Annotated in this window: 48 protein-coding genes and 2 pseudogenes (1 of these 50 only partly in view); 32 read left to right on the forward strand and 18 right to left on the reverse strand. The window is 34.7% G+C overall.

All coding sequences use genetic code 11. The features are described from left to right. Together CLU83_RS10395 and CLU83_RS10400 are read left to right on the forward strand one after the other, a co-directional pair. Positions 1 to 341: the 3' portion of an alpha/beta hydrolase gene (locus tag CLU83_RS10395; protein ID WP_100431549.1), read on the forward strand. 208 nt of this gene lie to the left of the window's left edge; only the last 341 of its 549 coding nucleotides appear in the window; its start codon lies off the left edge, out of view; it ends in the stop codon at positions 339 to 341. Between the two features lie 2 nt (positions 342 to 343). Then, the gene (locus CLU83_RS10400) at positions 344 to 1,162 is read left to right on the forward strand and encodes a sulfurtransferase (RefSeq protein WP_100431550.1); all 819 of its coding nucleotides are present in this window, start codon (positions 344 to 346) and stop codon (positions 1,160 to 1,162) included. Positions 1,163 to 1,213: 51 nt separating this feature from the next. Here CLU83_RS10400 and CLU83_RS10405 read toward each other — a convergent pair whose 3' ends face one another. The 7 genes from CLU83_RS10405 to CLU83_RS10435 all read right to left on the reverse strand — a co-directional run bounded on the left by CLU83_RS10405 (position 1,214) and on the right by CLU83_RS10435 (position 9,017). Then, positions 1,214 to 1,549: a tRNA-binding protein gene (locus tag CLU83_RS10405; protein WP_100431551.1), complete on the reverse strand. Its 336-nt coding sequence runs from the start codon at positions 1,547 to 1,549 to the stop codon at positions 1,214 to 1,216. Positions 1,550 to 1,673: 124 nt separating this feature from the next. After that, positions 1,674 to 2,606 (reverse strand): peptidylprolyl isomerase, encoded by a 933-nt coding sequence (locus CLU83_RS10410; protein ID WP_100431552.1) that lies wholly within the window; start codon positions 2,604 to 2,606, stop codon positions 1,674 to 1,676. Positions 2,607 to 2,691: 85 nt separating this feature from the next. Beyond that, positions 2,692 to 3,051: a cupin domain-containing protein gene (locus CLU83_RS10415; protein ID WP_100433696.1), complete on the reverse strand. Its 360-nt coding sequence runs from the start codon at positions 3,049 to 3,051 to the stop codon at positions 2,692 to 2,694. A gap of 177 nt (positions 3,052 to 3,228) precedes the next feature. After that, the gene (locus tag CLU83_RS10420) at positions 3,229 to 5,094 is read right to left on the reverse strand and encodes a TlpA disulfide reductase family protein (RefSeq protein ID WP_100431553.1); all 1,866 of its coding nucleotides are present in this window, start codon (positions 5,092 to 5,094) and stop codon (positions 3,229 to 3,231) included. Between the two features lie 221 nt (positions 5,095 to 5,315). Further along, positions 5,316 to 5,759, reverse strand: a complete 444-nt coding sequence (locus CLU83_RS10425; protein WP_157802067.1) for a hypothetical protein — start codon at positions 5,757 to 5,759, stop codon at positions 5,316 to 5,318. A 176-nt stretch (positions 5,760 to 5,935) separates the two neighbouring features. Further along, positions 5,936 to 6,703: a hypothetical protein gene (locus CLU83_RS10430; protein WP_100431555.1), complete on the reverse strand. Its 768-nt coding sequence runs from the start codon at positions 6,701 to 6,703 to the stop codon at positions 5,936 to 5,938. A gap of 283 nt (positions 6,704 to 6,986) precedes the next feature. Continuing rightward, the gene (locus CLU83_RS10435) at positions 6,987 to 9,017 is read right to left on the reverse strand and encodes a M3 family metallopeptidase (protein WP_369828804.1); all 2,031 of its coding nucleotides are present in this window, start codon (positions 9,015 to 9,017) and stop codon (positions 6,987 to 6,989) included. Positions 9,018 to 9,247: 230 nt separating this feature from the next. Here CLU83_RS10435 and CLU83_RS10440 point away from each other — a divergent pair, with 230 nt between their 5' ends. The 7 genes and pseudogenes from CLU83_RS10440 to CLU83_RS10465 all read left to right on the forward strand — a co-directional run bounded on the left by CLU83_RS10440 (position 9,248) and on the right by CLU83_RS10465 (position 14,674). Then, positions 9,248 to 9,691 (forward strand): DUF1569 domain-containing protein, encoded by a 444-nt coding sequence (locus CLU83_RS10440; protein ID WP_100431556.1) that lies wholly within the window; start codon positions 9,248 to 9,250, stop codon positions 9,689 to 9,691. A gap of 29 nt (positions 9,692 to 9,720) precedes the next feature. Further along, entirely contained in the window at positions 9,721 to 9,933 is a 213-nt protein-coding gene (locus CLU83_RS22465) for a hypothetical protein (protein WP_232727052.1), read from the forward strand. A gap of 5 nt (positions 9,934 to 9,938) precedes the next feature. Next, positions 9,939 to 10,367: pseudogene (locus tag CLU83_RS10445) on the forward strand (DNA/RNA non-specific endonuclease). 120 nt (positions 10,368 to 10,487) lie between these two features. After that, positions 10,488 to 11,165 carry a tRNA (guanosine(37)-N1)-methyltransferase TrmD gene (gene trmD / locus CLU83_RS10450; protein ID WP_100431558.1) on the forward strand — a complete coding sequence of 226 codons (678 nt, stop codon included), beginning with the start codon at positions 10,488 to 10,490 and terminating at the stop codon, positions 11,163 to 11,165. 69 nt (positions 11,166 to 11,234) lie between these two features. Further along, a complete protein-coding gene (locus tag CLU83_RS10455; RefSeq protein ID WP_100431559.1) occupies positions 11,235 to 11,606 on the forward strand; it encodes a hypothetical protein in 372 nt (123 codons plus the stop codon). Between the two features lie 191 nt (positions 11,607 to 11,797). After that, the gene (gene rplS, locus CLU83_RS10460; RefSeq protein ID WP_100431560.1) at positions 11,798 to 12,148 is read left to right on the forward strand and encodes a 50S ribosomal protein L19; all 351 of its coding nucleotides are present in this window, start codon (positions 11,798 to 11,800) and stop codon (positions 12,146 to 12,148) included. A 288-nt stretch (positions 12,149 to 12,436) separates the two neighbouring features. Then, positions 12,437 to 14,674: an NADP-dependent isocitrate dehydrogenase gene (locus tag CLU83_RS10465; protein ID WP_100433698.1), complete on the forward strand. Its 2,238-nt coding sequence runs from the start codon at positions 12,437 to 12,439 to the stop codon at positions 14,672 to 14,674. Between the two features lie 248 nt (positions 14,675 to 14,922). Here CLU83_RS10465 and CLU83_RS10470 read toward each other — a convergent pair whose 3' ends face one another. Further along, the gene (locus CLU83_RS10470) at positions 14,923 to 15,936 is read right to left on the reverse strand and encodes an alpha/beta hydrolase (protein WP_232727054.1); all 1,014 of its coding nucleotides are present in this window, start codon (positions 15,934 to 15,936) and stop codon (positions 14,923 to 14,925) included. A 159-nt stretch (positions 15,937 to 16,095) separates the two neighbouring features. Here CLU83_RS10470 and CLU83_RS10475 point away from each other — a divergent pair, with 159 nt between their 5' ends. The 9 genes and pseudogenes from CLU83_RS10475 (at position 16,096) to CLU83_RS10515 (ending at position 25,101) form a co-directional block, all read left to right on the forward strand. After that, positions 16,096 to 16,686: a TetR/AcrR family transcriptional regulator gene (locus CLU83_RS10475; protein WP_100431561.1), complete on the forward strand. Its 591-nt coding sequence runs from the start codon at positions 16,096 to 16,098 to the stop codon at positions 16,684 to 16,686. Positions 16,687 to 16,697: 11 nt separating this feature from the next. After that, the gene (locus CLU83_RS10480) at positions 16,698 to 16,925 is read left to right on the forward strand and encodes a hypothetical protein (protein WP_100431562.1); all 228 of its coding nucleotides are present in this window, start codon (positions 16,698 to 16,700) and stop codon (positions 16,923 to 16,925) included. 9 nt (positions 16,926 to 16,934) lie between these two features. Next, a complete protein-coding gene (locus tag CLU83_RS10485; RefSeq protein WP_100431563.1) occupies positions 16,935 to 18,209 on the forward strand; it encodes an MFS transporter in 1,275 nt (424 codons plus the stop codon). Positions 18,210 to 18,298: 89 nt separating this feature from the next. Next, on the forward strand, positions 18,299 to 19,342 hold the full coding sequence (locus CLU83_RS10490; protein WP_198512280.1) for an alpha/beta hydrolase: 1,044 nt from the start codon (positions 18,299 to 18,301) through the stop codon (positions 19,340 to 19,342). Between the two features lie 185 nt (positions 19,343 to 19,527). Continuing rightward, positions 19,528 to 21,929: pseudogene (locus tag CLU83_RS10495) on the forward strand (TonB-dependent receptor domain-containing protein). A 13-nt stretch (positions 21,930 to 21,942) separates the two neighbouring features. Beyond that, the gene (locus tag CLU83_RS10500) at positions 21,943 to 22,770 is read left to right on the forward strand and encodes a DUF4249 family protein (RefSeq protein WP_232727056.1); all 828 of its coding nucleotides are present in this window, start codon (positions 21,943 to 21,945) and stop codon (positions 22,768 to 22,770) included. Between the two features lie 225 nt (positions 22,771 to 22,995). Continuing rightward, positions 22,996 to 23,658, forward strand: coding sequence for a thiamine diphosphokinase (locus tag CLU83_RS10505; RefSeq protein ID WP_100431565.1), 663 nt, complete (start codon positions 22,996 to 22,998; stop codon positions 23,656 to 23,658). Between the two features lie 158 nt (positions 23,659 to 23,816). After that, a complete protein-coding gene (locus CLU83_RS10510) occupies positions 23,817 to 24,452 on the forward strand; it encodes a hypothetical protein (protein ID WP_100431566.1) in 636 nt (211 codons plus the stop codon). 25 nt (positions 24,453 to 24,477) lie between these two features. Continuing rightward, positions 24,478 to 25,101, forward strand: coding sequence for an SMI1/KNR4 family protein (locus tag CLU83_RS10515; RefSeq protein WP_100431567.1), 624 nt, complete (start codon positions 24,478 to 24,480; stop codon positions 25,099 to 25,101). A 278-nt stretch (positions 25,102 to 25,379) separates the two neighbouring features. Here the strand turns inward: CLU83_RS10515 and CLU83_RS10520 are convergent, their stop codons facing one another. Both CLU83_RS10520 and CLU83_RS10530 read right to left on the reverse strand, forming a co-directional pair. After that, positions 25,380 to 26,381: an IS110 family transposase gene (locus tag CLU83_RS10520; protein WP_100430195.1), complete on the reverse strand. Its 1,002-nt coding sequence runs from the start codon at positions 26,379 to 26,381 to the stop codon at positions 25,380 to 25,382. A 323-nt stretch (positions 26,382 to 26,704) separates the two neighbouring features. Continuing rightward, positions 26,705 to 28,243: an IS1182 family transposase gene (locus tag CLU83_RS10530; protein ID WP_232726934.1), complete on the reverse strand. Its 1,539-nt coding sequence runs from the start codon at positions 28,241 to 28,243 to the stop codon at positions 26,705 to 26,707. Positions 28,244 to 28,495: 252 nt separating this feature from the next. On the opposite strand from CLU83_RS10530, the gene CLU83_RS10535 reads away from it, so the two are divergent. The 8 genes from CLU83_RS10535 to uvrB all read left to right on the forward strand — a co-directional run bounded on the left by CLU83_RS10535 (position 28,496) and on the right by uvrB (position 35,518). After that, positions 28,496 to 29,104, forward strand: coding sequence for a Crp/Fnr family transcriptional regulator (locus tag CLU83_RS10535; RefSeq protein ID WP_198512281.1), 609 nt, complete (start codon positions 28,496 to 28,498; stop codon positions 29,102 to 29,104). Positions 29,105 to 29,205: 101 nt separating this feature from the next. After that, the gene (locus tag CLU83_RS10540) at positions 29,206 to 29,865 is read left to right on the forward strand and encodes an NADPH-dependent F420 reductase (protein WP_100431569.1); all 660 of its coding nucleotides are present in this window, start codon (positions 29,206 to 29,208) and stop codon (positions 29,863 to 29,865) included. A gap of 11 nt (positions 29,866 to 29,876) precedes the next feature. Next, on the forward strand, positions 29,877 to 30,353 hold the full coding sequence (locus CLU83_RS10545) for an SgcJ/EcaC family oxidoreductase (RefSeq protein WP_100431570.1): 477 nt from the start codon (positions 29,877 to 29,879) through the stop codon (positions 30,351 to 30,353). A gap of 842 nt (positions 30,354 to 31,195) precedes the next feature. Next, on the forward strand, positions 31,196 to 31,582 hold the full coding sequence (locus CLU83_RS10550; protein WP_100431571.1) for a hypothetical protein: 387 nt from the start codon (positions 31,196 to 31,198) through the stop codon (positions 31,580 to 31,582). Positions 31,583 to 31,706: 124 nt separating this feature from the next. Beyond that, positions 31,707 to 32,072, forward strand: coding sequence for a DUF2200 domain-containing protein (locus tag CLU83_RS10555; protein ID WP_100431572.1), 366 nt, complete (start codon positions 31,707 to 31,709; stop codon positions 32,070 to 32,072). Between the two features lie 158 nt (positions 32,073 to 32,230). Then, positions 32,231 to 33,181, forward strand: coding sequence for a 23S rRNA (adenine(1618)-N(6))-methyltransferase RlmF (gene rlmF, locus CLU83_RS10560; protein ID WP_100431573.1), 951 nt, complete (start codon positions 32,231 to 32,233; stop codon positions 33,179 to 33,181). A gap of 45 nt (positions 33,182 to 33,226) precedes the next feature. Further along, positions 33,227 to 33,448, forward strand: coding sequence for a hypothetical protein (locus CLU83_RS10565; protein WP_100431574.1), 222 nt, complete (start codon positions 33,227 to 33,229; stop codon positions 33,446 to 33,448). A gap of 81 nt (positions 33,449 to 33,529) precedes the next feature. After that, complete coding sequence (gene uvrB, locus CLU83_RS10570) at positions 33,530 to 35,518, forward strand: excinuclease ABC subunit UvrB (RefSeq protein WP_100431575.1); 1,989 nt, start codon at positions 33,530 to 33,532, stop codon at positions 35,516 to 35,518. Between the two features lie 348 nt (positions 35,519 to 35,866). Here uvrB and CLU83_RS10575 read toward each other — a convergent pair whose 3' ends face one another. Together CLU83_RS10575 and CLU83_RS10585 are read right to left on the reverse strand one after the other, a co-directional pair. Then, complete coding sequence (locus CLU83_RS10575) at positions 35,867 to 36,928, reverse strand: cellulase family glycosylhydrolase (protein WP_198512282.1); 1,062 nt, start codon at positions 36,926 to 36,928, stop codon at positions 35,867 to 35,869. A 1,534-nt stretch (positions 36,929 to 38,462) separates the two neighbouring features. Next, positions 38,463 to 38,864, reverse strand: coding sequence for a TerB family tellurite resistance protein (locus tag CLU83_RS10585; RefSeq protein ID WP_100431577.1), 402 nt, complete (start codon positions 38,862 to 38,864; stop codon positions 38,463 to 38,465). 58 nt (positions 38,865 to 38,922) lie between these two features. Here CLU83_RS10585 and CLU83_RS10590 point away from each other — a divergent pair, with 58 nt between their 5' ends. Further along, entirely contained in the window at positions 38,923 to 39,729 is an 807-nt protein-coding gene (locus CLU83_RS10590; RefSeq protein WP_232727058.1) for an alpha/beta hydrolase, read from the forward strand. A 70-nt stretch (positions 39,730 to 39,799) separates the two neighbouring features. On the opposite strand, the gene CLU83_RS10595 is transcribed toward CLU83_RS10590, so the two are convergent. Then, a complete protein-coding gene (locus CLU83_RS10595) occupies positions 39,800 to 41,311 on the reverse strand; it encodes a thioredoxin-like domain-containing protein (RefSeq protein WP_100431579.1) in 1,512 nt (503 codons plus the stop codon). Between the two features lie 192 nt (positions 41,312 to 41,503). On the opposite strand from CLU83_RS10595, the gene CLU83_RS10600 reads away from it, so the two are divergent. Then, the gene (locus CLU83_RS10600) at positions 41,504 to 41,971 is read left to right on the forward strand and encodes a DUF1456 family protein (protein WP_100431580.1); all 468 of its coding nucleotides are present in this window, start codon (positions 41,504 to 41,506) and stop codon (positions 41,969 to 41,971) included. A gap of 40 nt (positions 41,972 to 42,011) precedes the next feature. Here the strand turns inward: CLU83_RS10600 and CLU83_RS10605 are convergent, their stop codons facing one another. Next, positions 42,012 to 43,577 carry a YdiU family protein gene (locus tag CLU83_RS10605; RefSeq protein WP_100431581.1) on the reverse strand — a complete coding sequence of 522 codons (1,566 nt, stop codon included), beginning with the start codon at positions 43,575 to 43,577 and terminating at the stop codon, positions 42,012 to 42,014. A 209-nt stretch (positions 43,578 to 43,786) separates the two neighbouring features. Between CLU83_RS10605 and CLU83_RS10610 the strand changes: the two genes are divergently transcribed. Next, a complete protein-coding gene (locus CLU83_RS10610) occupies positions 43,787 to 44,935 on the forward strand; it encodes a geranylgeranyl reductase family protein (RefSeq protein WP_100431582.1) in 1,149 nt (382 codons plus the stop codon). A 113-nt stretch (positions 44,936 to 45,048) separates the two neighbouring features. Here CLU83_RS10610 and sucC read toward each other — a convergent pair whose 3' ends face one another. Further along, positions 45,049 to 46,242: an ADP-forming succinate--CoA ligase subunit beta gene (gene sucC / locus CLU83_RS10615; RefSeq protein ID WP_100431583.1), complete on the reverse strand. Its 1,194-nt coding sequence runs from the start codon at positions 46,240 to 46,242 to the stop codon at positions 45,049 to 45,051. A 408-nt stretch (positions 46,243 to 46,650) separates the two neighbouring features. Here sucC and gltB point away from each other — a divergent pair, with 408 nt between their 5' ends. The 3 genes from gltB (at position 46,651) to lysA (ending at position 54,174) form a co-directional block, all read left to right on the forward strand. After that, positions 46,651 to 51,168, forward strand: a complete 4,518-nt coding sequence (gene gltB / locus CLU83_RS10620; RefSeq protein WP_100431584.1) for a glutamate synthase large subunit — start codon at positions 46,651 to 46,653, stop codon at positions 51,166 to 51,168. A gap of 2 nt (positions 51,169 to 51,170) precedes the next feature. Continuing rightward, entirely contained in the window at positions 51,171 to 52,625 is a 1,455-nt protein-coding gene (locus CLU83_RS10625; RefSeq protein WP_100433703.1) for a glutamate synthase subunit beta, read from the forward strand. A gap of 325 nt (positions 52,626 to 52,950) precedes the next feature. Then, positions 52,951 to 54,174 (forward strand): diaminopimelate decarboxylase, encoded by a 1,224-nt coding sequence (gene lysA / locus CLU83_RS10630; protein ID WP_100431585.1) that lies wholly within the window; start codon positions 52,951 to 52,953, stop codon positions 54,172 to 54,174. An 86-nt stretch (positions 54,175 to 54,260) separates the two neighbouring features. On the opposite strand, the gene pafA is transcribed toward lysA, so the two are convergent. From pafA to CLU83_RS10645, 3 genes are all read right to left on the reverse strand, one after another. Next, on the reverse strand, positions 54,261 to 55,877 hold the full coding sequence (pafA, locus tag CLU83_RS10635; RefSeq protein ID WP_100431586.1) for an alkaline phosphatase PafA: 1,617 nt from the start codon (positions 55,875 to 55,877) through the stop codon (positions 54,261 to 54,263). A 386-nt stretch (positions 55,878 to 56,263) separates the two neighbouring features. Next, positions 56,264 to 56,677 (reverse strand): hypothetical protein, encoded by a 414-nt coding sequence (locus tag CLU83_RS10640; protein ID WP_100431587.1) that lies wholly within the window; start codon positions 56,675 to 56,677, stop codon positions 56,264 to 56,266. 37 nt (positions 56,678 to 56,714) lie between these two features. After that, positions 56,715 to 57,659 carry a nitronate monooxygenase family protein gene (locus CLU83_RS10645; protein ID WP_100431588.1) on the reverse strand — a complete coding sequence of 315 codons (945 nt, stop codon included), beginning with the start codon at positions 57,657 to 57,659 and terminating at the stop codon, positions 56,715 to 56,717. Positions 57,660 to 57,671 lie beyond the last annotated feature (12 nt).

Genomic DNA, 57,671 nt, shown 5'->3' on the forward strand with positions numbered 1-57,671 from the left:
TTTCGCTGGTCATGCATTGGGTTTCCAAAAATAATAATCCAAATATCATCGGTGCCTTGCTGGTTGCCCCTGCTGATGTAAATTCGCCAGAACACACTCCTGATTTTTTAAGACATTTTTCACCAATTCCAACACAGCCTGTCCCGTTTCCAACAATTGTAGTAGGAACAGAAAACGACACTTACATTTCGCTGGAAAGAGCCAAAGAATTGGCCAACTCTTGGGGAAGTGATTTTGTAAATATTGGTCAACAAGGACACATCAACTCCGATTCAAATTTGGGGTATTGGGAAGAAGGGCAGACATTTTTACAACAATTAATTACAAAAATAAACCGCTAAAAATGGCAAATCCTATAGTTTCCGCAGCTTGGTTACAAGAACATTTAAATGATTCAAATCTAATTATCCTCGAAGCGCGATTAGAACAAAATCAATCTAATTTAGAAAATCAAAATCCCAATTTGCAAATAAAAGGCGCTCGTATATTTGACATCAAAAATAATTTTAGCGACACCAGCAATCCATTGCCAAACACTTTTCCTTCTGCAGCACAATTTACTGCCGAAAGCCAAAAATTAGGAATCAGTAAAAACAGTACAATTGTAGTTTATGATACTTTGGGAATCTATTCCAGTCCGAGAGCTTGGTGGATGTTCAAAGCGATGGGACATTCTAATGTTTTCGTGTTGGATGGTGGACTTCCGGAATGGATTAAAGAAGGATTTTCAACGGAAAAACAGCAACCTGCAACTTTTCTAAAAGGAGATTTTGAGGCCAAATATCAGCCCGAATTAATAAAAAACAAAGAACAGATTTTAGAAAACATTTCAACCAAAGAAGCAGTTCTTATGGATGCCAGATCCGCTGACCGATTTTACGCAGCTAACGAAGAACCTAGAGCAGGATTGAGAAGCGGACATATTCCCGGTTCTATTAATGTTCCTTACACCGAACTGCAGCAAGACGGCAAATTCAAACCGGCAGAAGAATTAAAAGAAATCCTTAAACTGAACGACCAGCCTTTATTGTTTACCTGCGGCTCCGGAATTACCGCCTGCATTGTTTTATTGGCCAGTGAATTAATTTCGGACAATCCAAAAGCCGTTTATGACGGTTCTTGGACAGAATGGGGTTCGAGTGATTTACCGATTGAGAAGTAAAATAACTAAACTATGTTGCGCGATAAAAGGGTAGTCCTATTTTATATACAGCTACCCAATCCGTAGCCCATTTACAATTTTGAAATCGGGAGCTAATAGAATCACATCACCTTCATCCCCTACTGCTCCAAGCACTAAGCATTCACTCATGAACTTTCCAATTTGCTTTTTTGGAAAATTAACAACAGCGACGATTTGTCTTCCTGTCAAAACCTCTTTGGTATATCTTTTAGTGATTTGTGCCGATGTTTTTCGGATTCCGATAGCAGTTCCAAAATCAATTGTGAGCTGAAAAGCAGGTTTTCTAGCTTCGGGAAAATCATTGACTTCGAGTATTGTTCCTACCCGCATTTCTACCCTTTCAAATTCTGACCAAGTTAAATCCATTTATTTTTTAAGTTACTAAGGTTCTAAATGTCTAAGATACTAAGTTAAAAACAAAAAAAATCCCAAAACGTTTTACCGTTTTGGGATTTCCTAATTTATTTCAATAATCACTGATCACTGTTTACTATTTAACGTCCATCAATTCAACGTCGAAAATCAAGATAGCATTTGGAGGAATAACTCCGCCTGCGCCTGCTGGTCCGTATCCTAAATCAGATGGGATTACAAAACGAGCTTTATCTCCAACTTGAAGTAAAGCAATACCTTCGTCCCAGCCTTCAATTACCTGACCTTGACCTAATCTAAATTCAATTGGTTTTTTTCTTGGGTAAGAAGAATCAAAAACTTTACCGCTCTCTAATGAACCTTCATAATGAACAGCAACAGTTTTTCCGCTTTCCGCTTTTTTACCAGAACCTCTTTGGATGAATTGGTAACGCAAACCGCTTTCTGTTTTTTCAAAACCAGCAGCTAATGTTTCCATTTTTGCTTCAGATTCTGCTTTCAAAGCTGCTTCTTTTTTCAAACGAGCTCCTTTTAAACCAATGAAAGCTTCAATAGCATTCCATTTTTGAGCTTCTTCTCCTACTCTGATAATTTCTAATGTATCTAATGAATCCCCTTGAGCAACAGCATCAACCACATCTTGCCCTTCGATTACGTGACCAAAAACAGTGTGTTTGTTATCCAGCCAGCTTGTTGGAACGTGTGTAATGTAAAATTGAGAACCATTAGAACCTGGTCCTGAATTAGCCATAGCCAAAACTCCCGGTTTGTCGTGTTTCAAAGATGGATGAAACTCATCATCAAATTTATAACCTGGATCTCCTGTACCAGTTCCTTTTGGACAGCCTCCTTGAATCATAAAATCAGGAATTACTCTGTGAAAATTCAAACCATCATAGAATTTTTGTCCTTGAGGTTTTATTTTGTTTTCCATATTTCCTTCTGCAAGGGCTACAAAGTTACCTACAGTTCCTGGAGTTAAATCGTGTGTTAATTTTACTAAAATCGATCCTTTTGCGGTATTGAATTTAGCGTATATTCCGTTTTCCATGTTGTTTATTTTTTATTGAGGTGCAAATTTACAAAAATAATTAGAGCTGACGATTTGCAGCTGCTGCCATTTTCAGAATTCTCTGTTAATATGCCTTTTTCTGCATAAAATCTTCCCGGATAGGGCTAAAAACATCAACCAGCAAACCATCTTCGAGACAAAGCACGCCGTGAATCACATGAGGTGGAATGTAAAAACAATCACCTGCTGCCATCACTTTTGTTACATTATTGATTGTAACTTCAAATACACCTTTGGCAACATTAGTAACCTGCGAATGGTAATGTTCATGCAATGTTCCAACAGCTCCTTTTTCAAAAAGAACATTCACCATCATAATGGTATCATCATACCCCATTATTTTGCGTTTTATGCCTTCGCCAACCACTTCCCACTCGAATTCATCGTCTTTTATAAATTCTTTGCTTGCTCCAAAACTCTGCATCGTATTTTTATTTTTTCGTTTAAAATATATTTTAATAACCCTGCCTGTTACTATGCTTTCTATGCAAAAATAACTCATAGGCTGCAATTAAATGATTTTAATATTGTTTAGAATTGCAGTCTATGAGTTATTCTGTAAAAATTAAAACTGTTAAGCCAAAACCGTAATCCTTTAAAACTACAGACTTAACTGCTCATCAATCAGATGCATTAAATCTTGCTCTGAAGACCCAAATGCGATTACACTACCCTTTTTGTCAATTACAATTTTAGTTGGAATTCCCTCAATTTTATATTTTGAAGTAATTGCATCATCATAATCAAAAACCACATTAAAACTGTATTTCTTATCAGTGATAAACTTGGAAACTTTTTCTGTAGTCTCATTTTCTTTGCCTCTTTCCCACGTGTTAACAAATAGAAATTCTACATTCTTATCTTTGTATTTAGTCACTAATTCCTGCATGGCCGGAAATGAGGCTTTACAAGGACCACACCAAGTAGCCCAAAAATCAAGAACCACTACTTTACCTTTTAAGTCTGATAGATTAACTACCTTTCCTTCTAAGTTTTTTAAACTAAAATTAATAGCATCAGTGCTTCCGTATTTCTTCACTATATCAGCTTTTGCGTTTGCATTAGCCGCTTCAATAGATTTTGCTTTAATAGCTTTAAAGGAATCCAAAGGCAAATTCAGTTTTCCATAGATTGCCTCTAATTGAGTAAGCAATACTCTGGAATCTGTTCCTTTTGAGAGCTCTTCTTCAATAAACTTTTTGGCAGGTTCTAACCCTTTTACTTTTTCTGTGTAAGCAGCATAACGCTCTTTTCCACCGGTATCTAAACCTCCCTGCTGATAAACCCTGTACTGATATTTAAAAGCCTCTTCAAATCGATTCAGCTTGTAAAGTATCAACGCATAAGTATCTCCATACATGTTGTAATATCCATTAAAATCATCTGGAAAAGCAGCTTGTTTTTGCAAATCAGCTAATATATCCAATGACCTTTTTGAAATTTTTTCGATAAAATCAATATCCTTTGCAGGCGTAACTAAGTCTTGCCCAGATAAATTCCAAGCATAATCATTATAAAAAGAAGCTGCATTGTTTCTGTTGGATAATAATTTTTCATATTTATCCAATTTTTGAAAATCTTTATTATCTGCATATATTTTCAATAAACTAGTATAGAAATAATCTTTAAACGATACAGGGATATTACTGAATGTAGCTGTATAAAGATTTAAGCGTTCCAAAATATAGGCTTCTGTTTTATCGGGGTGGTTTGCAAAATCAAAAAAGAAATTACTTGATTCAAAATTTCCTGTTGGATATTTTACTTTTATTTGGTCTTCCAGCTGCTTCTTTTCATCAGTCATTTTAAGACGACCGTAAAGTCTAGCTGCAATTATCTGGTAGTCTTCTGAATTCTTTTTTTCGCATTTTTTGGCAAAAGCCAGCATTTCTGTTTTCGCTAATTCTTTATTAGAAGATTCCTTTAAATATAAATAATTTTCATAGCTTTTATCCTCTTTCATTTTGGGATATTTTGTGAACATTTTATTGTACTCTGATAATATGCCAGCTGGACTGGAATCTAGTTTTAAATTCAGTTTTGAAGACAACGAATTGTTTGCATAGTTTAAAAGTTCAATTCTCCCTGCCAAGCATTTCCCCATATCGGCTGGTTTTGAATTGTTTAAAAATACATCATATCCTGTATTCTTATTGTTATCAATTACTTTATTTCCATCTACGATAGCTGCAATAAAATATTTAATCGAATCAGGAACTTGAAGAGCAAACTCATAACTATTTGTTTTTTTTATCAATAAAGCACCACCGCCGCTAAAATCAAAATTATTATTATACACAACTCTAACTTTGGCATCTTTTGGAATTTCAACACCTTTTGGCGGTTCATAAACATAAGTATTTTCTTTTCCGATTATAATTTTTGAACCTTTCAAATACAGTTTCCCGATTTGCGAAAAAGCGACATTACAACATACCAAAAAAAGCAACATTACTGATTTTTTCATCTTATAAATTTTTAATATTATTGTCAATCGACCGAAATTGCTAACTGACTGATTACTTTAAAACTCGAAAGTAAATATAACTGATTTTTACTACAGGAAAAACGTGTGTTGTAAAAATAACTTTAATTTATGATTTTAAAAAACAGCCTCGTTCAAATGGGATAATTGTAAACTTCAGAGGGATTTTTCAAGACTTCGTACTAATCCCACAATGATTGGATTTATTCAAAAAGAGACTTGACTTTTGGAGATTCTTCTCCTTTTTCTGTTAAATATAAAGCAGCACCGTCAGCGTTTAAAAAGTTTAAAATTACTGTCAAAACTGTTCCGTCTTTTTTATCATACATAATTGTAAAAAGACCCATCTCTGATTTGTCAACTGAATTCTGAGCATTCTTTTTAAAATCAGTTTTATATTCTACAAAATAAAAATTGTTGTTTTCATCATAGAATTCTTTTTTAAACTCTATGTAATATTTGTTTTCTACATTATCCTCATTGTTTTTTTTATTCAGAGTACCTTTTTCTAAATCAAAAACAAAGTCATTTTTTTCTAATGAAAACTCTTGGGGCGGAATACTTTTATACAATGTCTGTACAGAAATTTTCTGTGAATACAATTGATTAAAAAGCAGTAATGTAAGTATGTAGAATAGGTGTTTCATGGTTTTTTATTGGAATTTAGCAATGTATTTAGGGATTTAAAAGCCTTACAACTTGGCTATATGCAGATTAAGGAAGCTTAATTTTTCGACAAATTACTACTATTTCAAATACAAAACCAACTTTCCATTAAGCCAATTGTCCAAATCCGTTGCAGTACCTGTTAGCTGAAGTGCATTTATAGATTGTACGCAAATTTAATTATCTTCATAGCTTCTCTTTTTGTGGCGCTATCATTTTTAAATTCTCTTTCGTAAAAATAAAAGAAACCTTTATTATAAGTTGGAACTTCTAAATAAATAAATTCACCGGAAGTGTGAAAATAGTGAAACGTTTTAATTTTTGTTTTACCAACGATTAAACATTTATGTTTTTGACTTTTATCCTTTACAGATATTCTCTTTAATGAAGATCTGGCTTTTGAAGTTACCTTTCTTATTGAAGCGTTGCGCATAAAGGCTATCGATATATCTGCCAAAGCAGCTAAATACCCAGCTTTTTTGTGTGCTTTAAATTTTGTAGAAATATCCCAAACTTGAAATTTAAAATCTATTATTTCAAGCCAGCGTATTATGAGTTCCCATTCTTCTGGACTATAGTAGCGTCTCTTTAAATCGACTTCTCTTAGTATTTTTTGGACTTCTCTTTCTACGGAATTAAATAAATCCGAATTGCATTTTCCGCATAAAGGAATTGTAGCTTTAATATATGGTTGATCAAGTTCATTGACATCTGATTTAAACGAATGTTTTGAATTACTTTCGAATACCCATTTTGGTAAAATATGCTCTTTTGTAATATTAGATTCTGCTCCGCAAAATGTACAGGATAGAATAACTTTTTTTGAGATTGGTCCAGCCAGATAATCATCAAAAAGTTTATTCATAACATATTTACCGTGTTTTCGGGAAATGCGTCGCAATTCTAAAAGTTTTTTATCAATCATGATTTTTGACGATATTTTGCCTGCATTTCAGCTAACTAATCGCTTTGCGCTATTATTCCAAAATTCCTAGTTTGTAAATATATTAAAATTCACCTTACAGCTCTTTTAAAAACTAAAATCGTATTTAGAATCCATAATTCCACTAATGCCTAGCCCTGATAGTAGTGTAAATCCTTTTTTGAGGCTTTTTTTGCCGAAAAAAAGATTGCAACGGATAGCAGGAAACAGCTCCAAAAAAAATGACATCCTTTCGAATGCCATTTTATATGTTTAATTTTATTAATTACTCTGCTGATAGTCCCGCATTTTTTAAATATGGTTCGGTTTTCATATCATGACCGATAAAATCTTTGAACGCCTTATTTAAATCCACACTGTTACCGACAGATAAAATGTATTTTTTGAAACGCTCACAGTTGGCTCTTGTCATACCGCCATTGGCCTGCATCCAGTCAAATGCATTATAGTCTAAAGTTTTAGACCAAGTGTACGCATAATAACCCGCAGAATAACCGCCTCCCCAAATGTGCGCAAAATAAGGGCTATGATAGCGTGTAGGCACTTCGTTTACCAATAAACCATATTTCTCTAAAGCTTCTTTCTCGAAAACCAACGTTGGTTTAAAATCAGATTCTTTTTCGACGCTGTGCCAAGCCATGTCAAGGGTTGATGCTGCCAAAATTTCGGTCACATCATAGCCTTTATTGAAGGTTTCAGCTTTCTTAATTTTATCGATTAACTCTTGTGGAATAGGCTGTTTGGTTTGGTAATGAATAGCATAGTTTTTTAGAACTGCTGGATCTAACGCTGCATGCTCATTAATTTGAGATGGAAACTCTACATAATCTCTCGGCACCGAAGTTCCGGACAACGATACATATTCTTGGTCAGCAAACAATCCGTGCAATGTATGCCCAAATTCATGGAACATAGTAGTTACATCATCAAAACTAATTAAAGAGGGGTTACCGCCAACTGGTTTTGAAAAATTGTAAACGTTTACAATTACAGGTTTTTGCTTTAAATAATGTGACTGGCTCACTAAATTACTCATCCAGGCCCCTCCATTTTTATTGTCACGGGTATAAAAATCTAAATAATAAATAGCGATTGATGTTCCTTTATCATCAAAAACTTCATACACTTTTACATCAGTATTGTACACAGGCAAATCTTTTCGTTCCTTGAAACTGATGCCATACATTTGTTTTGCGGCATAAAACACTCCATTTTCCAGTACACTGGTCAATTCAAAATAAGGTTTAATCTGACTTTCATCCAAATCATATTTAGCTTTACGAACTTGCTCTGCATAGAAGTTCCAGTCCCAAGCTTCCAATTTGAAACCGCCATTTTGAGCATCTATTAAATCCTGTATTTCTTTAGCTTCCACTTTGGCTTTGGCAACTGCTGGAGCTGCAATTTTAGCTAACAATTCCATCGCTGGTGCCGGTGTTTGTGCCATTTGATCTTGTAGTTTCCATTCTGCAAAACTTTTCTTGCCCATCAAATTGGCTTTTTGCAAACGCAGTCTAGCGGTTTTCTCCAGTACCTCACGCGTATCGCCTTCATCATTTTTTTCAGCACGATACCAAGATGCTTTGTATATTTTTTCTCTTGCAGCCCGGTTTTTTAAACTAACCAGCAAAGGCTGTTGGGTAGTATTCAATAATCCGATCAAATATTTATCATCATGTCCTGCTTCTTTAGCTTTTTGCTTGGCTGCTTCAATTTCGGCCACACTCAATCCGTCTAAATCGGTAACATTGTCAAATAAAACGGCTCCATTTTTTCGAGCCAGCAATAATTTATTTCCATAAAGAGTACTCAAACTCGCTAACTCTTCATTGATTTTTTTCAATTTTTCTTTATTTACGTCAGATAAATTAGCTCCATTCAATTCAAATTGCTGCAAATAGTATTGTGTCAATTTTTTGTCCTCCCCTTTCAATTTATTCAAATCGATTGCTTTGAAACGATTGTACAATTTACTGTTCAAATAAATTTTGTCTGTGTGACCTGAAAAAACTGGAGCATATTCTGCCTCAATAGCTTGTAATGTTGGATTAGTATTAGAACCTGTCAGATTATAAAAAATACCAATTGCTCTGTTCAAAACTTCTCCACTTATTTCTAATGCCAAAACGGTATTTTGAAAAGTTGGTTTTGCAGGATTGTTGGCAATAGCTTCAATCTCTTGGACATTAATTTTCAAACCGTAATCAAAAGCAGGTTTAAAATCTTCGTCTTTAATAGCACTAAAATCAGGTGCTTGATACTGTAAAACACTTTTTTGCAATAGTGGGTTTTTCATTTTTATATCATTATTTTGAGCCTGCAGTGAAAAAACAAAACACAACGAACTGATAAAGAGTAATCTAGCTGAAATCTGCATAGTTAATATTTTTTTAACATTAAATTGTAAATATAACAAAAAAACTGTTCTCTGTTTTATTATCACAAATAGTACTAAAAATTTTAAATATTTAATACTATTCATACAAAAAAAATATATATTTGTCCTAATTAGTTTAAACTTAAAACATGAGTTCTATATTCGACAAAATTGACAATCAATCTATTATAGATAGAATCAGTATTCTTGAACCAGATAGTAAGCCATTGTGGGGAAAGATGTCAGTGGATCAAATGCTTAAACACGCCAATGAAACTATTATTGTTGCATTTGGCGAAAAGGATATAAAAGTAAATTTTATTTCTAGACTTTTGGGCAAAATGTCAAAAAAGAATATCTTTAATTTTGGATTTAAAAAAAACAGTCCAACTGCCAAAGAGTTTATTTTTACAGCAAAGTATGATTTTGATCAAGTAAAAACCGAATTGATAAAAAACTTTGGTCGTTTTACTGAAAAACCTGTACCCATTACAGTAATGGATCATCCTTTTTGGGGAAGAATGACCTATAAAGATTGGAACAAATTGATGTGGAAACACATTGATCATCACTTGAAACAATTTGGCGTTTAATCCCCAACCCCATAAAAGAACACTCATTTATGAGTATCATCAGGCATAAGCATTTCTTTCTATCCTATTCTGAAGAACACGAACAAGCTGAATGGACGGCTTATTATTTAACAGCGCAATCCCGGTATCAGCATCATTACGAGCACCCTTATTTTAAACAAGACCCACTTGTAGATACCGAATTGGCTCATTGGAAAACTACAAAGACACAGGGTACGACAAAGGACACCTCTTTCCAGTAGCAGATATGAAATTTTCGGAAGAAGCTTATTCAGAAACCTTTTATACTTAGAATGTTGCACCTCAAAACAGAGCTTTTAATGCTGGAATATGGAATCGGCTGGAACAAAAAGTCAGATATTGGACCGATAAATACACGGCTCTCTTTATAGTGACCGGAAGTATTTTGCATGACAAATTATTGAAGATTGGCGATGAGGAAGTTTCGGTACCTCATTATTTTTTCAAAATCGTGGTTCGGGTTGAAAATGACGGTTTGAATATGATTTCGTTTTTGGTTCCTAATGAAAAATCAGATTTGCCGCTCTATACATTTGCCACGACTATTGATGAGATTGAACAAATTACAGGAATTGATTTCAACCAGAAATTATCTGAAAAAATAGAAGAAAAAATAGAAAAAGAGTTAAGCTATAAGGAATGGAGTTTTAGTTGAAAAAAACGCAAAGTCCGCAAAGAATTACGCAAAGTCCGCTAAGCTTTGCGTCCATAGCGTAATTCTTTGCGGACTTTGCGGTTAAAAAATTTGTACCTTTGCCGTTCTTAAAAAAGCAACATGAGAATCGACATCATAACCGTATTACCTGAATTATTGAGAAGTCCATTTGAAGCTTCAATTATGAAACGCGCCATAGACAAAGGAATCGTAGAAGTTCATTTTCATAATTTAAGAGATTATACGACCAACAAGCAAAAAAGCGTTGACGATTATCCTTTTGGCGGCGGTGCCGGAATGGTTATGACTGTTCAGCCAATAGATGCCTGCATTACTCATTTGAAAAGCGAAAGATCATACGACGAAATTATTTATATGTCTCCTGATGGTGAAACACTAAACCAAAAAATGGCAAACACCATGTCAATGTACAAGAATATTATTATTTTGTGCGGCCATTATAAAGGAGTTGACCAGCGTGTTCGCGACCATTTTATAACCAAAGAAATCTCAATAGGTGATTACGTTTTATCAGGAGGCGAATTGGGTGCCCTTGTATTATCTGATGCTTTAATCCGACTAATTCCTGGAGTATTAAGTGATGAAACCTCGGCCTTGACTGACAGTTTTCAAGACGGCTTGCTTTCAGGTCCTATCTACACCCGACCAGCCGATTATAAAGGCTGGAAAGTTCCCGATGTGCTCTTGAGCGGTCATTTTGCCAAAATTGACAAATGGAGAGAAGACACCGCCTATGAACACACAAAGAACAGAAGACCTGACTTGTTAAACGATTAATTTTCATATATTTATACTTTCAAATAAGAATTAGTTCACTTCTTATATAACTTTTAAAAGTATAAAATCATGAAAGAATTAATCTTCAAAGTAACTTTAACAGCTGCTTTTTTCATTTCAGCCATTTCTTTTGCTCAAGGAATAAATAAAAAATCCTTATTGAATGAACTCAACAAAACTTACGGTATTGCACTAAGTGCAGATGAAAAAACCTCCTTCGAAAATGCCAACAGTGCATTAGTATTAGAATTGTTTGGTTTGGACGAAAAAAATTTATCAAAAGAAAATCGCGATAAAGAAATTAACAAACTATTTGATAAAAGAGACAAAACACTGACTTCGTCATTAGGCATAAACAAATACAGTGATATTAAATCAAAAACAGACGAAAAAATCGCAGAAACCATGCAAAAGGTAAAACAAGCAAAAATGATTCCTTAATTATTATAGCATTACAAATCAAAAAAATAGCCCTTAATAATAACGGCTTTTTTCAAATAAACCAGCAATTAAATAATTTAAAATTTATAATTCACAATTCATAATTATTTTTTACATTTGCACCCTCATTAGACCAACCTCTGGCGAAAACCGTGAATGTTGCTCTTTTAAAACCATAAAATAAAAATAAAATGGCAGATTTATTGAAATTCGTTCAAGACGAATTCGTAACAAGAAAAGATTTCCCTGTATTTGGAGCTGGAGACACAATCACAGTTTACTACGAAATTAAAGAGGGTGAAAAAACAAGAACACAGTTTTTTAAAGGTGTTGTTATTCAAAGAAGAGGATCTGGAAACACTGAAACTTTTACAATCCGTAAAATGTCAGGAGCAATTGGAGTTGAGCGTATCTTCCCAGTTAACTTGCCAGCTTTGCAAAAAATTGAAATCAACAAGAAAGGTGCTGTACGTAGAGCTAGAATTTTCTACTTCAGAGAACTTACTGGTAAAAAAGCTAAAATTAGAGATAAAAGAAGATAGTTTACTCTATTTCTTTAATGATAAAAAAGTCCCAACCGATGAAAATCGAGATTGGGACTTTTTTTTGATAATTTTTAAGGGTTAAAAATCACAATTCAGAAATCAAAAGGTACTAAAAATAGCAAATTAGGAATATCACAGAATACCCTTTTAATATTATTTTTTTATATTAAATTTAAAACACTATTACAACTTCATTTCATATCTTTGCCCGCCTTATCTCAATCGTTATAATTGTCCATAAGGTCTGTTTATAAACTTTATGATTTAGATCAAAAAAATAAAAAAATGACATCAAAAGCTAAGATTTTTTACACACTGACAGATGAGGCTCCTTTATTGGCAACCTACTCTTTTTTACCAATCGTTCAAGCATTTACTGCTACTTCTGATATTGAAATAGAAACAAGAGACATTTCTCTTGCAGGAAGAATTTTATCAAACTTTCCTGAATTTTTAAAAGAAGATCAAAAAACAATTGATGCATTATCTGAACTTGGAAAATTAGCAACTGCACCTGAAGCCAACATTATAAAATTACCAAATGTTTCTGCATCGGTACCACAATTAAAAACGGCTATTGCTGAATTGCAGTCTCACGGTTATGCAGTGCCGAATTTCCCTGAAGATCCTCAAAACGATGCTGAAAAAGAAATTAAAGCAAAATATTCTAAAATTTTAGGATCAGCTGTAAATCCAGTTTTACGTGAAGGAAATTCTGACCGTAGAGCGCCAAGAGCTGTCAAGAATTTTGCAAAAGCCAATCCTCACTCTATGGGAGCTTGGTCATCTGATTCAAAAACCAAAGTAGCTTCGATGGAAAGCGGTGATTTTTACGGAAGTGAAAAATCAGTTACTGTTGCTGAGGCAAATGATGTAAAAATAGAATTTGTTGCTAAAGACGGTTCAACTACTGTTTTAAAAGCAAGCACTCCGTTAAAAGCTGGTGAAATCATTGACAGTTCAGTATTGAACGTGAATGCTTTGAAAAGTTTTGTTTCTAAAACAATCAAAGAAGCGAAAGAACAAAACATATTGCTTTCAGTTCACTTGAAAGCTACGATGATGAAAGTTTCAGATCCAATTATTTTTGGCGCAATTGTAGAAGTTTATTTCGCTGCAGTTTTTGAAAAATATGCTGCTTTATTTGCTGAAATTGGTGTCGACACCAGAAATGGTTTAGGTGATGTATATGCAAAAATTGCAGGAAGACCAGAACAAGCTGAAGTAGAAGCAGCAATCAGCCAAGCTATAGAAAATGGACCAGCATTGGCAATGGTAAATTCTGAAAAAGGAATTACTAACCTGCACGTGCCATCAGATGTAATTGTAGATGCTTCTATGCCGGCTATGATTCGTACCTCTGGACAAATGTGGAATAAAGAAGGAAAAGCACAAGATACTTTAGCAGTTATCCCAGACCGTTGTTATGCTGGAATTTATACTGCTACTATCGATTTTTGTAAAAAACACGGAGCTTTTGATCCAACTACAATGGGAAGCGTGCCAAACGTAGGTTTGATGGCTCAAAAAGCAGAAGAATACGGATCTCATGACAAAACTTTCCAAATAAAAGCTGACGGAGCTGTTCGTGTAGTTGACCAAAACGGAAACATTTTAATGGAACAAACTGCTGAAGCTAATGACATTTTCAGAATGTGTCAGGCCAAAGATGCTCCAATTCAGGACTGGGTTAAACTGGCAGTAAACAGAGCCCGCTTATCTAACACTCCAGCTGTATTTTGGTTAGACGAAAACAGAGCTCACGACAGAGAATTAATCGTTAAGGTTCAAAAATATTTAAAAGATTACGATACATCAGCTTTAGACATTCGTATTCTTAATCCAATTGCTGCGACTGAATTTACTTTAGAAAGAATCATCAAAGGTTTAGATACTATTTCTGTAACAGGAAACGTACTGCGTGATTATTTAACTGACTTGTTTCCGATTCTTGAAGTTGGAACATCAGCAAAAATGCTTTCTATCGTTCCGTTAATGAATGGTGGCGGTTTATTCGAAACAGGTGCAGGAGGATCTGCTCCAAAACACGTTGAACAATTTATTGAAGAAGGATACTTACGTTGGGATTCACTTGGTGAGTTTTTAGCTTTAGGAGCTTCTTTAGAGCATTTAGGACAAACATTAAACAATTCAAAAGCAATTGTTTTATCTGAGACACTAGACGAAGCTAATGATAAATTCTTGGCTACTGACAAATCTCCAGCTCGTAAAGTTGGACAAATTGACAATAGAGGTTCTCACTTTTATTTAGCTTTTTATTGGGCTCAGGCTTTGGCTGCTCAAACAAAAGATGCTGAATTGAAAGCAATCTTCACTCCTATTGCAGCTGAATTTGAAGCTAATGAAGCAAAAATCAACAGTGAATTAATTGGAGCGCAGGGAAAAGCGCAAAACATTGGCGGTTATTATCAGCCAAATCCAGAATTAGTGAGCAGTGCCATGCGTCCAAGTGAAACATTCAACACCATTTTAAATAAAATTACAGCATTAAGAACTGCTTAATTTATTTTATTAGTTTATATATATTTCAAAGACAGCTTGAAAGGGCTGTCTTTTTTTATACACTTATTTTATCATCTCGTAATCTGAACTCGATCATTAATTTTGGAGCAGAAAGATTTGCTTCGCCTGTTCAATCGCTCGGGTGGCATTTTCAGTAAATATCGTCCCGCTTTTCGCTTCTTACGAGCGATAGCGAACTGACAAAGAATCTTATATCCCTCTCATCATGAACCCTTAAGTTGCATTATTTAAAACTTGGTAAAGACTTTAGTCAAAAAACTGTCTATATATTGAATTGTTGGATCAAACCAAGGATTAAAAAGACAAAAAGAATGTGGCGAATTCTCAAATTCATGAACTTCTGAATAAATACCATTTTCATTCAAAACCTTTCTGTAATCATCACGCCCAGCATGCATTCTAGCAACCGAACTGTTAATAAACAATGTTGGCGGTGTAGCAGCACTTACATAACTCAACGGAGAAGCCGTTTCCCAAAGTTTAGGATTTTCTTTTTTCGAATATCCAAACCAATAGGTACCAGCCGATATTTTCTTGCTGTCATCACCTTCACTTGATTCTGAATGAACAAAAGACAAAGTTCCGTCGATATCGACAACAGCATTTACTTGTGATAACGAATCAGAATTGGTTACAGCACCTTCAAAAAGAGGCATATTTCCGGTTGTAGCCATAAAAGCAGCCAATTCGCCTCCTGCCGAAAATCCAAGAGCAACTATTTTGTTTGGATCAATATTGTACTGATTGGCATTTTCCCGAACCCAGCGAATAGCTGCTTTTAAATCATAAATGGCTGCTGGAAAAAGTGCTTCAGTCGAAAGACGGTATTCGGGAGTAAAACACACATAGCCTAAACTTGCAAGCTTTTGAGCCATCGGATGGTGCTGCTGTCTGTTTCCGGAACGCCAGCCTCCACCGTGGATAATAATAACTGCAGTTTGTTTTTTCTTTGCATTCACATCAAAAAAAACATCCAATTTCATTTTTCGCTTTCCATAACTGCAATAAACAACATCATTTTTTTGTTTTACAAAATCAAAATGCATTTTTGAAACTATCGTAGTATTGGGAAAATCTTTCACTGTTTTTTTGAAAGCACTAACTGTGGCATAGGAAGTATCTCTTACATTAGTTATTCCTTTTAAATTTTGAGCATTTAAACTTTGAAAAGAAACTGCAAAAAACAAAGACAGCATTATCTTCAGAGTGATATTTTTATAAAAACTTTGTACTAATCCCATTTATCTTTTTTTTAATTTATTTACAATTCTAAAGATTAAATTTAAGAAAACCATCCTTTCAGAATCAATCAAACTCAAATTTAAGGCAAAAAAAATTATTCATAAATAAGCGAACATTCATTTATATTTAATATTTTTGTTTCGTAAAAAACAAAACCTATGCGAACAAGAGATACAAACAAAGAAGAAATAGTCAAACAGAAAGCCATAGAAATGCTGGTAAAACTAGGTATTGAAGGCTTTGGAATGAATCGGTTGGCAAAAGAAAGCGGTGTTTCGGTAGCGACTCTTTACATCTATTATACCGATAAAGACGACTTGATAAAAAAAATCGGTATTGATATTGGCCAAAGTTTTTTTAACGAAATGGTTAAAGACTTTTCGTCAACTATGCCTTTTAAAGAAGGTTTACGCAAGCAATGGGAAAACAGAGGACGATTTGCATTAAAACATCCTTTGAATGTTGCCTGTTGGGAACTCTTGAGCCATTCCAGTTATAGAGACTATATTATGGAAGAAAGCTTATCTGATTTCAAAATCATAATGGGTGACTTTTTTAAAAATGCTATTGCCAAAAAAGAATTACTTCCCATATCGGTAGAAGTATTTTGGAGCGTTGCCTACGGACCTCTCTACTCTTTATTACGTTTTGAAAACGAAGGCAAAAATTTTGGAGGAGGTCCTTTTAAACTCACTGAAAAAATAGCAGACGAAGCATTCGAATTGGTCATAAAAGCATTGACACCTTAAAATAATGAACTATGGAAAACCATTTAGAAAACGTATTGGTTTTTGCAACCAATATAAAAACCGAAAACGATAAACAAAAAATAATCAGCACATTAAACGAACATTCCGAAATACATGAATGGAATGTAGATCAAGAAGATATTGATTGTGTCTTACGGATTGTAACGAACACTTTGTCCGAAGAACATATAATTCATCTTATTAATCAGTATGATTTTGAATGTGCTCCATTAGAATAAACAAAAAAAATGAAAGATAAAAACACTCAGGCTATACCGTTTACATCCTATCAAAAATTAGCCGTTTTTTTACTGGCTATTACTCAATTTACCGTCATTCTCGATTTTATGGTAATGTCTCCAATGGGTGATATATTGATGAAATCCCTTGATCTAAAACCAGCAAGTTTTGGTTTAGTCGTTTCTGCTTATGCATTTAGTGCAGGAATTTCAGGACTGCTTACAGCTGGATTTGCTGATAAATTTGACCGAAAAAAATTATTGCTATTCTTTTACATTGGTTTTATTGCAGGAACTATTTTATGCGGAATAGTTACTTCATACTATTGGCTGGTAGCAGCTAGAATCATAACTGGTTTGTTTGGAGGTGTTATTGGTTCGATTTCTATGGCTATTATTGCCGATTTGTTTACACTTCAACAACGTGGACGAGTAATGGGATTTGTCCAAATGGGATTTGGGGCTAGTCAAATTCTAGGCATTCCTATCGGATTATACCTTGCCAATGCATGGGGCTGGCATGCTCCTTTTTTATGGGTTGCAGGGATGGCGGGAATTATTGCTCTGATTATAGCAACAAAACTAAAACCAATTACAAAACATTTAGAAATACAATCAGATAAATCAGCTTTCAGACACTTAATGCATACTATTGCCAAAAAAGATTACCGAGTTGGATTTACAGCCACAGCATTACTTTCCATCGGAGGTTTTATGATGATGCCATTTGGCAGTGCTTTTGCCATAAACAATTTGCACATCACCGAAAATCAATTGCCTATGGTATTCATGATTGCAGGCATAGCGACATTGGTCGTAATGCCGTTAATCGGAAAACTAAGCGACCGCATAGACAAATACAAAATATTCGTATTTGGCTCATTATGGACCATTGTAATGATAACAATTTACACCAATCTTGGGGTTACTCCTTTTGCATTAGTTGCTTTTTTAAATGTTTTAATGATGATGGGAATTATGGGACGCATGGTACCATCCACTGCTCTAGTAACAGCAATTCCAGATATGCAGGACAGAGGAGCTTTTATGAGTATTAATTCATCCTTACAGCAAATAGCTGGCGGTATTGCGGCCGCTTTTGCAGGAACTATTGTTGTACAAAAAGATAAGTTGAGTCCATTGGAACATTATAACACCTTAGGAATTATAATTGTCTGTATTTCGATTATATCCATAATACTAATGTACAGAGTGGATAAACTTGGAAAAAAAAGAGCAAAAGAAAAGACAGAGGATCTTCCTTTTGCAATTCAGGAGATATAAAACACAAACTTTAACTTTTTTTTACACATATTAAACCTTTCATTAATAAGATTATCCAATGAGCATCTAACCCCAAAAAAGCACATCTTATGAAAGTTATTTTACAACTTCTTTTAACAGCACTTTTTATAACTTCTTGTTCCAAAAATGATCCCGACCCTACAACTACTTATGTGGATGATGATTTAGCAGGTCCAATTTCACGTCCAAAAAGTGGATATGGTGCAGATGGAGAATATACAGTTGCCAAAGTATCGTTTCCCAGTCCCTTGTATAGCGGCAAAAATGTAACGATATTTTATCCAAAAGAGATCAGTACTGCAAGACCAACCATCTTTTATTCACATCCTTATGGCGGAGAAGAAAGCAGTTACAATATTGGCTTATATGAGTTTATAGCCAAAAAAGGATATGTGGTTGTTTTTGCTCCTTATCCAACAACGGGAGTCACAGTAGATGAAAGATACAGCACCTTATGGGAAAGTTTCAAGAAAGCTGTGACCGATTATCCAAATATCATTGACACATCAAAAGTGGGTTTTATGGGGCATTCGTTTGGAGGCGGTGCATCGTTTGCATTGGCTCACAGAGGTTTTATAGATGAAGGCTGGGGTAAAAACGGCCGTTTTATTTTTGCAATGGCACAATGGTATGCACACCAGATCACAGCCGAGGATTTACAAAGTTTTCCGTCAAACACAAAATTAATTACCCAAGTTTATGATGATGATGTAACCAATGACCATCGGTTAGCAATTGATATTTTCAACAATATCAATATTCCAAATTCGGAAAAAGATTTTATTTTAATCAAAAAAAGCGTTCTTCCAACCTATACTTATACCGCCGAACATACATTACCAAATACCCAAACATCTTATGATGCCTACGATTATTATGGAATCTACCGTCTTTTGGATGCGCTGATAGATTATAGTTTTAATGGTAATGCCACAGGGAAAAATGTTGCCCTAGGAAATGGTTCGGCCGCACAGACTAGTATGCCCAGTTATAACGGACAAGCATTAGCTCCGCTGGAAGTTACGGACAATCCTACTCCTGCTTACGCTCAAAGCAAATACCAATTTCAATGCAGTTCTATCAACAATCCCCGTCTGGGAAATTGCAAATAGCAACAGAATGATTTACAAAAAAAAGTACTCTGTTTATAATCCATTCTGTCAAAAAAACATTTGGCAGAATGGATTTTTAATTACTCAAAGTAAATTTTCACTACTCTATATTAACGATAGATTAACACATATAAAGTACGAATTAAACTGCAATATATTGATATTTGCAATTCAAAAACAAAAAAATGATTTTAAAGAAAATTACTTACATTTCCTTACTTCTGTTCATTTCTTTTACTGTTTTTTCGCAAGAGAAGAACAATGCCGATGCTGACAAACAAAAGTTCACAATTAGCGGAACCATTTCGGATGCTAACAGCAATGAAACCCTGATTGGTGTCAACGTAGCAATCCCTGAATTAAAAATAGGAACTACGACCAATGAATACGGATTTTATTCAATCACCTTACCCAAAGGCGATTATGAAATCAGCATTAGCTATGTTGGTTTTGAAAGTTTATCAGAAAAAATTTCATTAGCCAAAAACACTAAAAAAATTATTCACTCGGTGAATCAGGACAACAGCTAGAAGAAGTAGTAATTACCTCCGAAAAAAATACTGCCAACATTAGAAAACCCGAAATGAGTGTTAACAAACTATCCATTTCGGCAATCAAAAAAATGCCGGTTGTAATGGGCGAAGTAGATGTTATCAAGTCTATTTTATTTCTGCCCGGCGTTACCAATGCTGGCGAAGGACAATCTGGATTTAATGTCCGTGGCGGCGGTGCCGACCAAAATTTAATTCTTTTAGACGAAGCAACCATTTTTAATTCCTCGCACGTTTTTGGGTTTTTCTCCGTTTTTAACCCGGATGCCATCAAAGATTTAAAATTATACAAAGGCGGAATTCCTTCCAAATTTGGAGGAAGAGCATCATCTGTTTTAGACATTTATCAAAAAGACGGAAACAGCAATGATTTTCACATGAATGGAGGAATTGGATTAATTACCAGCCGAATTCTTGCTGAAGGTCCTATTGTAAAAGACAAAGGTTCTTTCTTAGTGGGCGGCCGTGCTTCTTATGCGCATCTTTTTCTAAAATTAGCCAACAATGACAACTCTGCCTATTTTTATGATTTAAATACAAAGCTTAACTACAAATTTAATCCCAATAACAGCTTGTACCTTTCGGGATATTTTGGCCGTGATGTATTTTCTCTAAACGAAACTTTTGCCAATACGTATGGTAATGCAACATTAAATCTGAGATGGAATCATCTTTTTAACGACAAATTATTCTCTAATCTGTCTTTCATTTACAGTGATTACTATTACGGATTAACACTTGATTTCCTTGGATTCGACTGGAATTCGGGCATTAGAAATTACAATTTAAAATACGATTTCAAGCATTATTTATCCAACAATATAAAACTGAACTACGGTTTCAACTCTACGTATTACGATTTCAACCCTGGTACAATTGACCCAAGCGGAAATAATTCCAGCGTTAATTTTAAACAATTAGAAAAAAAATATGCTTTAGAAAATGGAATCTATCTGGAAGCAGAACAAGTTCTAACCAATAAATTGGCTGTTAACTATGGTTTTCGCTATAGTATTTTTAACCGATTGGGAAGCTCAACTATTAATCAATATGAAAACGGCCAGCCTGTAGCTTACGATTCTGATCTAAAAATTTACGAAAAGGCAAAACCGATAGGAACGGTCTTTTACAAAAAAAACAAAACCATTGCCAACTATGACAATTTTGAGCCTCGTGTATCTGTAGCTTACGAGTTAAACAATAATCAATCTGTCAAAGCCAGTTATAACCGCATGGTACAATACCTGCAGTTGGTTTCCAATACCGCCTCTCCTACTCCGCTGGATGTTTGGACGCCAAGCGACGAGTATATTAAGCCTCAAATTGCCGATCAGGTTGCTTTCGGATATTTTAATAACTTTAAACAAAACGAATATACCTTAGAACTGGAAACTTTTTATAAAAAAATAAAAAACCGAATGGATTACATTGATGGTGCTGATTTAGTTGCCAATGAAGCAATCGAGCAGGTAATACTTAACGGCGAAATGCGTTCGTATGGTTTAGAAATATTACTGCGCAAAAACACAGGGAAATTTAACGGCTGGATTGCTTATACCTTATCAAAATCACAGCAGAGAACTCCTGGCAGAACTCCTGATGAAATAGGAATTAACAACGGAGAATGGTACCGCTCTCCTTACGATAAATTACATAACTTGGCTTTTACAGGAAATTATACCTTAAGCGAAAAATGGAATTTCGGAGCAAATTTCACCTTCCAATCTGGACAGCCCGTGACATACCCGAATGGGCAATATGTTTATCAAGGCATTACCGTACCAAGTTATGGAGAACGAAATGGAAGCAGTCTTCCCTTTTACCATCATTTAGATGTGTCGGCCACATATATTCCAAAACCTTTCAAAAAGAAAGGATGGCAAAGTGAATGGGTTTTTAGTATTTATAATCTATACAACCGCCGAAACGCTGCCTCAATGAGTTTTAGAGAAAACGCAGATACGGGTGCAAACGAAGCCGTAAAACTTTCTATTTTTGGAGCAATTCCATCCGTCTCTTATAATTTTAAATTTTAATAAAATGAAAAACATGAAACAATATATAGTATTACTAATTGCCTCGCTCTCTCTTGTAAGCTGCGAAGATGTAGTCAATGTTGATTTAGACACCGCACCTCCAAAATTAGTAATAGACGCATCTATTAAATGGGAAAAAGGAACTACTGGAGCGGTTCAAAAAATTAATTTGACCACCACAACCGATTTTTATTCCAATACCATTCCTGTGGCAACAGGAGCCACTGTTGTTGTTACCAACACAACACCTAATACTCCTGTCGCTTATCAATTTATTGAAAACGGACAAACAGGAGAATATGTCTGCAATAATTTCAGCCCAGTCATCAATAACGAATATGCGCTTGCCATAACCTACAAAGGTCAGACTTATACTTCCAAATCTAAATTTATGCCCACTCCAATAATAGCGTCGACGGAGCAAAGCACAAAACCTGGTATCGATGGTAAAGATTCTTATGAAATTAAATTCTATTGGCAGGACAATGAAGCCCAAGATAACTTTTATCTGGTAGGTGCTAAAAACGCTAATATTGCTTATCCTGAATATGGTGTTCTTTCCGACGAATTTTTTCAAGGTAATTCAATGTTTGCTCTGTATCGAGACGATAAACTCAAAAAAGGAGATGTAATACAATACAGCTTACAGGGAATCACAGAACAATACAGTAATTATATGAACAAATTACTTAACATTGCCGGAAGCGATGGAGGAAACCCTTTTGCAACACCTCCAGCAACCTTAAGAGGAAACATTTTCAATCAAACCAATCCCAATGATTATCCATTAGGCTTTTTCCATCTTGCCGAAATAGATTCAGACAGTTATACTATTCAGTAGCTAATCCAGCTATCCATTACAGGTCCTCGTTCAAAAAACTATTTTTCTAAGCCCTAAAAGGAGCTTCCGCTGGTCGCTCTTTTAGGACAAGAAAAATTAATTTTTTGCACTCCGGGCTTTCCATTGCTATCTGGGCTAAAAAATACGAATTACCGATTATGAATTACGAATCAAGAAATACTATCTTTGGAGAACATTTCATAATTCACAACTCATAATTAATTTATGTCTTCACACCACATCGTTCGCGACGACCAAGAACCAGCTTTAATCATTGCAAACGGTGCTTCCTGCAATCCCGAATTACTGGGACAACTACTCGAATGGTCACCGCTGGTAATTGTACTTGATTCGGCTATCGAAAGGGTGTTGGAATTAGGCATTAAAGTCGATGTGCTGTTAGGCGATTTCGACCGCGGATTTAACCCCGAAGTGTACAAAACAAAGCAGTATCCAATAGAAATTGTACACACGCCCGACCAAGACAAAACTGATTTAGAAAAAGCATTCGATTACCTCATCCAAAGACAGATTCCTGCCGTAAATGTAGTGTGGGCAACCGGAAAACGTGCCGATCATACCATTACGAATCTCACGAATATTGTCCGCTACCGAAATTCAATCAAGATCGTTATCCTCGACGACCATTCCAAAATATTTTTATTGCCCAATAAATTTGAAAAATGGTACACTGCAGGAACTCCAATTTCACTAATCCCCATTGGAATTGTAAACGGAATCCATTCTAAAAATTTAGTATATCCGTTAGAAAACGACACACTCACTATAGGATACCGAACAGGAAGCAGTAATGCCGTTGCCCAAGACGGACTCGTTACTTTGACCCATACAGACGGCGATTTATTACTTATGGAATGTATGGATTAAATTCTCATTTACACAAAAAGTGTATCACTCCAAATTAAAATCCTTTTTACGATTTATCAAGAATTGTATATATCTTAGCACAAGATAAAGTCTGGCATTTATCAGGCCTATATACTAGTTGTGTGTCATTTTGACTAAACGAAACGAAAATATAAAAAATGAAATTAAGATATTTAGCTTTGATCTTTATAAATGCATTGATATTGTTGGTATTTCTTAATATTTCAGTGGACAAACTTGAAACTGTTCTTGATGGTTCTATTATTGAAATAGAAATATTTAAAATTATCGGTTTTACTATTTTATCTTTAATAGGAATAAGAATTCTTATCTCATATTTTAGGTGGAAAAAAATAAATTCTAAATCTACAAAACAAAAAATATCTGCTTTATTAATATTTACAATCTGCTTTATTTTATATTTTAACTATTCTCAAAAATTTATTGAAAACAGAATTGTAAATATAACTTTAAGGAGACAACTATCACAAAAGATAAAATTTATAAATGGCAGTGAAAGTGAAACCAAAGCAGAAAATTTAACATTTGAAGAATATCAATTAATTATTAAAACAAAATGGTTTCCAAAAATATCAAAAGAAGCAAAAAACATATCTTATTACTATTGGTATGATGGTTTTCTACCTGATCATAGTTTTACGTTAAAGTATAATGTTCCAAAAAACATAAAAATAAAACCTTTTGACATTACTGATGGCGATTTTACTCAAAGCCAAAAAGTAGAAATGTTAAAGACTTCAAAGAACGTTGAATATTCAGAAAATGAACAATAATTAAAAGAGAAAAACGAAAACTTAAATGGTAATCGAAAAAGAACTAATTACTAAGCTTAAAAAAATTGATGGAAATGGATTTTTTAAGAAAAACCCATTTCAATTATTTGGTTCCAAAGAACATAAATATGAACTAAATAATTGTTTAAAAGAAGAAGAAATTCTAGACTTTGAAAAAACGAATCAAATTGAACTGCCCTCGGAATATAGAAATTTCATAAAAAATATCGGAAATGGAGGAGTTGGTCCAGCGTACGGAGTTTTCAAGTTGGAAGATTGGAATATTGAACTTGACATTGAGAACAGTAATTTTTTAAATAAAAATTTTCCATATATAGAAAAATGGAATTTAGCATATTCAGAAAACAAAAATGATGAAGATTTTACAGAAAGTGACGAATTTAAAAATTGGGAATTAGAGTGTTTTAGTGAAACACATATTTATGGAAGTATTAGAATTTGTCATTATGGATGTGCAATTTATTATTTTTTGGTAGTTTCGGGAATAGAAAAAGGAAATATATGGATTGATGCAAGAGCAAATGATGAAGGAATATATCCATTGAAAACTGAAACTAAATCGAGATATAATTTTGCAGAATGGTATAATGAATGGATAAATGAAAGCTTGAAAAAACTGAATAAATAAAAAAACGACGCACAACAGCTACAACAATGGATTTAGGCAATACGCTTAATGGAAAGTTGGTTTTGTATTTGGATGATTTGGCAAATCCGAAAATAGGTCTTAATTCAGTCTCAAACCCGCTGATTACTATGGTATTACCAAATAAAAATTCGTAAAAAAGCCATCTATTTTTTGCGAATAATTAATAACTTTGATTTAGGAAAAACAAAAAAGTCTTGCGAAGGGGAAGAGCATTTTTTTCTCTTTCCTTTCAAAAGAAATTTTATTTAATGTTTTTTTTACGCTACTTGTCTTTTTTCAAACATTTTGTTTTCTCTTATGCATGCACATACTCTATGTACAAGTTTGTTCCTAACATTGTTTATGATAAGCATCTTGTTTTTACCTTCTTCCACCTTTCGATTAAAATAATTTTTTAATTCAGGATCACTGGTAATTGCTGACAAGGCACACATATGAAGCTGTTTTTTTAATTTTTTGTTAGCCACATAATGGACTTTTGGTTTTGAGCGAATACTTTTCCCCGAGGTATGTTCAAAAGGTACAACACCTGCATAACAAGCCAGTTGGCGAGGAGTTGTATACATTGTAAATTCGTTTGTAAAACAAATCAAAAACAAAGCCGTTACTTTTCCGATGCCAATAACAGATGTGACAAGAGTGAAAATTCTAGAAATATTTTCATCGTCATTTATTGTTTTGTCCAATTGTTTTTCAATGTTTTTTAGATCCAAATCAATTCCCTTGATGGTGCTTTTCTGTAGTTTTTCAGAAAGTCTGGCTACTTCCAAATCAAAGGCTTTGAGTTCTTTTACATTTCGCAACAAAGAAGCTTTTGTTGCAACTAATTTTTCCCGCAGGGACAAAAGATTTCTCATTTTGTTGATTTCCATTCTGGGAGCATTAAAAATAACTGCTTCCTCCACATTTTTCATGGCATAAAAAGCAATTCTTTGGGCATCAACTTTGTCGTTTTTGCCTCTTTGAACCCCAATGCTGCGAATAATTTTCAGTGACATTTCGACCCAAAGTGAGAACTTTTCAATCATTAGACATTTGATTATTAACTTGCCGTACATTCCTGTGTGTTCTAAACAAACAAGCGTGTTTTCAAACGTGGAACCTTGTTCCTTGAGCCATTTGCAAAGGGACTTGATTCCTTTGTAATCATTTACAAACTGGCTGTGAATTGATTTTTCTTTATTTCTATCCAAAATTACTACGGCATCAAAATATTCTTTTGACACATCGATACCTAAAAAATGTTTAAATTTACTCATAAGAAAAGATTTTAAGCATTAGCAACCAAATTATTGAACACACTCGTAACCTTGATAATAGGCCTTAAAACCTGAATTACTATTTGATGCTTGTTCAATATAAACTGACAAAGTCCTAATCAGCGGATAAGTCTAAAAACTTTGTAGTACCAATGGTGTACTTTGTCAGTTTGGTTGTTAATTTAAATTTACGAATAATTTATTATGCAAATCTAAAGGTAGTACCAGAACGTCAGGCTGTGAAAAAACCTCTTTTTTTCATTCCAACCTCTTTATTTTGCCCTCACAAAATTCAAATAAGGGCTTTTAACGAAGCCTCTTTTTTAGGAGGCTAATTTAGTTTCAAAGAAAAAGAAGTCTAATTTCGGTTTTAAATAACTCATTTTTAACAAAAACAAGACTTTTGCCTTGTAGGGTGAGTTCCATTTCTTGAGTTTGGCAATGAGCTCGGGAACTCCGAGTATATTGATGCTGCGTTTGATGTTATAGACCAGCATAATCAGGCTGTGTTCTCCATTTACTTTTTCCAATCCTGTTAAATTGGTGTGATTGTAGCCCCATTGCCGTTTGATAGTGCCAAAAATGTGTTCGTTGATTTCCTGCCGCTTGCGGTAGAGCTGTGCATTTGCGTGGTAGCGTTTGTTGTTTTCTTCTACGGCATCGGCATATTGGCTGCGGTCTATATCTCGACCGGCCATCCTACTGGTGCATAAATGTTTTACAGGACATTCTCTGCATTTGGGTGTTCGGTATCTCTTGAACTCATAACTGTCTCTGTCCGTGGTTTTCTTGTGCCAGTGGCCTGTAGTTTTAAGCGTTTCGCCCTGTGGGCAAGTGTAGGTGTCGGTGGTTTTATTGTATTGGAACTTAGAAACAAAATAATCCTTGGTTGTTCCGTTTTCCTTATTTTTTCCTTGTTCGGGTTGCGCTACAATTGTAGTGATATTGGCTTGCCTACAGGCTTCTATTTCTCGCCCGTTATGATAGCCTTTGTCCACCAAAGCCGTGTAGGTTTCTATTTCTAAATTCTCTTTGGCTTCTATGGCAATAGCCGATAAGGCGTTGCGGTCATTACGATTGATGGTGTGCGTGGCTACTACAAGATTGTGTTTGGCATCGACGGCTGCCTGCATATTAAATGAGATTTCAACCACCTGTCCCTGAACCAATAATGCTCTGGCATCGCTGTCGGTGGTGCTTATTTGGGGTTCTCCGCTTGCTTTTAGTTTTTCTTCCAGCAATTCGTAGCGGATTTTGTTTTGTTTGAGACACTCTATTTTTTGTTGGACATTTTTGATTTTTGGAGAGTTTTCTTTTGCATCATTTGCTTCCAGAGCATCAAGATATTCTTGGGTTTTGGTCTCAATGTATTCCAGGTGCTTGTCAATTTTCTTTTGGTTAAAATTGGCTTTTTTGCTGTTGTGAGCCCGGCTTTTGGTGCCGTCAATGGCAATGGTTTCACCGCCTATCAAGTCCGCATCTTTCAAGAATGAGACAAAAAGCTTGAAGAGTTTCTTCAAGGCAGCGGGATTGTTTTTTCTGAAATCTGAGATGCTGTGGTAATTGGGACGAATATCTTCCAATAGCCATTGCATTTCAATGTTTCTAAAACATTCCTTCTCTAATTTTCGCGAGCTTCTTATTCCGCCCAGATAACCGTATAAATAGATTTTAAGAAACACTTTGGTATCGTAGCTCGGGCGGCCTTCGGTTTTGATGGTTTGCACTGCAAAACCCAGCTTAGCAAGGTCTGTAAACGTCACAAATGCATCTATAAATCGCACTTGATTATCGGGAGCTATGGCGTCTTCTAAACTGGAAATACGCATCTGGTGGCGGGAAATTCCTATGATATGCTGCATCCCTAAAAATACGAAAATTCCTGTTTTAACACAAGTTTTTTGTTATATTTGTTCCTAAGCAAACGGAAGTTTTTTCACAGACTGACGTCAGGCTGTAAAAAAACCTCCTAAAATTCAGAAAGTATTCGGAGGGCTACCAAAGAAAAAACTCAAATATGAGATTCTCAAGAGGCTGATTTTAGTTTTTTCACAGACTGACGTTATGGGCAATGCAGCGACCACCTGACCAATATTCGATAGACAGACAAGAAAATGAATAAAGACGACATCATAAATTCTCAAATTGAACCGCTGCTGGACTACTTTCAAAAAGTAATTCGGTTAAACAATGACGAAAAACAACTGGTAACAGAATTATTCAAACCAAGACTTTACCGCAAAAGACAATATGTTTTGCAGGAAGGCGACATTTGCAATCAATTCAACTTTATTGTTCGTGGTTGTTTGCGTATGTACAAAGTGGACGACAAGGGCAACACACATATATTACAATTCGCTGCTGAAAATTGGTGGTTGGGCAATATTGGAAGTTTTCATGAACGAAAGCCTTCAGAATTGAATATTGACGCTATAGAAGATACAATGGTATTACAAATTAGTCACGATAATTTAACATTGCTTTACACAAATGCCCCCAAGTTCGACCGCATTTTTAGGGTGTTAATTGAAAATAGTTTTGTATCCCTACAAAAACGATTATTACAAAATATCAGTTCTACTGCCGAAGAAAGATACCATTCGTTTTTGGATAGCTATTCGCACCTCTCAAACCGACTTCCACAAACCCAAATAGCTTCATTTTTGGGAATTACACCAGAATTTTTAAGCCGTTTAAGAAACAGGCAATCTAAAAAATCTTAATCTACATCAATACTATTTCTTGATGCAGTTCATTGGACAGAGCCTTCTTTCCGATGCATCTTTGCATTATCAAAATCATTAAAAATTTTAAAAGAAATAGTATGATAACAACATCAAAAGTAGCCGTAATTGGCTTAGGAAGCATTGGTAAAATAGTTGCCCAAAATTTTGTAAAAGGCAATCGTCCTGTAATAATTGCAAGCCGTAAACTGGAAGATGCAACAGCATTGGCACAAGAATTAGGAAGTCTTGCAACAGCATCAGAAACTGGCGAAGCCATTAAGAATGCAGACATCATTGTGCTTTCTGTTTGGTTCAACACCATTCAAGAATTGTTTGAACAATATGGTGCAGAACTGAATGGCAAAATCATCATTGACCCATCTAACCCAATTGCACCAGACGAAAATGGCGGCTTCAAAAAAATTATTGGCGAAAAAGAATCAGCAGGACAATTGAACGCAACTATTTTACCTCTAGGTGCAACTTTGGTAAAAGCTTTTGGAACATTAGGAGCATCATCATTAGCCAACGTAGATTTTCAAACACCTGAAAAATCAGTTTTATTTTATGCTAGTGACAACACAACTGTTGATGCAGAAGTGGAGCAATTAATTCAGGACAATGGTTTTGATGCCATAAAAGTGGGCTGTTTAGACCAATCAATCCGTATTGAAGTATTTGGCGACTTACACGAATTTGGCAAGTTAGGCAAAACCGTAACGCTTGAAGAAGTCAAAAACTTAATAACTAACATCTAATTAAAACCGAAATGAAAAATTTATTCATCTATGCAACTTTGGTTTTAGCTTTAGCGGCTTGCCAAAACGAAACAAAAAATTCAAAACAAAACGATATGGAACAGACAACAGAAAAATCAGCAATTGAAAAGTTACTTTTCTCTTACCGTGACGCCTTAAACACATCAGACGTAAATAAAGTGATGCCCCTTTATACAAACGATGGAGTATTTATGCCTTCCAATGCACCTTCTGCAATCGGACAAGAACAAATAAAAGATTCTTATGAGTTTGTGTTTAAAACCATTCAATTAAGCAACATAGAATTTTTTATAGACGAAATTGTGGTAAATGGCGACTATGCTTTTCTAAGAACAACTTCTAAATTCACTACTTTAATTCACGCCAACGGACAAACCGTGGCAGAAGAAGGCAGAGAACTTTTTGTTCTTCAAAAAACAAGTGGACAATGGAAAATAAGCCGCTATATGTTTAACAAAATGAAATAAACAGGAAAGCACTGCCCATAACAGCGGCTACACGCAATTGCTGGTTTTTAGTAAATTGAACGTCTTATTTTCATAACTTCGTTCACGGTAGCGGAAAATTCTCTGCTCCAATCGTCGCAACTGACGTATAGCCGCGACACGTTATGGGTTATTAAACCAAAAACATCAACAAAGAATATGCACAGATTTGAAGACTATCGAAGCGCTTCAAACAAGTGGATCAACAATTCTTGTGAAAAATCTGCAAATGATTCAACTCCGCTACGCAAAGTCTCCAGACTTTGTGCGTTTCTTTAAAAGTTCTTGAAAACGCGAAGTTTAATAAAAGTCTCCCGACTTTTTTACGTAAATATTTTAGAAAATAAGTACGTTTGCATATAAATCGAAGTACACTCATTTTAAATAGAAATAAAAAACTACAAAATAACAACTGTGTTACTTTGTAGTTTTTATAACTCTTGAAACGCATACAGTCCCAAAAACATTCACGGAGAAAGTCGGGAAACTTTTTACATGTTTAAAGATTTCAAGAACTTTTAAAGAAACGCACAAAGTCATGAGGCTTTTGCGTACGTAGCGTCCTCACTTTTTTAAGAACTCTTCGCAGAATTATTCATTATATTGATTTTAACACACATTAAAAAAACATAAAACATCTTAATTTTTATTTTTAAACATGAAAAAACTGTTGCTGTTATTAATGATTTTATGTTTTTGCACCAATTGCAAAAATGAGCATATTGACAAAAAAATAAAAATCATTACAAAGCCATCCTTAGAAAGCCATCCTTAGAAAGCCATCCTTAGAAAGCCTTCAAAAAGATAAAAATTCTAAAGATAAAATGTTGGACTATTTAATCCAAAAATATTCTGCTGTGTATCAATTTAAAGAGTTTGAAGGTGATGATATGGAGGAATCAACTCAACTTTTGGGAATTACATATTTAGAAAATAATTGTATTGATTTTTATCTTTACACTGAAACATCGCCATGTGATACAGAATATTTGGGCAAAGCATTCCAAAGTAAAAATGATACCATAAACTCAGAAGAAAAAAATGATCTGAACAAAAAATCAATCACATTTATCAAAGAAGAAAAAGAATATAAGCTGTCAATAATTTTAAATAAAGAAAAAAATCAGGCAACAATAAATTACATTCAAAAAGATTCGCTCGGTACAGATTGTCTTCCGATACCCCAAGTTATCATGAACTTAGTAAAATAGCAAGTATAAAACTATGGCTAAAATAAACTCTGTTCTTATTTTCGCAAAACCAGAAATTTATATAGAACTTTTTAATCCCAGCGTTTATAAAAACAGCGAACAAGAATAACATTAAAAAGAAAGCATGAACAATTCCGACACCCACAATCAGCGTATCGCAAAAATGACTTTTTCCTCCGTCTATCCTTTATATCTGGCAAAAATAGAAAAGAAAGGCAGATCAAAAGAAGAATTGCATCAAGTTATAGGGTGGCTAACAGGCTTTGACGACAAGAAACTGCAAGAACTAATAGCCGAAAAAGCAACTTTTGAAACATTCTTCGAACAGGCTTCTTTAAATCCAAATGTACACCTCATCACAGGAGTAATATGCGGCTATCGCATTGAGGAAATCGAAAATGCTTTGACAAAGCAAGTTCGGTATTTGGATAAATTGGTCGATGAGTTAGCAAAAGGCAGGACGATGGAGAAAATTTTGCGTGACTCGTAGATTGTTAGGAAAATTAATACTACTTAGACGTTCCTTCAATGTCAAAAAAACCTAAACAGCACCATTCTTTTACGTGATTTACATTACAAAACAACTGTAAACGACTGTTATACCGATAACAAAAATGGTTTGACTATCTTTGCAGCGAAATTTAGGAAATGAAATCAATAAAAAATACCGAAAAGACAACTTTACATCCAAGAAATCTTCATCGATTTGGATATAACTTTGAACTATTAACACAAAACAATCCCGAATTAGGAAAATTTGTTTTTGTTAATAAACATGACATTGAAACAATCGATTTTAGTGATCCCCAAGCTGTAAAAACACTCAACCAAACCTTATTGCAAACGGATTACGGTATTCAAAATTGGGATATCCCAAAAGATTATCTTTGCCCGCCAATTCCCGGACGTGCTGATTATATTCATTATATCGCAGATTTGCTGGCTTTATCCAATAAAGGAAAAATTCCGGAAGGAGAAAATGTATTAGGACTTGACATTGGCGTAGGTTCAAATTGTATTTATCCTATTATTGGCAATGCAGTTTACGGCTGGAATTTTGTAGGCACCGATATTGACACAAAAGCTATCGAAAACTGCAGTAAAATTATTGAGACCAATCCAAAACTAATAGACGCTATCAGCTTACAGCAGCAAACGGAATCCCGTTTTATTTTTAAAAACATTATCACGTCCGAAGATCGGTTTACTTTTATAATCTGCAATCCCCCTTTTCATAATTCAGCCGAAGAAGCTCAAAAAAGCGCCACTCGAAAAGTAAATAACTTAAATCCTAAGGCACAAAAAACAGACAAACCTGTTTTAAACTTCGGTGGTCAAAATGCCGAATTATGGTGCGATGGTGGTGAACTAGGATTTATCAAACAAATGATTTATGAAAGTGCCAAATATCCTATGCAATGTTTATGGTTTACCACTTTAGTTTCTAAAAGCGATAATCTAAAAAGCATTTATAAAACATTAGCCAAAGTTCACCCCGCAGCTATAAAAACGATTGACATGGCTCAAGGCCAAAAAACAAGCCGTTTTGTTGCTTGGTCTTTTTTAAGCGAAGAACAACAAGAAAACTGGAAGTTTTAATATTTACAATGCTCTTTTGATTAAATTTGTATAAATTCTTTTATTATGAGCACTATTGAAAGTTACAATCTAGATTTACAAAAATCTGAAAATAACATTACTAATGGAAATGTGTTAGCTCATAATCAGGTTTTAGAAAACATAATAATTCTTTCTGAACAATGTAAAAAAGAAATCCTAAATTCTAAAAAGCAATATTTGCAGGGAAATTATTTTGATAATGATTCCGTAAATGAAGAAATGGAAAAATGGCTAAGAGAGGAATAATTTGACTTATAAACTTTTAAAATTTCAAAAACTCATTTTTCTTAAATTCCTTTGTAACTTTGCTATTCTGAACAATAGCAAATGAATTTCCAAGTTATATCCGAATACAAGCCAAAAGGAGATCAACCGCAAGCCATTGAAAAATTAACTCAAGGTGTGCTGGATGGCGAACAATTCCAAACGCTGCTTGGAGTTACTGGCTCCGGAAAAACTTTTACAGTGGCCAATGTCATTCAAGAGATACAGCGTCCTACTTTAATTTTGGCTCACAACAAAACTTTGGCTGCGCAATTGTACTCAGAGTTTAAGCAGTTTTTTCCCAATAATGCCGTAGAGTATTTCGTATCCTATTACGATTATTACCAGCCCGAAGCTTTTATGCCGGTCACAGGCGTTTTCATTGAGAAGGATTTATCCATCAATGAAGAGTTGGAAAAAATGCGTTTAAGCACTACCTCTTCCCTGCTTTCTGGCCGGAGAGACATAATAGTTGTGGCTTCTGTTTCCTGCATTTATGGTATTGGTAATCCCGTAGAATTTCAAAAGAACGTAATTGCCGTAGAGAGAAACCAAATGATTTCCCGAACCAAATTATTAAAAAGTTTGGTTCAAAGTTTATATTCCAGAACCGAAGCCGATTTTACTCCTGGAAATTTTCGCATAAAAGGAGATACTGTTGAAGTATATCCAAGTTATGCTGATGACGGCTTCCGAATTCACTTTTTTGGAGATGAAATCGAAGAAATAGAAAGTTTTGATGTAAAAACGTCCAAAGTTATTGAGAGATATGAAAAGCTGACAATTTACCCAGCCAATATGTTTGTAACTTCTCCAGATGTATTGCAAAGTGCCATTTGGGAAATTCAGCAGGATTTGGTTAAGCAAGTTGATTATTTTAAAGAAATTGGCAAACATCTTGAGGCCAAACGCTTGGAAGAACGAACAAATTTCGACTTAGAAATGATTCGGGAATTAGGTTATTGCTCCGGAATTGAGAATTACTCCCGCTACCTCGATGGTAGAGAAGCTGGAACCCGCCCCTTTTGTTTATTGGATTATTTCCCAAAAGATTATTTAATGGTTGTTGACGAAAGCCACGTAACGGTTTCGCAGGTGCACGCCATGTATGGAGGTGACCGCAGCCGTAAGGAAAACTTGGTGGAATACGGTTTTCGCTTACCGGCCGCTATGGACAATCGCCCTTTGAAATTTGAAGAGTTCGAAGCCATGCAAAACCAAGTTATTTATGTTTCGGCAACTCCTGCTGATTATGAATTACAAAAATGTGATGGCGTATATGTAGAACAAGTAATACGCCCAACGGGTTTATTGGATCCAATTATAGAAATCCGTCCGAGCCTGAATCAAATTGATGATTTGATTGAGGAAATTCAGCAGCGATGTGAACTAGACGAACGGGTTTTGGTGACAACTTTGACCAAAAGAATGGCTGAAGAGCTAGCCAAATATTTAACTAAAGTAAGCATTCGCTGCCGTTACATCCACTCCGATGTTGATACTTTAGAGCGAATAGAAATCATGCAGGATTTACGAAAAGGAATATTTGATGTGCTGATTGGGGTGAACTTATTGCGTGAAGGATTGGATTTACCAGAAGTTTCATTGGTTGCCATACTTGATGCAGATAAAGAAGGATTCTTGAGAAGCCACCGTTCATTGACTCAAACCATTGGACGTGCAGCGAGAAACCTGAATGGGAAAGCAATTATGTATGCAGACAAAATTACTGCCAGCATGCAAAAAACAATTGACGAAACCAATTACAGAAGAACAAAGCAAATCAATTTCAATACAGAAAATAATATAGTTCCTCAAGCTTTAAACAAAAAGATTGAGAGTGCCTTTACCAATAACAAATTGGTAGAATACGAATTGGGACACATTATGAATGCTGCAGCCGAGCCTGAAACTTCCTATATGTCAAAACCTGATTTGGAAAAACTCATTCGCGAAAAACGAAAATCCATGGAAAAAGAGGCAAAAGATCTGGACTTCATGCAAGCTGCAAAACTAAGGGATGAGATTAAAGCTTTGCAAGGAAAACTTTAAAGACAAAAAGCCACTTCGTTATATCAAGTCTTCGTTAGAACATTCTCAATCATTAGGCTCATCATCATGAGGTTTTAAGATACTATTCTATTCCTTATGTAATTAATCGGATATTTAGCGAAGTAGCTAAGAAGTATATCACTCATTAATAAATAACTTTGTCTAATAAGTCCTTTTGTAAAATGTGAGCTGATGTGATTTATCCAACGTCAGTTCTCTTCTTGAAACATTTGTAACATATTGAACATTAGAACCACTAGCTAGTGATAGCTTCCCGCTTGTGACGCGATCGGATATAAAAAAAGAAGGCCATCACTGACCTTCTTTTCTTCTATCATAACTTTTTAATTAATTCTCACCCCAACCGTATCTTACGCGGAATATACCGGAACTATTAACTGTGTTAATGGAAATGTTAGTCCCGCTGCCACCTCTGTTAAATAAACTATAGGAATCACCATCTCTTAAACCTGGCCAATAGACACTGGCAATATTATCTGTTCTGCATACATCGCTGGTTGCAACTATATAGGCAATTTCATTATCAGACTGATTTCCATTTTGATAATCTTTACCTGAGTTCATCGTGGCACCAAATTCAGTAATCACAGTGCGGCTGCCATAACTCCCTATCCTGCTGCGCCAATCCGCTCTCCATTGAGTAACAGATCTGGTGGCCCAAAAAGCATAATTATGCAATCCAAGTAAACAGCTATTAAAACGGCTATCGGCTCCGACTCCTGTAACATTATCAGAATATCCTGTTCCATCCAAGATTATTCTTCCTCTTGGAACATTTGGATAATTAGAAAGAAATTGAGCATAAATACCTGTTAGTTGGGATAAAGTGTATCCATGGGGCTCGTTGAATGGTTCAAAATATACATTCCCATTACTTTGATATTTAGTTACTACTGTATTCCACATACTCCAAAAAGCTGTTGTGTTATCAATGATACCATCCTTTGAGGATGAAGACTCCCAACAGGCAATAATTACTTTCCAGCCTTTACTGGTCGCTTTATCAATTACCCCTTGATAACTAGCCCACCAGCTATCTGCTACTGAAGGTGGATTAATTGGAATGCGTATCGTATTGACCCCGCTTATTTTACTTGTAAAACCATTTAAAACGGCATCTGTTTTCGCTGCAACTGTAGCATAAGAGTCTCCTGAGGCCAATCCTGAGATAATAACCCAGCCATCTACAAAATTATCCCGTCCATCTGCCCAATTTACCCCTGCAATCGATGCCGCTCCAACCTTGGCAGTTAAAGAATGACTGCTTACCGCCGTATTTTCAATCTCAAGGGTATTCTCTGCTGCATTAGTCTGATTAACTTCCGCAACTTCATCTTTTGAGCAAGCACATAAAATGATGCCTAACATAAGTACATACTTTTTTTTCATTAACATAAAATAGTTTAAATTGTTAAATTAATATTCCGCAACCTGTTCTAACTCTTATACTAATACCGTAAAAATCAATTTTTAATGGTATTTGCATTTGAGCTTAAATAATGCATTAAAACATCCAGACTCTTTTTTTTGAAATTTCTTTTTCAAAAAGTAACTAAAAGACTCCACTATAGTACAATGCATTTCTACAATTAATCATAAGGTCTATTCATAGGCTTTGCTTGTTTAATTAAAAATTATCGATAGGATTATGATCATAACCAAATACTAAAAATCTGTTGGCACTCCAGCATCAGTGAAAAAACACTTGCTAATATGGCTTTAACCTATAGAGAGTTACAGATATACAGTTCCCAATTTTCGGTAAAAAAGCAATTTAGCCTACCCTATAATAGCAATACTGCATTCGTTCTAATTACTAATACAAAGTAATGTTTAACTGACATGATTCAGGAGGGGTAAATTGGAAAAAAAAGAAGGTCATATTAGAAATTTTACATTTTTTTATTAATAAAAAACACACTAAATAAAAAATAATGCTTTTTAATAATAAATACATAATATTTATATTAATTTACAATACACCATATATCTCTAAAGCATCACAAAAGAAGATGTACTCGTTCGAAATTTGGGATCAACACCAGATGGCGCATTTCATGACTACTACTATTTATTTTAAACTACTTAAATAGTTTTCAGGCAGTATAAAAGATAAATAACTATCACTATTACACTGTATATAACAATCCATTTCTGACGCTCTCTCCTTTGGAGGGATTGGTATGAAATTAGAGGATTAGTTAAGGTATGATTTTTAGGTTTATACCTTAAAAGCAAAAAGAGCAATTTAAAGGCAGTGGAGTTAGTAGATTATTTTCCAAAAGAACGATTGGAGCTTAATGACAAAACAATTGATGCCATTTTATCTGACATGAATAAGAATCTGTCTAAATGGACTGAACTTATGGAAATCTCTTTTTTATCAGATACTATGAAAGAAAAGTATCTGAAGTTGATGAATAATAGGATTAAAAGGTTTTAGTTTGTTTACCTCATAGTAATTTAGCACAATCCAACCTCTTGCGTACTGCCATAATACGACCATACCAGTCCAAAAAGCAGACTGAATAATAGTATTACTATTACAGAATCAATTATTTAAAAAAAACTATATCTACCTCATTAAATTTAAAATGTTAGTAGCTGTTTGGAGGATGAAAATTTGGTTGTTTTCTTAATTTAGCCACTCCAAAACCATAAAATAAAGGAATTTTATGGTTTGATTAGATTCCAGAGGTAATGAGTTATTACTAAAAAGTTTCTCCGAAAATTATATTTTAATCATTTCTGACAAAGAATCTTGGCGAAATGATTTTTAAAAGCCAAAAAAGCACAAAGGCATTATCTTAATGAGATGTCAGCCACGTAATTTCAAACAAAAAATAGTTGTTCTAACAAATAAAAGCGTTAGGATTATTAATATTTGAAGTTTTAGTTGACAAAAATCACAATCAAAAATCAGTTAATTATGCTGTTCCTGAAAATGTCCCAATAAAACTTGCGGCGGAATCATGGCATTGGGAGATTCTTTCATCAGCCTTAATATACGATTCGTAGCACTTGGATTCAATCCCATGTTAATAGCAATTTGGCGAATAGCTTCTTCCTCTTTTGGATGTAAAATACCATCAACATGCATCAATAATGCCAAACGGTAAAATTGCTGAACTCTCTCAAATTCAGACTTAATAATTCCTGTTGGCAATTCTTGATGAAATAAATCGTTAAACTCGTTTTTACTGATGCCTAATTCTTGGGCAACAATCCAAACAAATTGATATTCACGTTCATGCAGTCTTCCGTCAACAACTGAAAATGCAATCATTTCAGATAACAAATTGATTTTATCTTCGTGTTTTCCCATGATATTTGTATTTTTAGCTAAAATATTCTTTTTTTATAAATCAAAAAAATTAATCCCTTTGAAATTATTTTTTCTTATCCCATTATTTTTATTTCTTAGTAAAACAAATGCTCAAGAAAGGACTGCTTCCAAACAGGTTTCCGCTTTTACCATCGAAGCGCCACAATTGAAAACAAGCCGAAAAATTTGGCTGTACTTGCCCAAAAATTATGAAACTTCAACCAAAAAATACCCTGTCATTTACATGCATGATGCTCAAAATTTATTTGATGCTAAGACTTCTTTTGCGGGAGAATGGAATGTCGATGAAAAACTCGACAGCTTGAACGCTCAAGTAATAGTGGTGGGTATTGAAAATGGCGGAGAAAAGCGCATAGACGAATTAACTCCCTATAAAAATGCAAAATATGGCGGTGGAGAAACTGATAAATATCTTGAATTTATTATAAACACTTTAAAACCAGAAATCGATAAAAAATACAGAACAAAGCCTAATGCCAAAAATACCACTATTATGGGAAGTTCTTTGGGTGGTTTGACTTCATTTTATGCTGTTATAAAATATCCTGAAGTTTTTGGAAAAGCGGGCGTTTTTTCTCCTGCTTTCTGGATTAATCGAAAAGAAATAAATGATCTAACCTCGAATAGCAAAAAACTAAAAGCTAAAATTTATTTTCTCTGCGGAGATTCAGAAGGAGATGACGACAGTATGGTTAAAGACCTTAACAACATCGAACTTTTACTAAATACCAACCGCTGTTATTGTTTGCACCTCAACAAAAAAGTAATCGTAAAAGGAGGGCATCACAACGAAAAACTATGGAGGGACGGTTTTACAAATGCTGTTCTTTGGTTGGGTTATTGAGATTTTTGATTAACGATTTTTGATTTTATTACATCAAAAATCGTTAATCTAAAATCATGATTCTTAATCTTTAATTTTTAGAATATTCTTTTCCCATTTGGGTAATAATGCTTTTTATCGTTTCAGAACCAATTCCTTTGGCTTTGATGGCTTTATTTTTGTCGAGTATATAAATCACAGGCGTTGTCACAACATCGTATTTATCCTTGAGATTATTGATATGGACGCCGTCATAAACATTAATCCAATCCAGTTTATTATCAATGATGTATTTTTTATATTTATCGAAATCATTTTGGGTGTAAACTCCGAAAACTTTTACATCTTTCTTTTCTTTCAACATATCATGGTACAGTTCCAAGATTTTTGGCACTTCTTTTTGGCAGTGCCCGCAGTCCACATCCCAAAAAAGCAGTATTAAATAATCGGCTTTGATACTTGATAAAGTCACATAAGATTTTTCGATTTCCAGCTGATAGGCATAATAGATTTTGGTGATTTCTTCGCTTGTTTTTGCGGTATCAAAACCCATTTTTGCAATTTTATCATGTCCAGCAATATCAATCATATAAAGTTCGGGAGCCGTTTTTCCAAGCTGCAGAGGCGTCAAAACGTTCCCCCTGTTTATGATTAGTTTGATTACACTGTCATCATATACACCTTTGGCTTTTCCTGTTTTGAAATAATTATCGACCATATAGACAAACACTTTGTCCATGCCCATAATTTTTGGTATTTCGTATGTCGAAGTAAAATAGGCCAATAAAAGCATATTCATTTTAGTGTCTTGCTTTGTTTTTAACATCATCCTATCAATCTCCACACAAATTGAATCAGGATGCTGAGCAACAACTGTATTGAAATATTGTTTTATTTTATTGGCAAAAAAGGGATTATATAACATGGCATCGTCCTCAAAATTGACTCCATCCCAAAAATGTTTTTTATAGTACTTATAAGAATAAATACTGTCGGGTCTGCCGTTTGAAGCTTTCGGAATATCCTTAGCAACTTTCTCCATCTTCAAATTGAGCATTTCAGAAAGATACGTTCCTTTATTTTGAGCAATATAATTCAAATCATTTTGCTGAATAACCTCATTCAAGAGTTTGAATTCCTTGGTCAAAAGCGCTGTCGAATCTGATTTTTTTTGTTCTTTTATTGATTTTTTAAAACTGTCAAATTCTTTATTTTTGGCAGAAACCAAACGAATATAGTTAAAGAAATTTTCGTTTTGCTTAGAATTAACAGCCTTCAAATTCTCGACTAAATTGGATTTATCCGAATTGATTTGTTGCTTTTGAGATTTCTCATCTATTATGAAATCAAAATAATTGCCCTTTTCCTGGCTGAGCAAAAAATAAACCCCTTTTTCCAAATTCTTCTTTCCTTTGAAAACAATATTTCCGTTGACCACTTTTTTGCAGGTATCAGCAACATACAGTTTGTCAAATTGATAAAAGGCAAGATATGCGACAGTATCTTTACAATTCTTTAAATTTATTTTGATTTCATGCCCCGATTGAGCCTGAGCTGATATTAAACAAAAAAAGAGAACGAAACTTAGTGTAATTTTCTTCATATCTAATCTTTAAGACTCTTTATAAAATAACAGTTAAACATTTTTCAGATAATAATCCCATTTTATTAAGCCCAAAAATAATTGAAATTAAATCTAATTTCAAATAATTGACAAAGTGTTTTTGGTTACAAAAAAACAATACAGAGAAATTCATTTTGTAAATGCTTATCTTTGCGCTTTAAATACACAAAAATGACAAATAACGATATATTCAAAAAACTTCGAGTGGCATTGATGTTGCGCGATGACCAAATAGTAGAGATTTTAGAATTGGTAGATTTTAGAATTTCAAAATCAGAATTGGGTGCTTTTTTTCGTGATGAAAAACACGAAAACTACATGGAATGCGGCGATCAAGTGTTGCGCAATTTTCTAAACGGATTGGTAATTCACTTGAGAGGAACCAAAGAAAACCCTAAAAACCCTACTGATGTTTTGGCTAAGCACAAAGCAGAAATTCCGAAGAAAGAAACTTCAAAAGACAGACCTGAATTTAAGGCTAAACCAAAAGACGCAGAAAAATCCAGAGGAGATCAAAGTCCTTCAAAATCGGCTTCGGGCACTAAAAAACCTAGTAAAAAAGAATTCCCAAAAGGAAACGGAAAAACATCGGTAGTCGAAAAAGTAAAATACAATTTTGGCAAAAACAAAAAATCCTAAGACAACTTAGGATTTTTTGTTTTATTCCGTACAAACCTAATTAAGAACTGCAGCTTAGCATAGAACAGCCAACCTTATCCCTAGCCCAATCAGGTCTTTTGGCAAACCATTTCTGACTATCAGGCTGTTCATCATAAGGCTTTTTAAGCAATTCAAACAGTTCGTTCAATAACGAATAATTTCCTTTATCGGCATCATCAATACACAATTGTGCCATATAATTGCGCAGTACATATTTAGGATTTACAGTATTCATCTGTTTCTTTCTTTCTGCATCAGTAAATACTTCTTCATCGATCCTGTTTTTATAATGTTCTAACCAAGTGTACCAATTATTTAAAACTGATTCTATTATATCCTTTTCGTTATAAAAAGCTTCTTTAATTTTTTCAAATGCTGCTTCTGCTGAATCCAATTTCTGAACACTGCTCAAGTTTCTAAAAAAAATAGTCATATCCGTTTCTGCCAGTTGAAGCAGTTCGGTCAGACTTTCAATTAAAATAATATCTTCCTCCTGAATCAGACTGAAACCAAGCTTATTCCGCATCATATTTAAATAATCTTTTTGATAATCGCTGCTAAAAGCATTCAAGATCGTTTCAAGCGGTTTGGTGTCATTAATTAAAGGAAACAAAGCATTAGCTAATTGGTATAAATTCCACAAAGCAATATTAGGCTGATTGCCAAATCGGTATCTTTTATACTGCCTGTCTGTTGTATTTGGAGTCCAATTTGGGTCGTAATCTTCCAGCCATCCATAAGGTCCATAATCTATTGTAATTCCGTGTATCGACATATTATCGGTATTCATGACGCCATGAACAAAACCAACACGCTGCCAATGAACAATCATATCTAAAGTAGTTCTAGAAACCTCTTGAAAAAAAGCAAGATACTTCTCCTTTCCTTCACTTTTAATCTCAGGAAAATGATGTTTTATAGTATAATCTGCCAGTAATTGAAGCGTAGCAAGATCATTTCTGGAAGCAAACAATTCAAAATTACCGAAACGAATAAACGATGGCGCTGTTCTGCAAACGATGGCTCCTTTCTCATAAGCAGGATTTCCATTATAGAGAATATCGCGCAGCACCTGATCCCCTGAAAGCATTAATGAAAGCGAACGAGTCGTTGGGACACCCAAATAATGCATGGCTTCGGCACACAAATGTTCCCGTATCGAAGAACGCAAAACTGCAAAACCATCAGCTGTGCGGGAATAAGGCGTAGGTCCTGCTCCTTTCAGCTGCAGTGTATAAGACGTATCATTATGCGTAACTTCGGTTAGGTTAATGGCACGACCGTCTCCCAATTGCCCAGCCCAATTCCCAAACTGATGTCCTGCATAAGGCATAGCATACGGGCGAGTTCCCGGATAAACAGTATTTCCCGAAAAAATATTTAAAAAATCATCCGACACTGTATCTTCTTGAGAGAGTCCTAACAAATTAGCAACTTCAGCCGACGCATGAATCAAAGAAGCGTTTGAAGGTTTCTTCGGTTCAACATACGAAAAACATGCTTTCTCCACCTGTCTCGGAATATTGATTTCACTTGGATCGGCAGGCAATTCGGCAGTAAAATTATTTTGAATATGCAGTTTCATTTCTTACTAAATTAATATTACGTAAAGATATTCCATACCTAACACATAATTGAATCCTTGCGATAACTTTATTTTATATCTAAAATCATTATACTTATAAACTGGAAAAAAAGTTAATGGCTGCATTAAAACAGAAAAAAATTATAAAATGCAATCGACAGATAATTTTGAAGATTTCAAAATATTAATTTAGTTTTGCTAAAAAACACATGAAATCATTTGATGTAGCTATTATTGGCAGTGGTCCTGCAGGTGCTTCAGCAGCTTTTGAATTATCCAAATCAGGAATCTCTACAGTTATAATTGAAAAAGAAACTCTGCCAAGATATAAAACATGTGGCGGCGGTCTCGTTTTTAGAGGCTTAAAAATGATGCCATTTGATATTTCAGCTGTAGTTGAAAAAAAGTTTTATTCCATGGATATTTACTTTTCCAAAAAATATCCGCATATAACCACTAAAAGAGAAGAACCGATCGTGAGCATGGTGATGCGAGATACTTTTGACAATTTAATAGTAGAAAAAGCCAAAGATAATGGGGTTACATTATTACAGAATCATAAAGTATTAGACATCACTTTTGGAGAAATTCAAACGATTCATACAACTGAAGGTGATGTTACCGCCAAATTCATTATAGCTGCGGACGGCGCATTAAGTCCTACAGCAAAAATAGCTGGTTGGAAAGAAACGAGAACAATAATTCCGGCATTGGAATATGAAGTAGAAGTTCCAGCGGCTGATTTTGAACGATTGTCTCAAGATGTCCGTTTTGATATTGATGCTATACCTTATGGATATGGATGGTGTTTTCCTAAAAAAAATCATCTTTCAATTGGGGTTGGGGTTATTGTAAAGACCAATAGAAAAATCAATCTTAAACAATATTACGCTGACTACTTAAAAAAACTGGGGATTACCGAAATACTTAATGAAACTGGGCATGGCTTTGTCGTTCCGGTAGCCCCAAGAACGGATTCTTTTGTGCAAAAAAATGTTTTTTTAACAGGAGACGCCGCTGGTTTAGCGGATCCGTTAGTAGCAGAAGGTATATCGAATGCCATTTTGAGCGGTGTACAAGCAGCCCAAGCCATCATAGAAAGTAATTTGAATTCTGAAAAAGCAACAGCATTGTACATTGAAAAACTGCAAACAACAATTTTACCAGAAATTGAAAAAGGCAGAATACTGGCACATCATTTCTATCATAAAAAAAGCTTTAGAAATATTATTTTAAAAAAATACGGTCAGTATGCCGCCGAAGCTATGACTGATTTATTTATGGGAGAAAGAACATATCCTAAAGATTATATAGCAAGCATCAGTAAAAAAATCAAAGAGGCAATTTTTAAAAAATAATCTTGAAATAACTTTTGTTAAATTAAAACAAAAAAATCCTGAGCTTTCACTCAGGATTTTTTATAATTAAATTTTGTAGAGATGCCTAGCAATGCATCTCAATGTATTTTATATTAAGAAAGCGCAGCCTGTACTTGATCAGCAGCTTCTTGGAATTGTACTGCAGATAAAATTGGCATTCCAGAATTATCAATTAATTCTTTTGCAATTTCAGCATTAGTACCCTGCAAACGAACAATGATAGGCACTTTAATAGCATCTCCCATATTCTTGTAAGCATCAACAACACCTTGGGCAACACGGTCACAACGAACGATTCCTCCAAAAATGTTAATCAAAATAGCTTTTACGTTTGGATCTTTTAGGATAATACGGAAAGCAGTTTCAACACGTTTTGCATCAGCAGTTCCACCTACGTCAAGGAAATTTGCAGGCTCAAAACCAGCATACTTAATTAAATCCATAGTTGCCATTGCAAGACCAGCTCCGTTTACCATACAGCCTACTGTTCCGTCAAGATCTACATAGTTCAATCCTACTTCTTTAGCTTCAACTTCAATTGGGTTTTCCTCACGAATGTCACGCATATCGGCATACTTCTTTTGTCTGTATAAAGCATTATCATCGATATTTACTTTAGCATCCACAGCCAAAATTTTATCATCCGAAGTTTTTAAAACCGGGTTGATTTCAAACATAGAAGCATCTGAACCAATATAAGCATTGTATAATGAATCGATGAATTTTACCATTTCTTTGAAAGCATTTCCAGAAAGACCTAAATTGAAAGCAATTCTTCTTGCTTGGAAACCCTGCAATCCAACAGCTGGATCAATTTCTTCAGTAAAAATTAAGTGTGGTGTGTGTTCTGCCACTTCTTCAATATCCATTCCGCCTTCAGTAGAATACATAATCATGTTGCGTCCTGTAGCTCTATTCAAAAGAACAGAAACATAAAACTCTGAAGTTTCACTTTCACCTGGATAGTAAACATCTTCAGCAATTAAAACTTTGTGCACTTTTTTTCCTTCAGCAGAAGTTTGAGGTGTGATTAATTGCATTCCGATTATTTCTTCTGCAATTCCTTCCACCTTGTCAATTCCTTTGGCAAGCTTAACTCCACCGCCTTTTCCACGTCCACCTGCGTGAATTTGGGCTTTTACTACATACCAACTTGTACCCGTTTCGGCAGTTAATTGTTTGGCAGCTGCTACAGCTTCTACTGGGCTATTAGCTACAATTCCTCGTTGAATGCGGACTCCATAGCTAGCTAAAATCTCTTTTCCTTGATATTCGTGTATGTTCATAATATAGAATTTGTCTGGATTCTGAATCTATTTCAGAATAAAAGTGGCACAAAAATAGCAAAATTTAATTTAATTGAAATTTTTTTTAATTATATATCCAACATAAAGCAGAAAAAAAATTAAAGACAGCAATCCATTTGAAACATAATGGAAAATTTAAAAATAATCAGTTATTTTGTTAAAATAATCAGTCAAAAAAGTATAATCCTATATTTATTACAAAAAGAGACTATTTTAAAAAATTAGAAAAATATTTTTTGCTGATATGTCAATTCAAAAGTAAAAAATCAACATTATTATTAATTATACATTACTTTTTTAATTTTATAGCAAAAATAGAACCTTTAGCGCTAGATTCATTCTTTATATGTTATGAAATCTTTAATTTTGTAAAAAAAAATATCAAGCATGAGAGTTAAAGAACAAGGTCTTTATTTACCCGAATTTGAGCACGACAACTGTGGCGCAGGATTTATATGTAATTTGAACGGAATTAAGTCTAATGACATTATTCATAAGGCTCTAGACATCCTAATCAAGCTGGAACATCGTGGAGCGGTAAGCTCAGATGGAAGAACTGGTGATGGTGCTGGAATCTTATTTGATATCCCGCATGATTTCTTCAAAAAAGTTTGTGATTTTGAAATTCCGGAAGTTAGAGAATATGCAGTAGGAATGGTTTTTGTGCCAAAAAGCCCTAACCAAGCTGATTTTTGCAAAAAAACATTTGAATCAGCTATAAAGGATCAAAATCTATCTATATTAGGATGGAGAGACGTTCCTGTTGATGTTTCTAATTTAGGACAAATAGCAGCAGAGAAAGAACCAACCGTTAAACAAGTATTTGTTGGTAAAAACGGTTTAGATATTACTGAACAGCAATTCAATGCCAAATTATTCATGGCTAGAAAAATTGCTGAGCACACTATCCGTAATTCAAGAACTTCTGAAAGTCACATGTTTTACTTTTCAAGCTGTTCTACTACTACCATAATATATAAAGGACTATTGATGCCGGAAGACATCAGCAGATACTATACTGATTTATTAGACAGCGATTTGGTAACCCGTTTAGCTTTGGTTCACCAGCGTTTCTCTACAAACACTTTCCCATCTTGGGATCTGGCACAACCTTTTAGATATATGTGTCATAATGGTGAAATCAACACATTAAGAGGAAACGTGAGCAGAATGCGTGCTCGTGAAGAATTAATGAAAAGTGATGTTTTTGGAGAAGATTTGAAAAAATTATTCCCAATCATCTTGGAAGGAAAATCAGATTCAGCTTCTATGGATATGGTTGTTGAGTTATTATTGATGACTGGACGTTCGTTGCCGGAAGTTATGATGATGGTTGTTCCAGAAGCATGGGAAAAACACAAAACCATGTCGGATGAAAAGAAAGCATTCTACGAATATAATGCCTGCATCATGGAGCCATGGGATGGTCCAGCCTCTATTCCATTTACAGACGGAAACGTAATTGGTGCATTATTGGATAGAAATGGACTGCGTCCTTCTCGTTATACATTAACCAAAAGCGGATTTGTTATTATGTCATCAGAAATTGGTGTACTTGACATAAAACCGGAAGATGTAGTACAACACGGAAGATTGGAACCAGGTAAAATGTTCTTGGTAGACATGAATGAAGGCCGTATTATTGAAGATGAAGAAATCAAACATTCTGTTGTAACCAAACGTCCTTATAGAGAATGGATAGACAACAATATGCTGCAGTTAGCTAAAATTCCTTATACGAATAATCCAATTCCAACGGAAGAAACTGATTTTGAAACAAGACAGCGTTTATTTGGTTACACGATTGAGGATTTAAAAACTATCATTAATCCGATGGGTGCTCAAGGTAATGAAGCATTAAGTTCTATGGGTAATGATACTCCTCTTGCTGTTTTATCTGATCAGCCACAATTGCTGTATAACTATTTCAAACAATTATTTGCTCAGGTTACCAACCCGCCATTAGATGGTATCCGTGAAGAAATAATCACAGATACAAGTTTATCAGTTGGAGGAGATTACAACATCTTTGATATTACTGACATTCACTGTAAAAAAATAAAAATCCAAAATCCTGTAATATCCAATGAGGATTTGGATAAAATAAGAAGCATCGAACATGATGATTTCAAATCGGTTACTATTTCCACTTTATACAAAATAGAAAAAGGAGTTAATGGTTTGGAACGTGCTTTAGAAAAATGCATACAAGCTACATTCAAAGCGGTTTCTGAAGGATGCAACATCGTAATTCTTTCAGACAGAGGCGTAAGTGAAAAAATGGCTCCAATACCAATGTTACTGGCTACTTCTTACATCCACCACTCTTTGAATATTCTAAAAGTTCGTTCTAAGTTTGGTATTATAATCGAATCAGCTGAACCGCGTGAGCCGCATCATTTTGCTTTATTATTTGGATATGGTGCAAGCGCCATCAATCCTTACATGGTAAATGAGATTCTTCATGACCAAGTAAACCAAGGTTTTATTACGGGTGTAAAAGCAGATTATGCAATTACCAACTATAATAAAGCGATTGCAAAAGGTATTGTTAAGATCATGAATAAAATTGGTATTTCTACCTTACATTCATATAAAGCAGCACAAATTTTTGAGATTTTAGGTTTGAACAAAACGTTTACTTCAAAATATTTCCCTTACACTCCTTCAAGAATAGAAGGTATTGGTTTAATGGAAATTGAAAGAGAGGTTAAGAAAAGACACCAAAATGCTTTTCCAAAATCGAATATTGCAAATCTGTTGCCATTAGAAATCGGAGGTATTTACAGATGGAGAAGAAACGGTGAAAAACACATGTTCAATCCAACAACAATTTCAAAATTACAGCAGGCTGTTCGATTGAACAGCCCAGAAAGCTATAAAGAATACTCTAAGATGGTTAACGAGCAAAGTGAAAACTTGATGACCATCAGAGGTTTATTTGAATTCAACAATCTTGACCCTATTTCTATTGACGAAGTAGAACCATGGACTGAAATTGTGAAAAAATTCAAAACCGGTGCGATGTCTTACGGATCTATCAGTCAGGAAGCTCATGAGAATCTTGCGATTGCCATGAACAGAATTGGAGGTAAATCTAACTCTGGAGAAGGTGGAGAAAATCCAAAACGTTTCCAAAAAGAATTGAATGGAGATTCTAAAAACAGTGCCATCAAACAAGTAGCATCTGGAAGATTTGGAGTTTCTATTAACTACCTGACAAATGCTCAAGAGATTCAAATAAAAATGGCTCAAGGTGCAAAACCTGGAGAAGGTGGTCAATTACCTGGCGAAAAAGTGGTGCCTTGGATTGCAGAAACAAGAAATTCTACTCCTTATGTAGGTCTTATTTCCCCTCCTCCTCACCACGATATTTATTCTATTGAAGATTTATCTCAATTGATATTTGACTTAAAAAATGCCAACCGTGAAGCCAGAGTTAACGTTAAATTAGTTGCTGAAGTTGGAGTTGGGACAATCGCTGCAGGTGTTGCCAAAGCAAAAGCAGACGTTATCTTAATTTCTGGTTACGACGGAGGAACTGGTGCTGCTCCTTTAACTTCATTACAGCATACAGGTATTCCATGGGAACTTGGACTTGCCGAAGCACAACAAACTTTAATCTTAAACGATTTGAGGAGCCGTGTAGTTCTTGAATGTGACGGTCAATTGAAAACAGGACGTGACGTTGCTATCGCAGCATTGCTAGGAGCAGAAGAATTTGGTTTTGCAACTGCACCGCTAGTAGCTTCAGGTTGTATTATGATGAGAGCTTGTCACTTGAATACTTGCCCGGTAGGTATTGCAACACAAGATCCTGAATTGAGAAAGAATTTCAAAGGAACTCCGGAACATATTATTAACTTCATGTACTTTATCGCAGAAGAGCTTAGAGAAATTATGGCTCAACTTGGTTTTAGAACATTGAAAGAAATGGTTGGACAGTCTCAAAAACTGAATGTTAATAAAGCAATCAAACATTATAAAGCTAATGGATTGGATTTATCTACTATTCTTTATAAACCAGAAAAAGCAAAAACAGTTCCAAACCATAATACTACTACTCAAGATCACGCATTAGAAAATGTACTTGATTTTGCTATTATAAAAGCAGCTATTCCATCTATTTATAGAAAAGAAAGAACAAGAGTTACATTTGATATCAAAAATACAGACCGTTCTGTAGGTGCGATTTTGAGTAATGAGATTTCAAAAATATATGGTTCTCAAGGATTGCCTGAAGATACTATTCTTGTTGACTTTACTGGTTCTGCAGGACAAAGTTTTGGAGCATTTGCTACTAATGGACTGTCATTCAAAATACACGGAAACTGTAATGACTATTTAGGAAAAGGACTTTCTGGAGGAAAATTAATTATCAAAGTACCGCCTACAGCTACTTTCGCCCCTGAAGACAATATCATAATTGGTAACGTGGCTTTATATGGTGCAATCACTGGAGAAGCCTATATCAATGGTATCGCAGGAGAGCGTTTTGCTGTAAGAAACTCAGGAGCTACAGCTGTTGTTGAAGGAATTGGAGATCACGGATGTGAATACATGACTGGAGGAACAGTAGTTATTCTTGGCAAAACAGGACGAAACTTCGCAGCGGGTATGAGCGGTGGTGTTGCTTACGTATATGACGCCAAAAAGAAATTTGAAAATGGATTGTGCAATATGGAAATGGTTGCCTTAGAAACATTGGAAGAAGAAGATTTAGCTAAATTAAAACGCTTAATCAAAAATCATTCGATGTACACCAATAGCCCTTTAGCGAAACGCGTTTTAGGAGATTGGGAAAACGAAAGCAGACATTTCATAAAAGTTATGCCAACAGATTACAAAAAAGCATTACAAAGATTGGCAGAAGAAAAGCAAATTCAAGAATTAATAGCACAATAGTCATGGGTAAAATAGGAGGATTTAAAGAATATAATAGAGCCGACGAAAGTAACGTTGCTGTTCAAGAAAGAGTTACAAATTATAATGAATTTACAATTCCGTTAACAAAAGAAAAAATTAAAGAGCAAGGTTCCAGATGCATGGATTGCGGAATTCCTTTTTGCCACAGTTCCTGTCCATTAGGAAATTTAATTCCTGATTTTAACGACATGGTGCACCAAGAAGAATGGGAAAGTGCATTGCAGATTTTACAATCAACGAATAACTTTCCAGAATTTACAGGCCGTTTATGCCCTGCTCCATGTGAAAAATCATGTGTATTAGGTATAATCAAAGAACCTGTAGCTATCGAAAATATTGAAAAAAATATCATCGAAAGAGGTTTTGCTGAAGGATGGATCAAACCGCAAACTCCAGAAGTAAGAACTGGAAAAACTGTTGCTGTAATTGGATCTGGTCCAGCTGGATTGGCAGCTGCACAACAATTGAACCGCGCTGGTCATACTGTTACCGTTTTCGAAAGAGACAACGCAATTGGTGGTTTATTACGTTACGGAATACCAAATTTCAAATTAGAAAAAGGAATTATAGACAGACGTGTAAAAGTTTTAGAAGCTGAAGGAATTGTTTTCAAAACTAATGTAAACGTTGGTGTTAACTTTAGTGTTGAAGAATTAAACGCTTTTGATTCTATTGTATTATGCGGTGGAGCAACTGAAAAAAGAGGATTACCTACTAAAGGTGCAGATAGCAAAGGCGTTGTTCAAGCTATGGATTTCTTGACACAGCAAACCAAAGTTTTGTATGGAGAAAAAATCGAAGACCAAGTATTGGCAACTGGAAAAGATGTAATCGTTATTGGTGGTGGAGATACAGGATCTGACTGTGTTGGAACTTCAAACAGACACGGAGCAAAATCGGTGACTAATTTTGAAATCATGCCTAAACCTCCAGTAGGAAGAAGCGAAACCACCCCATGGCCATTTTGGCCGTTGCAGTTAAAAACATCTTCGTCTCACGAAGAAGGATGTGACAGAAACTGGTTAATTAATACTAAAGAATTCCTTGCTAATGAAAAAGGAGAACTAGTTGGATTAAAAACTGTTGAAGTTCAATGGAAATTAACTCCAGGACAAAGACCTGAATTAATCGAAAAAGAAGGTTCAGAGAAAATATGGCCTTGTGATTTGGCTTTATTAGCTTTAGGTTTTACTGGTCCAGAAAAAACATTAGCAGAGCAATTAGGTTTAGAAATTGATTTTAGAACCAATTATAAAGCTACCAATTACCAAACTAATGTTCCTCATATTTTCACCGCTGGTGATATGAGAAGAGGGCAATCCTTAATTGTATGGGCAATCTCAGAAGGACGTGAAGCAGCAAGAGAAGTTGATTTATATTTGATGGGTTATAGCAATTTACCAACAAAAGGTAATGGTGATTTACCAGCTTTATAATATTTGAAACAATAAATTAAAAAATCCCTTGATATCAACTTTTATCAAGGGATTTATTTTTTAGGCCAGATCAAAATTTCAATTCGTTAAAACTTTAATTATTTGACAAAAAAAATGTTAACGATTTATTCATTAAGCCTTTTAGAATCACCGTTCTTTAGGCATCTGATACAAATTTTGACAAAACCAAAAAAGTTAAAAAAATTCACAAACAAGAACTATTTGTTTAATATAAAACAATTTGTTATATTTTGTTAAATAGTATCAATTTGTTTGGTCGTAATATTAAAGAATAATAAATTTGTAAAAAATTAATAAAACAAAGATGCAAGCAAACGATTTACTACAATTAGCTGAACAATTTGGAAGTCCACTTTATGTGTATGATGCAGAGAAAATACAATCCCAGTACAATCGGTTAACAAAGGCTTTTTCTAAAATACCTAATTTACGCATCAATTATGCGATGAAAGCATTATCCAATGTTGCCATACTTCAGTTATTAAGAGATATGGGGTCAGGATTGGATACAGTTTCTATACAAGAAGTATTATTAGGATTACACGCTGGTTATGCGCCAGAAAAAATATTTTATACGCCAAACGGTGTTTCCTTAGAAGAAATTGAAGAAGTACACGCATTGGGTGTACAGATAAACATTGATAACTTATCGATATTAGAGCAATTCGGAGCAAAACACCCGCACGTACCAGTTTGCATCCGTATTAACCCTCACGTAATGGCAGGCGGAAACGCTAACATTTCCGTAGGACATATCGACAGTAAATTTGGTATTTCGGTACATCAGCTGCCACATTTAGTACGCATAGTTGAGAATACAAATATGAACATCGTGGGTATTCACATGCACACAGGTTCTGACATATTAGATATTGAAGTATTTTTATATGCAGCAGAAATTTTATTTGATGCAGCCAAAAACTTTAAAAACTTAGAATTTTTAGATTTTGGAAGCGGATTTAAAGTTCCTTACAAAAAAGACGATATTGCGACTGACATTGACGAATTAGGCAAAAAACTTTCAAAAAGATTCAATGCTTTCTGTGCGGAGTACGGAAAAGATTTAACTTTAATATTTGAGCCTGGAAAATTCTTGGTAAGTGAAGCTGGCTTCTTTTTAGCCAAAGTAAATGTCGTAAAACAAACTACTTCTACTGTATTTGCAGGTATCGACAGCGGTTTCAACCATTTAATCAGACCAATGCTTTATGGCTCACAGCACTTTATTGAAAACATATCGAATCCTAAAGGAAAAGAGCGTTTTTACTCGATAGTAGGATATATTTGCGAAACTGATACTTTTGCAACCAACAGAAGAATTTCAGAAATAAAAGAAGGAGATATTCTTTCTTTCCGCAATGCTGGAGCTTATTGCTTCTCAATGTCTTCTAATTACAATTCAAGATACAAACCAGCAGAGGTTTTATGGATGAATGGGCAAGGACATTTAATCAGAGCTCATGAAAAATTTGAAGACTTACTTCAAAATCAAATTCCGCTGCCTATAGAAGTGGCAGCAACTGTTTAATAAAACCAAAAAATCCCGTCTCGTTTTTTAAACCAGACGGGATTTTTTTAAAATCTTGAAATTGGATTACTACTGTAAAAAACAGTCTATTTTTTAACAAACAACTCTTCTAATACTTCAGATTCTGAACCGTTTGGAGTAGTAATTCTTAGCATTTTAGAAAGAGTCGGAGCTATTTCTGTAATATATTCTTTTTTATTTGATTCCCCATTTGGAACGTGCCAACCGTAAAAAAGCAACGGCACATTCGTATCATAACTGTTAGGCGTTCCGTGAGTAGTTCCTGTTTCTATGCTTTCCAAATATCCCGCTCCTTGAACAATAACCAAATCTCCGTTTTGCTTAGGGTCATAACCTTTAAAAATAAAATTTAAATAATAATCCTGGCCAGTCGCCCCCAAAATTTCTTCTTGCGTATATACTCTTTTTACATGATCTTGAGACATCAAAAAGTCTTTGAAGCTTTGCTTTACTTTTGCCAGTTCCAATCCTTTTTCCTTTACAAGATCTTTGTTTAAATAAACATTAAAATTAGAATAATTCAGCACTAAATTAACTCCAAAAGTGTCTGTCGAGAATTTACTCAAAGCATTATAAGTATCTTTTGAAGGCACGTTGGTAACATTATATTTATGATCTTTCAAATAAATTGGATTTTCGGCAACAGCATGATCAGCTGTCAGGAAAAGCAAATAATTATCTTTACCTACAGTTTTATCTAAATAGTCCAAAAACGCAGCAATAGTTAGATCTAAGCGCAAATAAGTATCTTGGATTTCCATAGATCTTGGTCCAAAAGTATGACCTACATAATCTGTTGATGAGAAGCTTACGGCTAGAAAATCAGTAATATTATCTTTTCCAAGTTCTTCTTTATCAATGGCTCTCATGGCTAATTCAGCCAAAAAATCATTTCCAAACGGAGTGGTTTTCAAAACTTCCATTCCAGATTCTTTGTAAATTTTATTCAAGTCATAAGGAAAAACAGGAGGCAAAGATTTATCCAGTCTCCCCTCATACGGATTATTATCAGGCAGACTTTCGTTATAGACATCAGCCGGCTTCAACAAACTCCATCCTTTATTGATGTATTTCATGTAATTTTTTTCAGCATTGAATTGAGTTACCCAATCCGGTATTTTATTACCATAAAAATCACTTGAAATAAACGCTCCCGATTTAGTGCACCAAAATGCCCAATTAGCAAAATGCCCTGCCGGTAAAATAGCCCCGCGATCCTTAATACTCAAACCAATAACTTTACCGCTGAAGTTTGTTGCCATTCTTAACTCATCAGTAATTGTGGTGCTCAAAAGATTTTTTGGAGACATTGCTCCTTCTTTTTCAGTACCCTCAACCAAAGTTTTAGCATTCGCATCATCGGTGCAATACATGCTTTTTCCAGCCGAACGAACATACCAGTCATTCCCAATAATTCCGTGAACAGCAGGCGTTGTCCCTGTATAGATAGAAGCATGCCCTGGCGCAGTATAGGTAGGCACGTAATTATAATTCATATTGTAAAAAGTAAAACCTTTACCCATCAGTCTTTTAAAGCCATTCTCTGAAAAATCATCAGAAAACCGATACAGATATTCCATTTTCATTTGATCGACAACAATGCCAACAACCAATTTAGGACGTTGCTGTGCCTGACTCTGGATAGAAAAAACACATACTAAAAATAAAACAAATTTTCTCATAGATACAATTTATATTAAAAACAAAAATACACTTTATCTTGTACAAATAGCTCAAAACAAAAAATACAAAGCAATAAAATAATCAATTCTTAACCATAAATTATTAAATTCTCAAAAATAATCCGGGCGTGACCGCATTAGAAAAAGAGGCCAGCATGTTTTGCAGTCATTCGGCCTCTTTCCCTAATGCGGTCGGGCTATTCGGGCTACTTTGGTAGCTTCCTGCTATCCCTCAAGCTTACGTAAATAAAGAAATTTCGTAAAACTAAACAAACACATTCAGCACTAAACTCGATATTGAAATTAAAGGAAAAACAAACTAACCAAGTAATACAGCAGCTCGATTTCAAAATCAAACCATCAGATTCAAACCGGAAAAGTTCTTTTTATTCGAAATTAACAATATTATAAGCCAGCACTCTATCAGCATATTTTACATACAGCTGTTGTCTGTTGTGCTGATTTTTTCGGGTAATGAACGAAAGCGTACAATCCTCACCACTATTGTCTTTACAGACAAAACCATAAACTAAATCCGTTTTATTTTCTTCAACAGGAGAATATTCAACAATTTCAAACAACTGAATTACCTCAGAGTAAATAGCGATCCTGTTTTTTTTGGTATCTAAATTGATTACTATATCCACTGGTTTCAATTCGCTCCAATCGCCAAATTTACCGTTAGCTCCTTTTACGGAAACACTTAAACCTGTAGTTTTGAATTTATACGCCTGACTAAATCCTTGGTTCAAACCAAAAAAAACAAACAGCAATACTAAAATATTTTTTAACTTAATCATTATCTAAAAATTTATAGAAAAACAAATATAAGACTTTTTAAAAATCAAACCGAACTACTTCCTGTTTTGCCTGTTCAAATTCGGCAATCATAGTATCTATTATTTCTTTTGCTGGCAATATGTCTTTAATCAGTCCGGCAATCTGGCCAATTTCCAGTTCTCCTTCTTCCAAATCACCTTCAAACATACCGCGCTTGGCTCTTGCTCTTCCTAATAAAGCCATTAATTCTTCTTTGCTAGGGCATTTATCATACAATTGCTGCACGTCTTTGTAAAATTTATTTTTGATTAAACGAACAGGCGCCAATTCTTTCAGCGTCAATTGTGTTCCTCCTTCTTGAAGCTCAATAATAGTCTGCTTAAATTTTTCATGTGAAGATGACTCTAATGAAGCAGCAAAACGGCTTCCAACCTGCACGCCATCTGCGCCAAGCGTCATTGCAGCAAGCATTCCTCTCCCTGTCGCAATCCCGCCAGCCGCTATCAGCGGAATCGAAATTTTATCTTTCACCATCGGAATTAAAGCCAAAGTTGTAGTTTCCTCTCTCCCGTTGTGTCCACCAGCTTCAAAGCCTTCGGCTACAACAGCATCTACGCCTGCATCCTGAGCTTTTAAAGCAAAAACAGAACTGCTGACTACATGAACAACAGTTATCCCTTTTTCTTTCAAAAATGAAGTCCAGGTTTTAGGATTTCCTGCCGATGTAAAAACAATTTTAACCTCTTCATCGACAATAATCTTCATTATCTCTTCGATATTAGGATACAACAACGGCACATTTACCCCAAAAGGCTTAGTTGTTGCTATTTTACATTTCTGAATATGTTCTCTCAATACTTCAGGATACATCGAACCAGCGCCAATAAGCCCTAATCCTCCTGCATTACTAACAGCACTGGCTAATTTGTAACCGCTGTTCCAAATCATTCCGCCTTGAATAATTGGATATTTAATATTGAAAAGACTTGTAATTTTGTTCATATATAAAATAAA

Source organism: Flavobacterium sp. 1 (genome assembly GCF_002797935.1).
Classification (GTDB): Bacteria; Bacteroidota; Bacteroidia; order Flavobacteriales; family Flavobacteriaceae; genus Flavobacterium.

What these genes read in the sequence shown, in the direction of transcription:
- CLU83_RS10540 (WP_100431569.1), top strand. Translation starts at nt 29,206, where the DNA reads ATGATAACAACATCAAAAGTAGCCGTAATTGGCTTAGGAAGCATTGGT.
- CLU83_RS10420 (WP_100431553.1), bottom strand. Translation starts at nt 5,094, where the DNA reads ATGAAAAAATCAGTAATGTTGCTTTTTTTGGTATGTTGTAATGTCGCT.
- rplS (WP_100431560.1), top strand. Translation starts at nt 11,798, where the DNA reads ATGGCAGATTTATTGAAATTCGTTCAAGACGAATTCGTAACAAGAAAA.
- CLU83_RS10535 (WP_198512281.1), top strand. Translation starts at nt 28,496, where the DNA reads ATGAATAAAGACGACATCATAAATTCTCAAATTGAACCGCTGCTGGAC.
- CLU83_RS10585 (WP_100431577.1), bottom strand. Translation starts at nt 38,864, where the DNA reads ATGGGAAAACACGAAGATAAAATCAATTTGTTATCTGAAATGATTGCA.
- CLU83_RS10575 (WP_198512282.1), bottom strand. Translation starts at nt 36,928, where the DNA reads ATGAAAAAAAAGTATGTACTTATGTTAGGCATCATTTTATGTGCTTGC.
- rlmF (WP_100431573.1), top strand. Translation starts at nt 32,231, where the DNA reads ATGAAATCAATAAAAAATACCGAAAAGACAACTTTACATCCAAGAAAT.
- CLU83_RS10490 (WP_198512280.1), top strand. Translation starts at nt 18,299, where the DNA reads ATGAAAGTTATTTTACAACTTCTTTTAACAGCACTTTTTATAACTTCT.
- CLU83_RS10600 (WP_100431580.1), top strand. Translation starts at nt 41,504, where the DNA reads ATGACAAATAACGATATATTCAAAAAACTTCGAGTGGCATTGATGTTG.
- CLU83_RS10435 (WP_369828804.1), bottom strand. Translation starts at nt 9,017, where the DNA reads ATGAAAAACCCACTATTGCAAAAAAGTGTTTTACAGTATCAAGCACCT.
- CLU83_RS10415 (WP_100433696.1), bottom strand. Translation starts at nt 3,051, where the DNA reads ATGCAGAGTTTTGGAGCAAGCAAAGAATTTATAAAAGACGATGAATTC.
- CLU83_RS10470 (WP_232727054.1), bottom strand. Translation starts at nt 15,936, where the DNA reads ATGGGATTAGTACAAAGTTTTTATAAAAATATCACTCTGAAGATAATG.
- CLU83_RS10550 (WP_100431571.1), top strand. Translation starts at nt 31,196, where the DNA reads ATGTTGGACTATTTAATCCAAAAATATTCTGCTGTGTATCAATTTAAA.
- CLU83_RS10430 (WP_100431555.1), bottom strand. Translation starts at nt 6,703, where the DNA reads ATGATTGATAAAAAACTTTTAGAATTGCGACGCATTTCCCGAAAACAC.
- pafA (WP_100431586.1), bottom strand. Translation starts at nt 55,877, where the DNA reads ATGAGAAAATTTGTTTTATTTTTAGTATGTGTTTTTTCTATCCAGAGT.
- CLU83_RS10625 (WP_100433703.1), top strand. Translation starts at nt 51,171, where the DNA reads ATGGGTAAAATAGGAGGATTTAAAGAATATAATAGAGCCGACGAAAGT.
- CLU83_RS10400 (WP_100431550.1), top strand. Translation starts at nt 344, where the DNA reads ATGGCAAATCCTATAGTTTCCGCAGCTTGGTTACAAGAACATTTAAAT.
- CLU83_RS10595 (WP_100431579.1), bottom strand. Translation starts at nt 41,311, where the DNA reads ATGAAGAAAATTACACTAAGTTTCGTTCTCTTTTTTTGTTTAATATCA.
- CLU83_RS10555 (WP_100431572.1), top strand. Translation starts at nt 31,707, where the DNA reads ATGAACAATTCCGACACCCACAATCAGCGTATCGCAAAAATGACTTTT.
- CLU83_RS10640 (WP_100431587.1), bottom strand. Translation starts at nt 56,677, where the DNA reads ATGATTAAGTTAAAAAATATTTTAGTATTGCTGTTTGTTTTTTTTGGT.
- lysA (WP_100431585.1), top strand. Translation starts at nt 52,951, where the DNA reads ATGCAAGCAAACGATTTACTACAATTAGCTGAACAATTTGGAAGTCCA.
- CLU83_RS10500 (WP_232727056.1), top strand. Translation starts at nt 21,943, where the DNA reads ATGAAACAATATATAGTATTACTAATTGCCTCGCTCTCTCTTGTAAGC.
- CLU83_RS10530 (WP_232726934.1), bottom strand. Translation starts at nt 28,243, where the DNA reads ATGCAGCATATCATAGGAATTTCCCGCCACCAGATGCGTATTTCCAGT.
- CLU83_RS10565 (WP_100431574.1), top strand. Translation starts at nt 33,227, where the DNA reads ATGAGCACTATTGAAAGTTACAATCTAGATTTACAAAAATCTGAAAAT.
- CLU83_RS10520 (WP_100430195.1), bottom strand. Translation starts at nt 26,381, where the DNA reads ATGAGTAAATTTAAACATTTTTTAGGTATCGATGTGTCAAAAGAATAT.
- CLU83_RS10645 (WP_100431588.1), bottom strand. Translation starts at nt 57,659, where the DNA reads ATGAACAAAATTACAAGTCTTTTCAATATTAAATATCCAATTATTCAA.
- CLU83_RS10475 (WP_100431561.1), top strand. Translation starts at nt 16,096, where the DNA reads ATGCGAACAAGAGATACAAACAAAGAAGAAATAGTCAAACAGAAAGCC.
- trmD (WP_100431558.1), top strand. Translation starts at nt 10,488, where the DNA reads ATGAGAATCGACATCATAACCGTATTACCTGAATTATTGAGAAGTCCA.
- CLU83_RS10455 (WP_100431559.1), top strand. Translation starts at nt 11,235, where the DNA reads ATGAAAGAATTAATCTTCAAAGTAACTTTAACAGCTGCTTTTTTCATT.
- CLU83_RS10610 (WP_100431582.1), top strand. Translation starts at nt 43,787, where the DNA reads ATGAAATCATTTGATGTAGCTATTATTGGCAGTGGTCCTGCAGGTGCT.
- CLU83_RS10515 (WP_100431567.1), top strand. Translation starts at nt 24,478, where the DNA reads ATGGTAATCGAAAAAGAACTAATTACTAAGCTTAAAAAAATTGATGGA.
- sucC (WP_100431583.1), bottom strand. Translation starts at nt 46,242, where the DNA reads ATGAACATACACGAATATCAAGGAAAAGAGATTTTAGCTAGCTATGGA.
- CLU83_RS10505 (WP_100431565.1), top strand. Translation starts at nt 22,996, where the DNA reads ATGTCTTCACACCACATCGTTCGCGACGACCAAGAACCAGCTTTAATC.
- uvrB (WP_100431575.1), top strand. Translation starts at nt 33,530, where the DNA reads ATGAATTTCCAAGTTATATCCGAATACAAGCCAAAAGGAGATCAACCG.
- CLU83_RS10545 (WP_100431570.1), top strand. Translation starts at nt 29,877, where the DNA reads ATGAAAAATTTATTCATCTATGCAACTTTGGTTTTAGCTTTAGCGGCT.
- CLU83_RS10605 (WP_100431581.1), bottom strand. Translation starts at nt 43,577, where the DNA reads ATGAAACTGCATATTCAAAATAATTTTACTGCCGAATTGCCTGCCGAT.
- gltB (WP_100431584.1), top strand. Translation starts at nt 46,651, where the DNA reads ATGAGAGTTAAAGAACAAGGTCTTTATTTACCCGAATTTGAGCACGAC.
- CLU83_RS10510 (WP_100431566.1), top strand. Translation starts at nt 23,817, where the DNA reads ATGAAATTAAGATATTTAGCTTTGATCTTTATAAATGCATTGATATTG.
- CLU83_RS10480 (WP_100431562.1), top strand. Translation starts at nt 16,698, where the DNA reads ATGGAAAACCATTTAGAAAACGTATTGGTTTTTGCAACCAATATAAAA.
- CLU83_RS10425 (WP_157802067.1), bottom strand. Translation starts at nt 5,759, where the DNA reads ATGAAACACCTATTCTACATACTTACATTACTGCTTTTTAATCAATTG.
- CLU83_RS10485 (WP_100431563.1), top strand. Translation starts at nt 16,935, where the DNA reads ATGAAAGATAAAAACACTCAGGCTATACCGTTTACATCCTATCAAAAA.
- CLU83_RS10405 (WP_100431551.1), bottom strand. Translation starts at nt 1,549, where the DNA reads ATGGATTTAACTTGGTCAGAATTTGAAAGGGTAGAAATGCGGGTAGGA.
- CLU83_RS10410 (WP_100431552.1), bottom strand. Translation starts at nt 2,606, where the DNA reads ATGGAAAACGGAATATACGCTAAATTCAATACCGCAAAAGGATCGATT.
- CLU83_RS10465 (WP_100433698.1), top strand. Translation starts at nt 12,437, where the DNA reads ATGACATCAAAAGCTAAGATTTTTTACACACTGACAGATGAGGCTCCT.
- CLU83_RS22465 (WP_232727052.1), top strand. Translation starts at nt 9,721, where the DNA reads ATGAGTATCATCAGGCATAAGCATTTCTTTCTATCCTATTCTGAAGAA.
- CLU83_RS10440 (WP_100431556.1), top strand. Translation starts at nt 9,248, where the DNA reads ATGAGTTCTATATTCGACAAAATTGACAATCAATCTATTATAGATAGA.